Here is a 56,490-nt window from a genome sequence, read left to right as displayed (position 1 = left end):
GCTCATGGCGGACTTGGCGGTCCTGTACCGCGGCGGCGAACTCCCGCCGCTGAGCCTGAGTTTCCCCGTGTACCTCTCGGACGTGACGGCCCGTCGGGCAGAGGAGCGCGAGCACGCGCGGGCCTACTGGCAGCAGCGTGCCGACCGGGTGCGCGTTGGTGGCCCACGGCTGCCGCTGGCCACGGACCCCGCCCGGATCAGCCGGCCGCGCTTCCGGCGTCGCACCCACCTGATCGAGCAAGCGCTCTTCGACCGGCTGAAGGACCGCGCACGCGCCTACCGCGTGACGCCCTCCATGGTGATGGCGACCGCCTTCGCCGACATACTCGGCCGTTGGAGCAGCGATCAGCGCTTCCTCCTCAACGTTCCGTTGTTCGACCGGCAGTCCGGCCACCCGGATGTCGAACACATGGTCGCCGACTTCACCAATCTGATTCTGTTGGAGGTGGAGACCGGTGGCGGCCGCACCTTCGCCGAGCGGGTGCGCGCAGTCCAGGAACGTTTCCAGGAGGATGTCACGCACTCCGCGTACTCGGCTGTCGAGGTGATGCGGGATATCGGCCGCGACCAGCACGGAAGCGGCCCGATCTCCGCTCCCGTGGTCTTCGCCAGCAGCATCGGCGGGCAGTTCGTCGACGAGGGCTTCCGCGAGCAGTTCGGCGAAATGAGCTGGATGGTCTCGCAGACCCCACAGGTGTGGCTGGACCACCAGCTGTACGAGACACCCGGTGGGCTCTTGCTCACCTGGGACAGTGTGGACGCGCTGTTCCCCGAAGGCGTCGTCGACGCGATGTTTGACGCCTACACCGACCTGGTGCGACACCTCGCTGCCGGACACACCGAACCCGCTCGTGCCTGGGACCATCCGACGCCCCGCCCCCTGCCGGCCGACCAGGCTCGCCGCAGGGAAGCGGTCAACGCCACAGCGGCCGATATCCCTGAAGGCCTGCTGCACGACGGGGTGGTCGCCCAGGCCCGGAGGACACCCGGCCGCACCGCCGTGATCGCGGCCAATGGCTCCCTGACGTACGGGGAACTCCTGGGGCGGGCGGCCTCCGTGGCCGGCCTGCTACGGGAACGATGTACCAGCGGCGAGGTTGTCGCCATTTCGATGAGCAAGGGGTGGGAGCAAGTAGCCGGGACGCTCGGCACGCTCATGGCGGGCTGCGCCTACCTCCCGCTCGACACCGCCCAGCCCGCCGCCAGGCGGAACCGCATCCTCGCCGACGCCGGTGTCCGGCAAGTGCTGGTACGCTCCGGCGACACCGACCCGGAGGACTGGCCCGACCCCGTCACCGTGACCGTTGTGGACGGCCTCCAGCCGGTCCCCGAGCACCACCAGACGCACCGGCCCGGGCCGGACGATCTCGCATACGTCATCTACACATCGGGGTCCACCGGTGCGCCCAAGGGCGTAATGATCAGCCATGCCAGTGCGCTCAACACGGTGAGCGACATAAACTCCCGTTATGGGGTGGAGCCGGGAGACCGGGTGCTCGGACTCGCGAGCCTCAGCTTCGACCTGTCGGTCTATGACATCTTCGGCCCGCTTGCCCGTGGTGGCGCCCTCGTGCTACCCGATCCGGACCGACGCGGAGACCCCACCCACTGGGCAGCGTTGATCCAGGAACACCGGATAACGCTGTGGAACTCGGTCCCGGCCCAGCTCCAGATGCTCGACGACTGTCTGGGCCCCCAGTACAGCACCCCTGACCAGGAAACGGAGTGGAACCTGTCCTGTCTGCGGCTGGCGTTGCTCAGCGGCGACTGGATACCCGTCACGCTGCCCGACTCGATCCGGGCCAAGCTGCCGAACCTTCGAGTGATCAGCCTGGGCGGTGCAACCGAGGCAGCCATCTGGTCCATCCACCATCCCATCGAAACCGTGGGAGTGGACTGGAGCAGCATCCCCTATGGGAAACCGCTGGCGAACCAGACCTTTCATGTGCTGGATCCGGATCTGTGCCCGCGTCCGGACTGGGTCCCCGGTGAACTGTTCATCGGCGGAGCCGGGCTGGCCCTCGGCTACCTGGGGGACCCCCAGCGGACGGCAGAACGCTTCTTCACCCACCCCGTGACAGGTGAGCGGCTGTATCGGACCGGCGACCTGGGCCGATATCTACCCGACAGCACCATCGAGTTCCTGGGCCGGGCCGACTCGCAAGTCAAGGTGCGCGGTCACCGGGTTGAACTCGGCGAGATCGAGTCAGCGTTGGAACGCCATCCGTCGGTCGGGGCGGCGTGTGTCCTGGCGGACGGCGACCGTGCGGACCGCCGCCTGGTCGCCTTGGTGACCGGCCGACGCCGCACTCCGGAGGGCGCCCCGATCACGGCTATCGCGGCGGCGGCCCACAGCGCGGGGCGAGACGCCGCTGAAGCCGTCGATCCGGTACGGGCGAACGAGTTCCAGGCATCCCTGGACGAAGCAGTGGTGGTCACGCTCGAACACGCCCTGCGGGAGATGGGAGCGTTCACTACCGCCGGGCAGGCGCACACCACGGACGAAGTCCTGCGACTGACCCGGGCCGTACCGCGGCATCAGTGGATCGTCCGGCGCTGGCTCGGCATCCTACGTGGCGCGGGCAGGTTGATCCATGATCCGGAATCCGACCTCCACCGTGCCGCCGAAGGGCGTCCGCTCGCTGGCCACCAGGACGTGGAGGCCGCCTGGCAACTGGTGCGCGACGTCCATGCACGAGGCCATGACCAGTGGTCCGCCGAGGCCATCGACCTGTTCCGGCGCAGTGGCGCACGCCTTCCCGAACTGGTACGCGGCGACCAGGACGAGGTCCACCTCCTGTTCCCCGAAGGCAGCACGGACACCGCCGTATCGCTGTTCACCGACAGCCTGATCGCGCGTTACACCAACGCGGCCACCGCCGGAGCGCTGCGCGAGATCGCGCTGCGCCGCACCGAGGGCAACGGCCCGCTGCGTGTCCTGGAGGTCGGAGCCGGCGTGGGCGGTACCAGCGCGGACGCCTTCGAAGCCCTCGCTGACCTGGATGTGGAGTACCTGTTCACTGACGTGTCGCCGTACTTCCTCAACGGGGCCCGTCAGCGGTTCGCCGCCGTCCCCTTCGTGGACTATGGACTGTTCGACATGAACGTCGACTACCGTCCCCAGGGGCTGGCTCCGAACTCCTTCGATGTGATCGTCGCCGCCAATGTGCTGCACAACGCGGAAAACGCCGTCAAGATGCTGGGGCGGCTACGGCAGTTGCTCACCCCCGGCGGATGGCTGCTGTTCACCGAGCCCACCAGGGAGTCCCTGGAGCTGATGATCTTCATGGCGTTCCTGATCGACGTGGGGGCGGAGGGAGTGGGCTTTACGGACGTCCGGCGCGGCCAGGACCGCATGCTGCTCAGCCGGGACGAGTGGTGGGACGCACTGCGGCAGGCAGGAGCGACCGACCAATGGCAGCTGCCGGAAGAACCCGGCCACGCCGCGGATCCGCTTCCGCGCTCCCTGGGACAGCGGTTGCTCGCCGCCCGGTTCAAGGCCGACCAGGCACGAGTGGACACCCACGAACTCAGCGCGCATCTCACCGACAATCTGCCGGTGTACATGGTCCCCACCCGCATATACGTGCTGGACTCGCTGCCACTCACCGCCAACGGCAAGGTGGACCGGACCGCCCTGCGGGCATGGCTGTCCACGGCGTCCGATCCTGCCGCCATCCGGCAGGAGGTGACCCAGCCCCGGGACGCACTGGAGAAGCAACTCGCCGACCTCTGGGCCGAGGTACTGAACATCCCCCATCAGATCGGCGCTGATCAGGACTTCTTGACCATCGGCGGAGATTCTCTGCTGGCCACCCAACTCGTGAGCACCGTACGTGAACGGGTGCCGCAAGCGGCCGGGAAAAGATTCGACACACTGCTGCATTGCATGATCGAACACCGAACCGTTTCCGCTCTCGCCGCAGTCATACGGCAGGAACCTGCGGAAAACGACGAGGACCCGAGTCGATGAACCCCGCCACCGGCCAAGGGCCCCTTACCCTGTTGCACCGTCACCGTACCGGAGCCCGGCCTTTCGCGCGGCTGGTATGCCTGCCGCACGCGGGTGCCGCACCGGGCATGTTCTCCCCCTGGGCCGAGGACCTCGGCCCAGGAGTGGAACTGGTCTCCGTGCGGTACGGCACCCCCGATGACGCCCCGGACACCATGTCCGTCCTTGCCCAGCGCATCACGGCGCAGTTGGCGCTTCTGCCCCGGCGGCCCACTACGCTGTTCGGTCACAGCATGGGCGGTATCGTCGCCTACGAGGTCGCACGCCGCTGCTCTGTCCGGGTTGGCCTGACTCGCCTGGTCGTGTCCGGAACGGTGCCCCCGGCCCTGCACCGCCCTGGTGATACCCACCGGCTCGACGACGACGCCTTCATCACCGCTTTGGTGCGGCTCGGCGGCACCGACCCGCGTCTGTTCACGGACGCCGCGTCACGGGACGTCTGGCTGCCCCGCGTCCGGCAGGATTACCGGCTCATCGACACCTACCAGTACCGGCCCACGCCTCCGCTTGCCTGCCCTGTCACCGCCATGACGGGCCGGGCGGACCAGGAGGCCCCGGTGGACCTCGTACGGTCCTGGCGGTATACCACGACCGCCGCCTTTGATCTCACAGTCCACCCCGGCGGCCATTTCCACCTCTTGGATGACCGACGTGAGGTCGTCGCGGAGCTGCGACGACGCCTGGGCCGGCAAGGCGCTACACCTTCCTCCCTCTCCATGCCCTGAGTCGGTCCCGGCACCGGCCCGGCGGACATCCTCACGCTGCAGCCGCCCCTTCGGGGCGTGGCCCGGCCACGTCCCGAAGGACATGCGTCTGCCCGGACGCCCTGATCACATGATGCCTTGGAGTTTCCATGGACTTCGGACTGAACTTCTTCCCCGTCGTCGACCCGGCGCGCAAAAGCGCTCCGCAGTACTACGAAGAGACCATCGGCCTCGCCGTGCTCGCCGACAGCCTGGGCTTCGAGCATGTGCAGACCGTGGAGCACTACGGATCGGCATACGGCGGGTACTGTCCCGATCCGGTAACCCTGCTCAGCGCGATCGCCGCCAGGACACGCCGCATCCGGATCACCACCGGGGCGGTGATCGCCGCTTTCAATCATCCACTGAAGACGGCGGCCAAGCTGGCGATGCTCGACAACCTCTCCGGCGGCCGGCTCGACGCTGGATTCGGCAGGGGTTTCCTACCCGATGAGTTCGACTGGTTCCAGGTTCCGATGTCGGAGAGCAGAGCGCGGTTCTCCGAGACGGTTGAGGCCTGCAAGGCTCTCTGGACGGGCGAAAACGTGACCTGGTCGGGCGAGTTCTACACGTTCGGACCGATCACCTTGTTGCCGCGCCCCCTCCAGCGCCCGCATCCACCGGTGTTCGTCGCCTCCGCGACCAGCGCTGAGTCCTGTGCCGCCGCCGGCAAGTCCGGAAACCACCTCCAGGTCGTCCCCTCCGTCACTTCCAAAGAGCAACTCCAGGAGATGCTGGCTGCGTACCGGGAGGCATGGACGGCCGGCGGTCACTCCGGCAGGGGCCGGATCCAGATCAAGTACACCTGCTACCTCTCAGAGGACAGAGGCGAAGCCCTGGCAGCCGCCGAACTGTTCGAGCACAACTACATCGAGCACATGGCGGGCGCCGTGGCGGCCTGGGCCGGTGCGCGCAGTGACCAGTACCCAGGGTACGAAAAGTTCGTCGACAAGGTGCGTGCATACGACTTCCACAACGCGCTCGCAGCCGGAAAGGTGCTGGCCGGTACCCCCACGGAGGTACGAGACCAACTGGCCGCGATCCGCGAGTGGTACGGCGACGACCTGACGGTCAGTATCCAGATCAGCCCCGGCCACATGCCACTCGAACAGAGTGAACGCGCTCTTCGGCTCTTTGCCGAGCGTGTGATGGCGGAGGTGTGACGATGCTCGAAGGATGCGTTGCCCGGCCGGCAGACGAGGTGGCCCGCTACCGTGCCTCCGGCTACTGGGCTGGTGAACCGCTCGGGGCCGCGCTGCGCCGCTGGGCGGCACAGTACGAGGACCGCGTTGCCCTGGTCGGGGCGGGACACCGGATCACCTACTCCGAACTGGACTCCTGGGTGGACCGGTTGGCGTCGGGCCTGCGGGGCTTGGGTATCGGCGCGGGCGACCGGGTCGTCATCCAGCTTCCCAACATTCCCGAGTTCGTGGCCGTCTGCTTCTCCCTCTTCCGGGTGGGGGCCGTGCCGGTGTTCGCCCTGCCCGCACACCGGTCCCACGAGCTGCGGCATCTGTGCGAGATCTCGCAGGCCATCGCTCACGTGGTGCCAGGCCGCCAACCGGGATTCGACTACCTCGGCCTGTCGGCCTCGCTGCGCGAGCAGGTTCCTTCCGTCCGTCTCACGCTGGTGGCGGGTGACCCCGGTACCGACAGGGCGTCGGACGTGATCGGACTGGACGAACTGCCTGCGGGCGCGGCCGTGAGCGCCCGCACCACGCGCACCACCGCAGGCGGTGAAGGTGAATCGGACCCGGCGGATGTCGCCTTCTTCCTGCTTTCCGGAGGGACCACCGCGCTGCCGAAACTCATACCGCGGACCCACGACGACTACGGCTACCAGATCCGCGCAACCGCCGAGGTGTGCGGCGTGGGCCCGGACACCGTCTATTTGGCGGTGCTGCCGGTCGAATTCAACTTCACCTGGGGCTGCCCCGGCATCCTCGGCGTCCTGCACTCGGGGGGCACCGTGGTCTTTGCCCCGGACCCGAGCCCGGAGGAGTGCTTCGGGTTGATCGCCAAGGAGGGGGTGACCCTGACCTCGGTGGTGCCGACCATCGCCCATCTGTGGATGGACGAGGCCGAACACTCCCGGCCCGACCTGACGAGCCTGCGGTGCCTGCAGATCGGCAGCGCCAAACTCCACCGGGAAGTGGCCGAACGGGTGGGCCCCGTGCTGGGCTGCTCGCTTCAGCAGGTGTTCGGCATGGCCGAGGGTCTGCTCACCATGACCAGGGCCGACGACCCGGCCGAGGTCGTCCTCGGCACCCAGGGACGTCCCGTGTCCCCCGCCGACGAGATCCGCGTCGTGGATCCGGTGACTGGTGCTCAGGTGGCGCCTGGCGAGGTGGGCGAGCTCGTCACACGTGGCCCCTACACGCTGCGCGGCTACTACCGGGCTCCGGAACACAACAGCAAGGCGTTCACGCACGACGGCTTCTTCCGCTCCGGCGATCTGGTCCGGGTCACCCCGCGGGGCGACCTCGTGGTCGAGGGCCGGGTGAAGGACGTCGTGATCCGCGGTGGCGACAAGGTCTCCGCCACCGAGCTCGAAGGGCATCTGATCGGCCACCCACACGTCGGCCAAGCCGCCGTGGTGGCCGTCCCCCACCCGATACTGGGCGAGGCGATCTGTGCCTGTGTGATACCCGACGGCACACCACCGCGGCTGGGGCAACTGAAACGGATGCTCCGCTCCGCGGGCGTGGCCGACTTCAAACTCCCGGACCTGCTGGAGATCTACGACGCTTTCCCGCTCACAGGGCTGAGAAAGGTCGACAAGAAGACACTTGCGGCGGATGCGCGACGCCGGCAGTCCAAACGTTACTCAGGGGGATTACATGAAGGCTGACCGTGTGTACGACGTACCCTTCGCCCGGCGCGGAAGCGTGCTCGACGACGCCGAGTTCCGGGCCCTGACCGATGTGCTGCACTCCGACGCTCCACTGACAATGGGGGCATGGCGCAACAGGTTCGAGGAGGAGTTCCGCGACTACCTCGGTGTCCGTCACGCCTTGTCAGTGACCAGCGGAACCGTCGCCCTGGAAATCGCCATCGGATTGCTCGACCTTCGTCCGGGTGATGAAGTCGTGGTCACCCCGCAGACTTTCCAGGCGACCATCCAGCCACTGCTCGATCTGGATGTCACAGTGCGCTTCTGCGACGTCGATCCGTACTCGCTCAACATGGACGCGGGCCATCTGGCCGCTCTGCTCACCGACCGGACTCGCGCGATCCTCCTGGTCCACTACGGTGGCTGGCCGGCCGACATGGACGCCATCATGCGCCTGGCACGGGCCCGGAACATCGTGGTGCTGGAGGACTGCGCACACGCTCTCGGCGCCGAATACCGGGGGCGCCGCCCCGGCGCCCTGGCCGATATCGCCTGCTTCAGCTTCCACTCGTCGAAGAACATCACCACCCTCGGCGAAGGCGGCATGATCACCTGCGACCGTGACGACTGGGCAGAACGGATAGACCGTCTGCGGTCGAACCAGGTCGACGGAGTCTTCGGCAAGTCCCGGCCCTCGGGAGCAAGAGCCCCCGAGCTGCTCCCGTGGATGCAGTACTCGGAATACGTCTACCAGGGAGCCTGCGAATCCGTGCGGCGGGCCGGCACCAACGCCACCATGTCCGAGGCGGCGGCCGCCGTCGGCTCCGTCCAATTGGCCAAGCTGGACACCTTCGTCGCACGACGCCGCGAGATCGCCGACCGACTCGATGAGGTGGCGGCGGCGTACCCCGGCGTACGGGTCCAGCGGCCCGAAGACGGGATCCGGCACGCCCACCACCTGTACACCTGCTTCGTGCCCGGCGGCGCGGACGGCCGGGCTCGTCTGGTCCAGGCCCTGGACCGGCGGGGTGTGGAGATCCAACTCCGCTACTTTCCGCTTCATCTGGTCCCGGAATGGCGGGCCCGGGGCCACAGCCCGGGAGAGTGTCCGACTGCCGAAAGCCTGTGGTTCGAAGAGCAGGTCAATTTGCCCTGCCATCCGGGGCTGACTGAGCGTCAAGTGAACTGTCTCGTTGATGCCTTCGCTGACAGCCTCAAGGAAGTCATGCTGATCCCGCTATCCCATGGAGCACACGGAGGGAATCCCTGATGCCCCTCATCGAGGTCAAACTGTACGAGAAGCGGCTTACCCCGGAGACGCGGAAGCAACTGATCGAGCGTCTCACCGATGCAGCCGAGTCCGTCTTCGGCCCGGAGGTCCGGCAGCACACCTGGGTGGTACTGCACCCTGTGCCGGCGGAGAGCTGGGGGATCGCGGGCGAGCCCGGAGATTCCTGAACGTTGCGAACGCTGTTCGCTTTAAGTTAGGGTGCCCTAACTTAAGAGGAGTCGACGGGAAGCGAGTACAGCCAATGGAGACGCGGTTCGAGGGCTGGCCAGTGGTGACGCTCACGGCAAGCGGAGAGCCGGCCTCCGAAGTACGGGAGGCCATCATCGCCATGCTTCGTACCGCACTGGAGCGAGGACAGCCATTCGCCGCTGTCGTCGATGTCACGGCCCCGGCGGCTACCGGAAGCGGACCTGACGGGCATCCACGCTCCGATCCGCACGTCTCAGAGCAAGCCAGGGCCGTCAAGGACATGCGGACGGCCCTGGCAAGCCGGTGCCAGGGCCTGGCATTCGTGGTTCCGGCAACTGCCGCCGCAGACCCTGGATCACGGTTCTGGGGTTGCCCCGTAACGAGCGTAAGGCACTTCCCGGCCGCCCTGTCTTGGGCCCGAACACGTCTGACGGGCTAGAAAGAGGGGGTTATCCCACCCCCTGGTGCCGGAAGACGGGCGCCCCTCGGAGCGGAGCAGCCCGCAACGCGACCATCAGGATGACCATCCTCGCCCTTTGAGACGGTGGCCACATGGGAGGTGTGATGACAGACATCGCGGATGACCCCGAACTCAGTCGCACAACGCTCCGTAAGGCACTCTCGGCAGTGCCCACCCCGGTCACCGTGGTAACCGCTTCGGACAGTGAGGGGCCATACGGCCTGGTCGCCGGGTCATTCGTTTCGATATCCCTCGACCCTCCACTTGTGGGCTTCTTCGCGGCGAGGTCGTCTACCAGTTGGCCCCGGATAGCGCAGACAGGCTTCTTCGCGATCAATGTTCTCGCCGCAGGCCAGGATGATCTGTGCGTACGGTTCTCCCGAAGCGGCGGCGACAAGTTCACTGGCATGCGGTGGACTTCGTCCGAACTCGGCAACCCCCTGCTGCCCGGCGCGGTGCTCTGGATCGACTGCAGGCTCTGGGAAGTGAAGGCATTAGGCGATCACTTGCTCGCCGTGGGTCGAGTCATCGCTCTGCACGAGGGAGCGCAGAGCGAACCACTGGTCTTCCACGCGAACGAACTACACACGCTGCCGCCAAAACACAACGAAGGACTGATTCCGCCCAGCCCACAGGCTTGCAGGTCCTTTGAAGTGCCCCGAGTTTCGTAGAGTCCGGTGGTCTGCTCTCAGGCGGACTGCGGAGGTTGCTCCAGTCTTCGCCAATAGTCGCGTTCGTACTCGGCGGGTGATACGTAGTGGAGTGCGGAGTGGAGCCGTTCTTCGTTGTACCAGGTGACCCATTGGAAGACCGCGCGTTCGACCTGGTCGAAGCCGGTCCGACCGTGCCGTCGCGGTGGACCACGACGAAATTCTCCGCACGTGCGTCGAGGAAGGCGTACCTGGCGAAGTTCGGGGGCTGCTGGGCCATGTCGAAGAGGTCGGCGTACAGGGCGCGGCCCAGGTTGTTGGCCGCGAGGAGGTCGAGGCGGCCGTTCTGTACGACGGCGGGCACGCTCATGGAGTCGAGGACCTGCTGCACCGACGCGGTGATAGGGGAGTGCGCTTGGGGCGCTTGCGGCGTGAGCCGGGTGCGACGCTGCGTGCCAGGTCGTACAGGTGGGCGCGCACGTCGTCGTCGAGTTTCAGCGCACGGGCGATCGCGTCGAGCACGCTCTCGGACGCCCCACCGAGTTGGCCGCGCTCCATACGGGTGTAGTACTCGACGCTGAGGCCGGCGAGCATCGCGACTTCCTCGCGCCGCAGTCCTTTGACGCGGCGGTTGCCTCCCACGTAGGGCAGCCCGGCCTGCTCGGGCGTGATCCGCGCCCTGCGGCTCATGAGGAAGCCCCGGCGGCCGCCTGGACATGGCGTTCAACAACGCCGGCATCCAGGTGCCGCCGACCGACGCGGCCGACGAGACGGCCGAGAACTTCGACCGGGTCAACGCCGTCAACCTGCGCGGCGTCTGGGCGGCGATGAAGCACGAACTGCGGCAGATGCGCGAGCAGGGCAGCGGCGCCATCGTCAACTGCTCATCCCTGGGCGGGCTCGTCGGACTGCCCGAGCGTGCCGCCTACCACGCCTCCAAGCACGGCGTCATCGGCCTGACCCGCAGCGCCGCGGTCGAGTACGCGCCCCGCGGCATCCGCATCAACGCCGTGTGCCCCGGCGTCATCGACACCCCGATGGTCACCGACATGGTCGAAAACCAGGCCGAGGCCATGGCTGAGATCATCAAGGAACAGCCCATCGGCCGACTGGGGACAGCGGACGAGGTCGCAGCAGCCGTCCTGTGGCTGTGCAGTCCCGGCGCCGGCTTCGTCATCGGAACGGCTCTCCCCGTCGATGGTGGCTTCACCGCCCATTGATACGGCGTCGGACAGGCACTCCCCCGTTGCCGACGGCGGATACACCGCGCAGTGACCTCTGGGTTGCGATCGCCTTCACGAGCGAGTCCGGGCCCTCTCGCGGGGCGCGGGCGCTCGGACAAGGCTCCGTGACAGGTCGCGGGCGGCACAGGTCCGCAGCGGTCGAGCACCCGCCACGCGGCGATCGGTGCGAGGGGGCGCTACTTCCGCTCGTTCACGGCCTCCAGCCTGAGCGGTTCGTGGACCCCGCAGGCCAGCAGCGAAAGCAACCCCTTCGCGAGCAAGGCCAACAGCGGTGCCACCTGGACCAACGGCATCAGCCACGGTGACCTGGTCCGCAACAACCCCGACCAGACCATGACGATCGCCCCCTGTAACCTGCAGTTCCTCTACCAGGGCACGTCCCCCTCCGCCGACGGCCCCTACGACCAACCGCCCTGGCGACCGGGTGTCCTTACCCTGCAGCGCTAACGGTCTGAAGCGCGTCGTAGATGGCCGTGACGTAGGTGCCGCTGCGGTCGGAACCGATGATGCCGGGGGCCATCCTGTTCATCATGTAGGAGATCGTCATGCGCCGATCGAGGTCCATGATGATCATTGACCCGCCCCAGCCTCCCCAGAAGCAGATCTTTCCGTCAGGGATCCAAGCGATGGTGTCCTTCTTGGGCAACGCGTAGCCGACACCCCAGCGCAGCGGGATGCCAAGGACCACGTCCACGCCGTTGGCCTGTTCGTTGAAGATGAGATCGATCGTGTCCGGGCCGAGCAGGCGGATGCCGTCGACCTCACCACCGCGGGCGATCGCAGACAGCACACGTGCGACGGAGCGAGCATTTCCGTGGCCGTTCACCGCGCCCATGTCCGCGCGGCGCCAGCTCGGTGTGTTGGCATCGTTCGCCTCGATGACGGGTCCGCTCGCGGCCTTGACGCCCGGGTTGTCCGCTCCCAGGGCGTCGGCGTCGAAGCGCATGGGGGGTGGCGGAATCACGTTCGCGATCCGGCCCCAGTCCTCCTCGGCGGCACCGATCTGGAAGTCGGCGCCCAGCGGGCCGGCGAGTTCCTCGGCGACGAACCGCTTCAGGGGCTTTCCGCTCACGCGCCGGATGACCTCGCCGAGCAAGTGACCGAAGTTCGTCATGTGGTAGCCCGAGGCCGTTCCCGGCTCCCACCAGGGGGCCTGAGCGGCCATCCGGGCGGTGGACTTCTCCCAGTCGTAGAGGTCCTCGAGCACGGCCGGCTGATCGAGACCGGCGACCCCGGAGGTGTGCGAAAGAAGGTGGCGGATTTCGACGCCCTGTTTGCCGTTGGCGGCGAACTCGGGCCAGTACTCGGCCACCGGTGCGTGAATGTCGAGTTCGCCACGATCGACGAGCATGAGCGCTGCCAGGCTGGTGACGGCCTTCGTTGTCGACCACACATTGGTGATGGTGTGTTCGTCCCACGCCACGGTGTGACCCGGATCGCGGAAGCCGCCCCACAGGTCGATGACGACGTCGCCGTCTATGTCGAGGACCAGGGACGCGCCCAGTTCCTCGCCGGAGGCCACGTTCTGTTCGAACTTGGCGCGGACGGTGTCGAATCGGGCGTCATGCCTTCCCTCTATGTTGCTCATAGCACACGCTAACACCTGACGCGACGTCAAGGAGTAGGCCCACGTGGGCGCGCGGGCGCTCGCGGTCGTCACCTCCGGTGCGGCGCCGGGAGCGCACGAGTGTGCCGCCGATCAGGACGACGTGGCGGCCTCTCGACGCCCTCCCCCGGCCCGGTGACGTTCGACCTGGCGGCCACCGCCCTGGTGGTCGTCGACATGCAGAACGTACATCGCCACGTACATACCGACCGCCGAACCGCCTGCGGCAGCGGACCTGCCGACAGGCGGGACGGCTTCCATCCGGTGAAGCACACAGACGGCACGTTGACGGTGTGGGTTGGTCGACTCCTCACATCCTCACATGTCCCCGGCACGTCATCACGTCCGAGATCGTGGCGGCCCGGTGGGGTCGGAGCGGTCCGGACATTCTCGTACGGGGCCACTCCGCCACGACGTCTCGTCGCCGGCCGGTCCCGGTCGGCCCGCGGTCTCGTCGTGGGCCAGGTGCTGACGCAGCCACTGCTCCGTCGTGCTCACATGCATCAGCGCCGCTGCCTCGGCCAGTGCGGAGTCCCTGCGCAGCAGTGCGGCGTAGATCGCCTCGTGCTCGGCGATGGTCCGGTCACCGGCGTGGTCGTCGACCATGCCGCGCCAGACCCGGCCGCGCACGGTGCGGCTGGAGATGCCCTCCAGCAGCGTGGCGAGGGTGCTGTTTCCGGCGGCTGCGATCACCGCCCTGTGGAAGGCGGCATCGTGCTCGTTGAGCAGCTCGACATCGTCGCGGGCAGCCCTCATCGCGTCAAGGTGGTGCCTGACGCCGACGAGGTCGTCGTCGGAGATCCGGGTGGCGGCAAGGCCCGTGGCAATGGGCTCGAAGAGCCTGCGGACTTCGGTCAGTTCCAGCAGGGTGTCACCGTGGAGCAGTTCCACCGCCGAGCCCAGCCCCTCGAGCAGCAGCGCGGGCTCCAGACTCGTCACATAGGTCCCGTCACCGCGCCTGACATCCAGGACCCGCGCGACAACAAGCGCTCTGACCGCCTCACGCATCAGGTTCCTGGACAGACCGAGCTCCGTGGCCAGCTGCTGCTCGGGCGGCAGCTTGGCTCCCGGCGGCAGTTCGCCGGACTGGATCAGCTCCCTGATGCGGGCGATTGCCTTGTCGGTCAAGGACATAGGCGGACTCCACACTCTCTGCTCAGCTACGCCACGCTAACAGGACCTCCCATGTTCCAAAAGAGACGGGAAGTCCTTCACGGGCAGCCAGCTGGCCGATGGCCACACTCTTCGGCCGTCACCTGCGAAAGTGCGTTCCTGCCGCCCGATCCATAGCCGGTTGTTCGACTGAGCCCGAATGAACACATCCCATGTTCACGGCCTCGATGCGTCAGGCCCGCCTGTTCCGGGTCGTCCTCGGCCTGGTAGTACGTCTCGCCGAACGGCGGCTCGGCCCAGTCGTGCACGGTGCCGCCGACGAGCAGCTCCTCGTAGCGAGCGCAGACGGCACCGGGCTCATGCCAGACGGCGACAACCGTGAGGACCCGGAGGCGGTGAACCCGAAGCTCGAGCCGGCGAGTCCGGTGGTGACCGCGTCACGCCATGAAACAGACCTAAACGCTCAGTTAGGTTTGCTGATTCAGCCTCCAGCGTTGACGCCTGGCGAGGGGCGCCAGCGGCGCAGGGTGCCGACGCCCCCTCGCCGGGGTCATTCCTCGTCGGCGGCGTCCGGATCGCGCGGCGGTCGCCGAGGGCAATGCGGGGCGGCCTGCGGCTGACATCCAGGTGAACACGCAACCCGGACAAACCCATCTCCTGCCACAGCCGCGTAACAGCGTCCGGGCAAGGGACAACTCCCGCCCCACCCCGCCGGTCGAACCTGGTGCGTCGCACACCTGCGCTGCGGCGGAACCGGTGCCGCCCGGCGCGACTCCTGTAGTCCCGACAGAAGTTGGAGTTGACCCGTGCCCAGGAAGTCCCTGCCGACGCGGCTTGCCGCCACCGCCGCGCTCCTGCTCGCCGCAGGCGCCCTGTCCGCGCCCGCCGCCTCAGCGAAGCCCTCGGACGCCTCACCCGGCGACGCCTACGTGCTGACCGTGCGCACCAACCCGACCAGCACCGACTTCGACAACCGCAACGTCGACGTCACCGGCACCGTCACCAAGGCCGACGGTACCCCGGCGCCCAACATCCCCGTCACCATCCAGGAAGTCGTCCTCTTCACCACCTGGAATCCGTGGGGCGACCCGATCGACCCCAACTACTACGAGCCGCGCCACCTGGGCACCCCGGTCACCGACGCCAACGGGAAGTTCACCATCCCCGACGTCGCCATCGACCATGTGAGCGGCAGCAGCCTGCTCAATGTCCAGCACCGGGTGCAGATCACGGCCCTCTACGACGAGGACGGCGACCCCAACACCCCGCAAGACGGCTACTACGCGGACACCACCGTGGCCGCCAACGCCAAGCCCAGCGCCGTCAGTTACCAGGTCAACAAGAAGAAGGTGAAGGCGGGCGACATCCTCACCGTCCAGGGCAAGGTCAGCCTCCCCAAGGGGGTCGAGCCCGAGGGCACCGAGGTCTTCCTTCAGACCTACTGGGAGAGCGAGTACCACGTGAAGACCACCGTCGAGGACGACGGCTACTTCGTGCTGTCCGTGCGCGTCTCGCGCCAGGACAACACGTTCAAACTGCGCACGGCTCCGACGGACCTCTACGTAGCGGGCACGGAGCAGCCGCTCCCGATCACCAACACCTCGCTCCCCCGCACGTAGCCCTCCGGACGACGAGACTTCGGGCCCAGGGGCCGTAGCCCCGGGAGAGGGGCCCTGGGTCCCAGCGACGGTCACCCTCGCGCGAGCGGGGGTGACCCTTGGGAGAGCCGGAACATGAGGTGCGGACAAGGCCGTGCAAGCCGAGGACGGCCGCTGTCCACCCACCCACCTGCCAGCCGCTTTGCCGGGCAGTCCGCCGCCGTCGGCACCGCGTTCGCCGACGCCGCCGGTCCAGCGTGCGCACCGCCGGCCCTCCTGCCTCGCCCAGGAGGCGGGCACGGTCCTGGCTTGGATGGAGCCCCTGTCGACCGAGACGATGTCCTCCTCGGCGGCCCAGCGGAAGGCGTCGACGGGCTTGTGCACGCCGATGAAGTTCGTGGTGACGGGGACGTCCGGGGTGATCCGCCGCAGCACCTCCTTCTCCGCCAGGTAGCACTCCAGCAGGGCGTTGTCGGAGAACCGGGAGACGTCCAGTTGCTGCGCGGGGTTGGGGAAGGTCGGCGCGAGCCGTGGCGGCGGCACCTCGTCGAAGCTGTCGTGACCCTGGGATCAGAAGGCCGTCGACCAGGCGTCGTTGAGTGCCTCGATGTCGCCATACCGGTCGGACAGCCAGCGGGGGAAGTCGGCCGCCGACTCCTCGCACCAGCACATCGGGGTGTGGCAGCCGTACTCGTTGCCGATGTGCCACATCTCCAGCGCGGGATGGTCGGCGTAGCGGGTGGCCAGCCGCTCGACCAGGTGCGTTGCGTGGCCGCGGTAGACGCCGCTGGAGGGGCAGTAGTGCTGACGTCCGCCCGGCCACAGGCGGCGGCCGTCGGCGGTCTCGGGAAGGATGTGCGGGTGCAGCCGGGACAGCCACGGCGGCGGGGGCGCCGTCATGGTGGCCAGGCATACGGCCACCCCCGCCCCGGCGAGGTTGTCCATGACCCGGTCGAACCAGGTGAAGTCGAACTCCCCGGGCCTGGGCTCCACCTTGCATGGTGGCCAGTCTTGGAGCGCCGGTCGCAGCCAGTCAAGATGTTTGCATTATTAATTGAAAGCGTTATCGTGGCCCCCTATCGGAAGGGGAGAGCGTGCGATGACGGAATGCCGCAGGATGGCGGGGCGGGTCGCGGTGATCACCGGTGCCGCGCACGGTATCGGCGCGGCCACGGCCCGCAGGCTCGCGGTCGAGGGCGCGACGGTCGTGCTCACGGACGTGGACGACGCGGCGGGCAAGGCGGTCGCGGCACAGATCGCGGAGAGCGGGGAGCGGGCGGAGTACGTACGCTGCGACGTGACCTCCGCCTCCGACTGGGAGGATCTCGCCCGCCACGTCGACCAGCGTCACGGGCGGCTGGACGTGTTGCACAGCAATGCCTTCGCCCAGCTGAACAAGCCCGCACACGAACTGAGCGAGACCGAGTGGGACGGTCAGATGGCCGTGCTGCTGAAGCCGGCCTGGCGGGGGATGAAGACCTTCGCGGGCCCGCTGCGCGAGGCATCGGGGTCCGTCGTCCTCACCTCCTCGGTGCACGCGGTCATCGGCCTGCCAGGGCATGCCGCGTACGCCGCGGCGAAGGGCGCCCTGTGCTCACTGGCGCGGCAGCTCGCGGTCGAGTACGGCCCGCACATCCGGGTCAACACGGTGCTGCCCGGCCCCATCCTCACCGCCGCCTGGGACGGGATCGCAGAGGCCGACCGGGAACGGAGCGTGGCGGCCACCGCGGCCAAGCGGTTCGGGCAGCCGGACGAGGTGGCCGCCGCCGTCGCCTTCCTCGCATCAGCCGACGCCTCCTACGTGACCGGCGCGAGCCTCGTGGTCGATGGAGGATGGAGCGTCATGAAGGAGTCCTCGTGAGCGGTGCCCACGAGGCGGCGAGCCGTGCACGAGTCCCGCGAACCGGCCTCGGGCGGAATCGGAGAACGTGGTGACCTATCCCGGCAAGGGACTGCACGGACAAGCCGTGGAGGAAATAGGCCGGCGCATCATCCGCGGCGACCACCCGCCCGGCTCCGTCCTGCACCCGGATCAGCTCGAAGCCGAACTCGGCGTCAGCAAGACCGTGGTGCGCGAGGCGATGCGGGTGCTGGCGTCCAAGGGGCTGATCGAGTCCCGGCAGAAGCGCGGCACGACGATCCGGCCCCGTGCCCACTGGAACCTGCTCGACAGCGACCTGCTGCGCTGGCAGGGCAGCAGCGCTCCCACCGAAGGCTTCCTGGAAGACCTCGCCGAGGTCCGCGCCATCGTCGAGCCCGCCGGCGCCCGGCTCGCCGCGACCCGCCGCACCGAATCCGATCTCGCCGCCATGCGCCGGGCACTCGACGCGATGGCGGCCGCCGGGTCGGACGCGGACGCGATGGTGGAGGCCGACCTGGCCTTCCACCGCGCCCTGCTGGACGCCGCCCACAACGAACTGCTGAGCCGGATGGAAGTCGTCATCGAGGCGGGGCTCGGCATACGTGACCGGATCGTGCACGGTGCCCAGCACTTCTCGGACTCCGTACCGGTGCACCAGGAACTGCTGAGCGCCATCGAAGCGGGCGACCCGGACGCCGCCGTGGCCGCCGTCGAATCGCTGCTCACCCAAGCTTCCGAGGACTTGGCAGCCGTGCAGTCGAGAGACCAACACGACGAAGACACCACCACCGCGGCCGTGCAGGAGGAATCCCCTTGAAAATAACCGGGCTCGAGACGTTCCTGGTGGCTCCCCGGTGGCTGTTCCTGCGTATCGCCACCGACGAAGGGATCATCGGCTGGGGCGAACCCGTGGTCGAAGGCCGCGCCGAAACCGTACGCGCCGCGGTCCACGAGCTGGCCGACTACCTCATCGGGCAGGATCCGCTGCGCATCGAGGACCACTGGCAGGTGCTCACCAAGGGCGGCTTCTACCGCGGCGGTCCGATCCTCTCCAGCGCCGTCGCGGGCATCGACCAGGCGCTGTGGGACATCGCCGGCAAGACCTACGGCGTCCCGGTGCACCGGCTCCTCGGCGGCCCGGTACGCGACCGGGTGCGGATGTACGCCTGGATCGGCGGAGACCGCCCGTCCGATGTGGCGGAGCTGGCCAAGGAGCAGGTGCGGGCGGGCTTCACCGCCGTGAAGATGAACGGTTCGGCCGAACTCGCCCCGATCGACACCCCGGCACGCACCGCCGAGGTCGTCGAACGCGTCACGGCCGTCCGCGAGGTCCTCGGCGACGAACGGGACATCGCCGTCGACTTCCACGGCCGGGTCTCCACCGCCATGTCGCGCCGCCTGCTGCCGCTGCTCGAACCGCTGCACCCGATGTTCGTGGAAGAGCCCGTCCTGCCGGAACACTCGAGCCATCTGCGCAGCCTGGTGGAGTCCACCAGCGTGCCCCTCGCGACCGGGGAACGCCTCTACTCCCGCTGGGACTTCCGCGAGGTCCTGGCCAGCGGCATCGCCGTCGCCCAGCCCGACCTGTCGCACGCGGGCGGCATCTCCGAGGTCCGCCGCATCGCGGCCATGGCCGAAACCTACGACGTGGCCATGGCGCCGCACTGCCCCCTCGGCCCCCTCGCCCTGGCCGCGAGCCTGCAGATCGCCTTCGCGGTACCCAACTTCCTCATCCAGGAACAGAGCATGGGCATCCACTACAACCAGCAGAACGACCTGCTGGACTACGTGATGGATCCCGCACCCTTCCGATTCGACAACGGCTATGCCATCGCCGGCGCTCGGCCCGGGCTGGGCGTAGAGATCGACGAGAAGGCGGTACGCCGTGCCGCCGAGACCGGACACCGCTGGCGCAACCCCGTATGGCGGCGCACCGACGGATCGTTCACCGAATGGTGACGCGCCCCCGGCCCGTCCGATTCAGCGCACCAGGAGAGAGCCCCACCCCATGAACCTCGTGGAAACACTGCGAACACACCGCCTGCTGGCGATCGTGCGGGGCAACGACCCCGACGCGGCGCTGCGCGTCGTACTCACCCTCGCCGAGGAGGGCATCGAGGCCATGGAGATCTCGTTGACCACGAACGACGCACCGACGGTGATCGCGCGGGCGCGCGCCGAACTCGGCCCAGAGGCGCTGGTGGGCGCCGGCACGGTGCGCACAGCTGCCGACGCCGCTCGCGCCGTGGAGGCCGGCGCGTCGTACCTCGTCACCCCGGCGCTCGTCGACATCCTGCGAACCGCCGACGTCCCGGACGACACACCGGTGCTGATGGGCGCCCTGACACCGAGCGAAATCGAACTCGCCCTCGCGCGGGGCGCCTGTGCGATCAAGCTCTTTCCCGCTTCTCTCGGCGGACCGGCCTACCTGCGGGCGCTGCGCGACCCGTTCCCCGACGTGCCCATCGTGCCCGTCGGCGGAGTGGACGCGGCCGCCGCCCGCGACTACCTCGGCCATGGCGCACTCGCTGTCGGCGTGGGCTCGCCACTGATCGGGGATGCCGCCGACGGCGGCGATCTTGGCGACCTCCGTACCCGGGCGGCCGCCTTCCGCGCCATGATCACGCGGGACGCGCCATGACGGCCCCGACCGACCGGGCCCCGACCGACCGGGCCGCGCCCGAAGTGGTCACGTTCGGCGAGACGATGGCCGCGCTACGGGCCCACAGCACGCTACGGCTGGGGGGAAGTCTCGGCCTTTCCGTAGCCGGAGCCGAATCCAACGTCGCGATCGGCCTCGCCCGGCTCGGCCACCGGGGTGCGCCGGGCCGACCGGGTCGGCGCCGACGAACTGGGCGCGCTGGTGCTGCGTACACTCCGCGCCGAGAACGCGCAACTGGCCCCAGCCACGTGCTGCTCGGCGCCGTCGCGCCGGTACGCGACCGGCCGGACACCTGGATCGCTGCCGCGGGCCCCGGAATCGCGCTGCTCACCGCCGACGGCGGACTGGAATGGCGTGCTTCGTGCGATACGAGGCTGCCTGAGCCGAATGAACTCACGCCGGACTCGACGCCTGGCCGCGCGATGCGCGCGACGAGCCCACGCTCGCGCAGCCAGGCCAGGTGTTCGGCGGAAAAGTACGCCTTGTCCGCGCGGAGTTTGACGGGGCGGCGTCGCCGTTGCTCCCGGCGGGACCGGATGGCGGGGATGAAAGCGGCGATGCGCGGTGGCGGGGGACGTGCCGAACGTCGGCGGCAGGTGCCGCCATGCACAGCCGGTGGTCAGGACGTACACCACTGCCGTGAACACGGCCCGTTCGTCACACGGAGCGGTCCCACCACCTTGCGGTCGAGCCGCGAACGACGGCAATAACGGGGCAACCAGCTCCCAGAGTGCATCAGGAACCACACGCTTCGACAGAGCAGCACTCACGACCGGCATCATGCCGCTCGAACATCAGGTCACGTCGTGGGAGGGCCTTCTAAGCCTTGGTTGGTGCGGCCGTCCTGGCGGCCTGCTCGATCTTCGTGAAGTAAGCCGCACGGGCTTCCTCGTCGATCGGCTGCTCGTTTTCGGCGCGCACCCCGGTCCGGCCGTCGACGCCCTCGCGCAGGATGTCGGCATGCCCGGCATGCCGGATGGTCTCGCCGAGGACATGGACCATGATGGCGAACAGGTTCGTGTTCGGATAAGGCTCCGACCACCAGGGCACGTGGCCGGGGGCATCGAGGGGAAGCTCGTTGATCGTCGCGTCCGAGTGTTCCCACGTGCGCCGGTAGAACCCGATGATCTGATCGCGGGTCTCGTTCTCGGCCGCCCAGTGATCGCTGCCGTCGGAGTCCTGCCACCGGCACAGCGGTTCCGGGGAAGGGCGGTCGAAGACCTCACCGAAGTACCTGGCCTCGACCGTGGCCACGTGTTTGACCAGGCCGAGGAGGTTGGTTCCGGTCGCTGTCAGAGGCCGGCGCGCGTCGTATTCGGACAAGCCATCGAGTTTCCAGAGCAGCGCCTCACGGTCCCGCCGCAGTCTCTTGTGCAGGTTTTCTTTCGCGAACTCATCGATCATGCGACACGAGCCTGCCATGGGCTGCTCATGGTCTCAAGATCCCGTACGCGGTCCGCAACGACCGGCGGAGCCGTGGTCAGCTATGGTCACCGCCCCGACCTGCCGCAAGGAGCTCAGGAACCTGCCCACGTGAGACAACCTCTCAGTCCGTTGTTTCCGAAGTCTCAGCTCCGCCGCTGATGCAACCGCAGTTGGCCGAGGCCCGACGCATGCGGACAGTGCAGCTGTTCGAGCAGGACGGGTCCCGCGTTACGGGCGAGGCCGGTGCCGGGCACGAACCCGGGGTTGAAGGCAACGGCGTCGCTCCCCGTCGGCAGCCGGCGCGCGCCCGGCATCCGGAGGTCGGCGACATCCTGCTCGACTGCGACGTCCTCATCCTGCCCCGGGGCGGACCTGCGTATGGTCACCTGCACCGCAGCAGTCCGAAAGCCGCGACGCGGGCAAGCTTGGCCTTCTCCGCGGCACAGGCGGCCGCGCCACCACCGGGCTCCCCTGACCGACGCTTGCTGGACGGACAGCCGCTCGGGGCAAGTGTCCGCGTCCCCGCCGATGGAGGCGAGGGCGGTGCGTCCGCCCGTAGCTGGGCTGCGGCCCGGTCCGCCACTGCCTGGCCCGTCTGCCGACCGCTTTGCGGAGCCGCCGCCGCGCCGGCGGGGAGTCCACGCGCGGCGGCAGCCGGCGGGGAGTCCACGCGCGGCGGCGGCCCTTGGGAGGTCCCGCAGCGACGGGGGTGGGCTGCCGGACCGATCCATGGGGGCAGTCCCTGAGGGGACTGCCCCGGTCAGATCAACGCCTCAGCGGTGATGGGCAGTTCGCGGATGCGGCGGCCGGTGGCGTTGAAGACCGCGTTCGCGATCGCGGGTGCCACCCCGACCATCACGACCTCGCCGAGCCCCTTGACGCCGAGCGCGTTGGCCTCGCGGTCCTCGCCGTCCAGGTAAATCGCTTTGACATCGGGGACGTCGGCGTTGACGGGGACGAGATAGTCGGCCAGGTTGGCGTTCACGATCCGCCCGTCGCGGTGGTCGGTGACCGTGTGCTCCAGCAGGGCCGTGCCGATGCCGCCCACGATGCCGCCGATCGCCTGGCTCTCGGCGAGCTTGGGGCTGACGATGCGGCCCGCGTCGTACACGCCGAGCATGCGCCGCACCCGGACCAGCCCGAGACGGGCGTCGACGGCGACCTCGGCGAAGGTGGCGTTGTAAGCATGGTAGGCGTGCCGCTCGGGACTCGGCGGCCCGTCGTAGGAGCCGAGGGCTTCGAGGTGAGAGCGGTCATGGCGGGCCAGCAGGCTCCGGTAGGTTTCGCTTCGGGACGGGGTGCCCTTCACGTGCAGCCGGCCGCTGCGGACCACCACGTCGTCCGCGTCCACTCCGTACAGCGGCGACTCGCGGTCCTCGACGGCCAGCTTGATCGCCTGCCGTCGCACCTTGTTGCAGCCGTCGAGGACGGCGCTGCCGACAGAGGCCAAGGTCATCGAGCCGCCGTGAGGCGGCGTCGGCGGGTAGAGCGAGTCCCCCAGCCGGAAGGTGACCGTGCGCATGGTCAGTCCGAGGGCATCCGCGGCGACCTGCGTCTGGGAGGTGTAGGTGCCCGGTCCCATGTCGCTGGACGCGGCCTCGACCACGGCGGTCCCGTCGGCGTCCAGGCGGACCCGGGCCTGGGCCGCCACCCGCCCGGGACCGTAGACACCAGCGGCCATACCCATACCGATCAGCCAGTCGCCCTCGCGCCGGGCACGCGGCCGGGAGGAGCGATGGTGCCAGCCGAACTCGCGGGCGCCGACGGTGTAGCACTCACGGAGCCGACGGGTGGAGAACGGCAGGTTCTTCGCCTCGTCCTCGTTCGGTTCGTTGCGCTGGCGCAGTTCTATGGGATCGATGCCGAGTTCGTGCGCGAGCTCGTCCATGGCCGACTCGATCACGAACGACGCCGTGGCGAAGCCCGGACCGCGCTTCCAGACCGGGGTGTTCACATCCAGCGGCACCGTCCGGTACACCTGGCTCACGTTGGCCATGCTGTAGAGCATCTGGCCCGCGGGCAGGATGTCCTCGGTGAAGGTCTCGTACGACGAGGTTTCGGAGTCCATCTCGTGGACGGCGGCGGTCAACCGCCCTCGCCGACTGCTGCCCAGCCGCAGACGGTACTCGTAGGAGGGCCGGAAGCCGGTACCGAAGTACATCTGCCTGCGGCTGAGCACCAGCTTGGCCGGGCGGCCCGTCTCCCGCGCGGCCACCGCGGCGACAACCGTGTGCGGCCAGCAGCGCAGCCCGCTGCCGAAGCCGCCGCCGACGAACGGGTTAATGACGCGCACCGAAGCCTTGGGCAGGTCGAAAACAGCCGCGAGTTCGTCATGGGTACCCACCACCCACTGCGTCTTGTCCCACACGGTCAGCTTGTCGCCGTTCCAGCGGGCGATGGTGGCGTGCGGCTCCATCGGGTTGTGGTGGTTGCGCGCCAGCTGATACGTCAGGTCCAGCCGTACGGCGGCGTCCCGCAGGGCGGCTTCCGCGTCGCCGCGCGCGTAGTTCGTCGGCTTGTCCGGCTCGGCCTCGTGCAGGTCGGTCGAGGGCTGCTCGACGTCGTAGCCGAGCTTCACCAGGCCCGCCCCGTGCTGCGCGGCCTCCAGAGTGGTGGCGACCACGACGGCGACCGGCTGTCCGTGGAAGAGCACCCGGTCGTCCTGGAAGACCCGCAGCCTGCGGCCGGGCGGGTTGTTGGACCCGGCGTTGTCGCGGTACGGCAGCTTCGGCGCGTTGCGGTGGTGGATCACCCGCAGCACGCCCGGATGCTCCTCGGCCGCGCCGGTGTCGATGGACGTGATCCGGCCGCGGCCGATGCTCGCATCGACGATGACGGCGTGCACGACCCCGTCGACGTCGTGCTCAGCGGCGTACTTCGCCCGGCCGGTGACCTTGAGCCGACCGTCCACCCGGGACAGCGGCGCACCCACGGCCGCCTGCGGCTGGGGGCTCACTTGCTACCTCCTACGATGCGCAGCTGGCGTTCGACGGTCCGCTTCAGCAGCTCGGCCTTGAACCGGTTGTGTCGCAGCGGGCGGGCCTCGTCCGCTGCCCGCGCGGCGGCTGCTGCCCACAGGGACTCGGATGGTCGTTCACCGACGAGATGCCGCTCCACGTCGGGTAGCTTCCACGGCACGGTGCCCACTCCCCCGGCCGCGACCTTCGCCTCGCGGATCACTCCCCCGCGCACGTGCAGTGCGACGGCCGCGGAGGTGAGGGCGAACTCGTACGACTGCCGGTCGCGGACCTTCAGGTAGCCGGACTTGAGGGGACGCGGAAGGGCGGGGATCTCCACCTCCGTGATCAACTCGCCCGGTTTGATGGCCTGTTCACGATCAGGAGTCTTGCCCGGCCGCAGCAGGAAGTCGGCGAAGGGGGCCTGACGCGCCCCGTCCGGACCCAGCAGATGGACCCTGGCCTCCAGGGCCGCGAACGCGACGGCGACATCGGAGGGGTGGGTCGCTACGCAGGCGTCGGAGGTGCCGAGGATCGCGTGCGTCCGGTTGAAGCCGTGCCGTGCGGCGCAGCCGGAGCCGGGCTCGCGCTTGTTGCAGTCGGCGGTCACGTCACGGAAGTACGTACACCTGGTGCGCTGCATGATGTTGCCGCCGATGGTCGCCATGTTCCGCAGCTGGGCCGATGCGCTCAGCTCCAGCGCGTCGGAGATGACGGGATACAGCGTGCGCACCTTGGGGTGGGCGGCGGCCTCGGACATGGTCACCAGCGCACCGATCCGCAAGCCCCCGCGCTCGGTCACGTCAACCTCGCGCAGGGGCAGATCGCTGATGTCGACGAGCGTCTCGGGTCGCTCGACGGTTTCGCGCATCAGGTCGACGAGGGTGGTGCCGCCGGCGATGTATCGCCCGCCGCGACGACCGGCGTCGAGCGCCTCACGGGTGTCGGAGACGCGGGTGTAGGTGAAGGGATGCATTGCGGCCGAACCTCACTTCCCGCCCGCGGTCTGCTCTACCGCGCGCACGATCTTCACGTAACAGCCGCAGCGGCAGATGTTGCCGCTCATCCACTCCCGGATCTCCTCCGGCGAACCGGTGTGTCCCTCCCGGATGCAGCCGACGCCGGAGACGATCTGGCCGGGTGTGCAGTAGCCGCACTGAAAGGCGTCCTGGTCAATGAACGCCTGTTGCAACGGGTGGAGTCGGTCGCCGTCGGCCAGCCCCTCGATGGTGGTGACCTCCGCGCCCTCCAGTCGGACGGCGAGCGTCAGACAGGAGTTGACCCGCTGACCGTCGACCAGCACGGTGCAGGCGCCGCAGGCTCCGGCGTTGCACCCCTTCTTGGAGCCGGTCAGGCCGAAGTGCTCCCGCAGCAGGTCCAGCAGCGAGGTGCGGTTGTCCACCGTCACGGTCCGCCGGTTTCCGTTGACCGTCATGGTCACACGGCTGGAGGGCGATGCCGCAGCAGCAGTCGCCTCCTCCGAGCCGACGAGGGACGTGCCCGCGATCACTCCGCCCGCGACAACAACACCGCCGACCGCGGTACCGGTGGCGATGAAAGTACGCCGAGTGGGAGGTGGTGAGGACTCGCTCGGTCCGATGGGGGGTGGGACAGCAGAGTCAGGAAGCTCAGTGGACATATGCAGGCCTTCGCATCACGGACGGGTTGTCGTACACAACAGCGGGACAGGTGGCGAGTTCGTCGTCACCGAGGGAGAGGGCGACACCGCACGCCCTTGATGGCTGCCATCACCCTCCCCGTGGGCGGGCAGCGGACGAGGGGCGGCTGCTTCCTCCGCCGCCTGAGACGACGGGAGGCGCTGAACGACGCCGGTTCCGGGTGACGGCGATGGTGATCGTGGGAATCAGGGTCAGTGCCGCGGTGGCGGCACCGACCATGGCGGGACCGGTGGCTCCGAGGGTCGAGTCGAGGGCGAGGCCGGCCGTCCAGGAACCGGCCGCGGTCCCGAAGTTGAACGCCGAGACGGTGAGGCCGGAGCCCAGGGTTGGGGCCTGACCGGCGAAACGTACGGCCAGGGAGATCAGCACCGGGTTGGCGCCGAGTCCGAAGAGGCCCAGCAGGGCGACCAGCACGATGGTGGGCGCGGCGAAGCCGGAGAGCAGGCAGAGCGCCAACAGCAGGACCGTGGTCGTACCGGCCGCCAGGATGGTGGTCGCGTGCGGGCGGACGTCGCCGAGACGGCCTCCGACGAGGGAGCCCGCCAGGGCCCCGGCTCCGAAGCCGACGAGCACCAGCGGTACGAGACCGGCGGGGAGGTTGGTCCGGTCGGTCAGCAGGGGCGAGATGTAGGAGTACGTCGACAGCACGCCGCCGGTCGTCGTCGCGCAGGCCGCCAGCGCCAGCCAGAGCCGGCCGGAGCGCAGTGCGGACAGCTCGGAGCGCATCGAAACCCCCTGCTGATCGGGGCCGTCGTGCGGGACGTACCGGGCGATCAGCCCCATGGAAGCCGCGGCGAGGCCGGCGAGCGCCCAGAACGGTCCCCGCCAGCCCATGGCATGCCCGGCGAAAGCGCCGAGCGGTACCCCGATGACGGTGGCGAGCATGGCTCCGGAGCCCACGACGCCCAGGGCACGGGCGCTCGCGGCGGGTCCGACGACACGTGCGGCCACCACGTTGGCCACGGCCCAGAAAGCCCCGGTCGCGAGCGCCGTCAGAAACCGAGCCGCCAGCAGCAGCGCGAAGCTGGAGCCGAGCGCGACGATGATGTGTCCGACGGCGAAGCCCCCCAGGGCGAGCACCAGCGTCAGCCGCCGGGGCAGCCTCAGCGTCAGCATCGACATCAGCGGCGCGCCGACGATCATTCCGACGGCGAAGACCGTGATCGACAGTCCTGCTCGGGCCACGCTCACCTGAAGATCGCCCGCCATCTCCGGCAGCAGGCCCGCGACGACGAACTCGGTCGTGCCCATCAGGAACGTGCCCATCGCCAGCACGTAGATGACGGCCGGAAGCCGGGCGGTCGTAGGCGCGCGCTCTTCTGCGTGCGTGTCGCCGGAAGCGTGGAGAACTCCTCCTCGCGCTGTCATGTTCTCTCTCCAGAAGAGGTGATCGAGCTGCCGACCCCACGAAACCGTCCCGGCCGCGCACGAGGAAGGTCGTATTTATGGGGGGTATAAACTCAACCTCCCTCCGCGGCGATGGACGGCTACCGTGGATGGCATGGACCACAGCCCCGACCGTGCCGGCAGCCGCGCCGACATCCGGGACTTCCTCGCCACGCGGCGGGCCAAGCTCACCCCGGAGCAGGTCGGGCTGCCCAGCAGCGGCCGACGCCGGGTTCCGGGACTGCGGCGCGAGGAGGTCGCCGTTCTCGCCGGCGTGAGCACCGAGTGGTATACACGACTGGAAAAGGGGCATATCAGCGGCGTCTCCGAGGAAGTGCTCCACGCGGTGGCACAGGCACTGAATCTGGACGAGGACGAGCGCACCTACCTGTTCGACCTGGCCCGAGCCACCCGGCCCGCCACCCGCGCACTGCGCCGCCGCAAGGATGTCGAGGTGCCGCCCTCCGTCCAATGGATGCTCGACTCCATGACGATGTCGTCCGCCTTCGTACGCAACGGCCGCATGAACGTCATCGCCAGCAATGCACTGTTCCGCGCCCTGCACGCGCCGATGTTCGACAGCGACACCACCGACCGGCACGGCCGGCCCAACATCGCCCGCTACATCTTCCTCGATTCGAGCTCGGGGGATTTCTTCGTCGACTGGGAAGCCGCCGCCGTGCTCACCGTCGCGCTGCTGCGCGCCGAAGCCGGGCGCGAGCCCCACGACAGGGCCCTACGCGAGCTCGTGGGCGATCTGTCCACGCTCAGCCCCGAGTTCCGCACCCAGTGGGCCGCGCACGACGTCCGTATCCACCACAGCGGCACCAAGAGGCTGCAGCACCCCGAGGTCGGCCGCCTGGTTCTGACGTATCAGTCCATGGACCTACCGCTGTGCGGCCGTGCGGTGCACGACCTGACCATCTACACGGCCGAGCCCGGCACGCCCTCCGAGGACCGGCTCAGGCTCCTTGCCAGCTGGGCGGCAAGCCGGCCCCCGGCACAGAACCCACCACACGAAAGTCGCTGAGAGCCGGCCCTACGGGCTGGGCTCGCCTGGGTGCCCGGCCGACAACCCGGCCTGCCGCGCCTGCGCGGTCGAGCGGCTTGTAGTCCGATCATCTACCTCGTGGGCATGACGGTGGACAGCACACCAGACGCCAACCAGTACGGCCCCTCCCCCAGGGCCCGTGCCGGTCGACGGACGCCAGGGCATCAGGCATTCCTGCACCGCGGACGAGTCGTAGTCCGGGACGTCGAGCTTCTCGGTGGGCAGGCCCGGTGCGCGCTCGGCGAGCAGGGCGGTGACCGCTGTGGTGCAGGCGTGAGCAGTGGACTCGCTAATGCCGGAGCGAAGAAGCTCAGTGAGCGGGGCGGGGCAGTACGGCAAGGGCTGTCCGGGCGATATCGGTCAGCGTCTCCTCGCTCGCTCCGGCCTTGCCCAGCGCTTCGATGCCGCGCAGTACGGCGAGCACCAGCGCAGCCAGCTCTCCGGGATCCGCGTCCGCGGCAATATCGCCATTGCGCTGACAGGCCGCTATCTCGCCCTCCAGTAGCGCCTGCAGCGCCTCGATGGCCGCGCGCGCCCGCTTGGCCACCGTCTCGTCGTGTTCGGCCAGCTCGGCGGCGCCCTTGGCCAACAGACATCCGCGGTGGGCGGTGTCTGCGGCAGTCGTCGCCGCCATCGCGTACACGTGGGCGGACAGCCGCGCGTAGGCGTCCGCGTCGTTGCCGCGCAGCTGTCGGCTCACGGCATCGACGACGGAGCCGCAGTACTCGTCGAACACGCGGTGGAACAGTTCCCGCTTCCCGCCGAACGCGCCGTACAGGCTGCCTTTACCGAGACCCCGGGCCTGGTCGGCGTCGTAGGCCCGGACCTCCACCAGTTCGCCTCGGATGTGCCGCTCGGCAGGATCGGCCACCCGGACGAGATCGCCGCCGTGGCGACGTTCCTGGCCTCGGACGCTTCCAGCTTCGTCAACGGCGTCGAATGGTTCGTCGACGGAGGTCAGGCGCAGGTCTGACCGCGCCCCTCATACGGTGGGCATATCGGGGACCCTGGTTCACCGGACGGCCTTGCCCAGTGGGCCCGACTGCTCGCCTACGTCCCGTGTTGACCAGGTGGGAGGGTTGGCGGCAGCACCTTGTGCCCGCCAACCCTCCCGTACGCGGGGGCGTTACGGCCCGAACGGCTCGCTGTGGGTCTGAGAACAAGCCGCCATCCACACTGTTTGGCGGTACCGATTCCACAGCGCACCAACTGGTCCTAAAATATGTTGACTTGGGTCGACGGGGGAGGTTGACGAGCTTGGAGTCGACACTGGCGCTCGTTGTTATCGCCTTGCTCTGCTGGTTGATCTACACACTGTTCGTGTGGATCCGTGGAGTGGTGCACCGGCGGCGGCTGCCTGAGCCGTCGGTCGCCCTGGACCAGTTGGATACCTATCAGGGGCAGGCATTCCGCGAGATGTGCCGACGGGCGGCGAACCCGGGACGGCGCGTGATGATGACCGACTACTTCGCCGAGCGAGGATGGAATCGGGCGGACGTCATGCGCATCCTGGCCGAGCTGCTCAAGCACAAACTGATCGATGTGGAGGGTTGGCGGTTCGGCAGCTACAGCGTGACGCACAAGGGCTGGACCGAGTACGAGGGCAAGTTCATCTGGGCAGGAGGCGAAGGGGTGCACATCTCCACTGGACCGGGCGGCTTCGTCGTGGCGAACGTCAACAGCCATCATTCGGTGGCCCACGGCGGCTACGGCAACCGGGCGAACGCGCCTGACATTCCCCACCAGCAACTGATCGACGCCCTGCGCACGGACGCGGACACCGCGACGTCCGATGAGGCGGTAAGGGCGCGGGAGTACGCCGACGACCTGGCCGCGGCCGTCGACGCGCAGGATGCCGACGGGACGGCTCGCATCCTCGGAAGGATCAACGCCCTCCTGTCCACCGCTACGGCTGCCTTCACCCTGGCCCGCGGACTGCTGCCATCCGGCTCGTAGCGGAACGGATGTGGATCGAGGCCGCGGCATCTGTGCAGGCCGCCTACAGGCGCCGTCGAGTGCGGTGCCCGACCCGCTCGGCCGGCTCAACCACCGTCCGCCGCTGCTGGCGAAGCCATCGGCAGCAAAGCGGGGGGCGGGCGCCGCATGGCTGCTCTCCGGCAGCGCTCAGATGCCTCCCTGGGCGCCGCACGGATCTGCCGCAGCGGCTCTCGGCGGCCTTCTCGCCCGGCACGCTCGGCCTTCCGTACCTGTCCACGGCTCAGAACTACGGCAAGCCGCCGAGCAGCCACTGAGCGCGTCCAACGGTGATCATCACCGGCCGCCGGACGCCCCGTGGCCGTTCCCTTCGTGACGCCCAGAAGGAGGCGAACCGGCTGGTCAGCCGCGAGCGAGCGGCGAACGAGCACGGCCTCGCCGGCCTGCAGAACTGGCGGATCCTCACCAACGTTCGTATGTACGCCCGCCCCGCGACCACTCTCCTGCGGGCTCTCCTCGTGCTGACGAACGCCGTCTTCTGTGCCGCCTGGATCTGGTCGATCCCGCACCTCCAGGCCCACCACGCGCTGCGCACGGTCTCCTGGCAGGGCGAGTACCGCACGTCCGTGAGCGAGACGGGGATCGCGGCCGAGACCGCGCACGCGACGCTCGTACAGCGCTGGTCGAAGGAGCCGACCGCCGTATCGATCCCCCCACACACACGGCGACCTGCTCGTTGAACGTGGAAGACCGATCCAGGTGACATCCATCGCGTCGGCTGATCCAACACCCACGCCCCGTGGTCGGCCGGAAGAGCGCCGACCTGCCCGCTGCCCGTCGGTCTTTGGACGATTCCAGGAGCCGATGCGATCCTGGGGCCGTCCCCGACATTGCTGCCGAAGGGCACGGAGAGCTGAGGTGGCACGGTGACCAACCACGATGAGGCGGCGGCCGTCCGACCGTTGACACTGGCGTGGGTGTGCCGGCACCTGGAGGTCGGCGAGCGGATCGTCAGGACCGAGGCGCTGCACGGCGGCATCACTGCCGAAGTGCGGAGGCTGACCATCGGCACGCGGGACGGAGGCAGCCGTGACCTGGTGCTGCGGAGCTTCGTCGACCCGTTCTACCTGGGGCACGCCGAGGACTGGCTGAACCGGGAGGCCGGCGCCCTGACCCTGCTCGCGGGGAGCGGCGTGCCGGCTCCTGCACTCGTCGCGGTTGATCCGACCGCCGCGCATTGCGAGTATCCATCGCTCCTCATGACACATCTGGCGGGCCGGACGGTCCTCGACGATGAGGGATTGGAGACGCGCGTTCCCCTGCTGGCCCGACAACTCGTGGCGATCCACGCGGTGCGACCCGCCGAGCGGCCCCGGGAGTATGTGGCGTTGACGACCGCCGACACCGTCGTGGTTCCCAAGGGTGCCGACGCGGCGGCGTGGGCCGCGGCGATCGACGTGATCCGCAAGCCCGCGCCGCCCTATGAAGGGCGATTCCTGCACCGGGACTTCCAACCCGGCAACGTGCTGTTCGACATGCCGTCCTCAAGGTCCGCAGGTGTCCGGATCACCGGCGTCGTCGACTGGGCGGCTACCTCCTGGGGCCCGGCGGATCTCGATGTGGCGCACTGCTCCACCAATCTCGCGCTGCTGCACGGCCCGGCGTGGGGTCTGCGGTTCGCCGAGGCGTACCAGGAGGCCGGCGGGGTGCTGGCCACGGCCGCGAGCGAGCGGCTGTACTGGCAGGTGCGGGACGGGCTGGCGTGTTCGGAAGAAGTGCGGTGGGTGGCGCGATCATGGCGGGAGGCAGGGAGAGCAGAGCTGACGACGCGAGCCGTGGAGGAGCGGCTGGATTCCTATGTCACCGCCGTGATGAACGCGCTGGGCTGAGCCAAGGCGGTCCACATGACGTGTGCGTGCCCTGCCGCGTCGCGTACAAGAGGCACCCTGGGCCCGGCGGGCACTGATGTCCCCGATGCTCCGAGCCACAACGGTGCCCAGGTCAGCGGTCCAGTGCGGGCAGGTGGGCCAGGCCGGTGTCGAGCATGATGCGGTCGACGGTCTCATGCAGGGCGCTGTCGGCGCCGATGACGGTCTCGATGCCGCCGGGCAGCAGATCGCGCGGCCGGTACCAGTCACGCAGTTGCGCCTCGTTGACGTCATCGGCGATCGGCTTGGTGGCGTGCCGGGCGACGGTTTCGTCGAACGGCACGTCCAGGTAGTAGCCGTGGGTCGGGCCGCGATGGTCGTCGCGCAGCTGGGCGAGCATGCTGCCGTAGCGGTCGGCGTAGAGGATGCCTTCGACGACGACGTGATAGCCGGCGTCCAGGGCGTAGCGGGCCGTCAGGTCGATCAGGCCGATGTTCGCCGCGCCGGGCCGGTCCCGCTCGCGCAGCACGATGCGGCGGAGGTTGTCCTGGCCGACCAGGGCCAGGCCGCGGCCGAACCTCTCGCGGAGACCGGCCGCGATAGACGACTTCCCCGAGGCGCTGTTGCCGCGCAGGACAACCAGCCGGGTCTCTTCACTGCCCACCATCACGGCGGTCACGCTACCGACGGCCGGTGACAGCGCCCGGGGCTTTCTGGGACACCGCGGACATCGACGTCCGGACGGAGCCGAGCACACCCCCGGCGATCCCGTTGTCGGGGCCATGGTGCGCGACGCCATTCCCCGGTCGGACCCCGCCAGCATCGTGGCCGCAGCCGCCATCGGGCACGGCCGCTCATTCCGAAGCATCAGCGAACTCGCCAGGATCACCACACCGACCCTCATCTTCCCCGGCACCGACCCACGTCACCCCACCGCTCTTGCCGAAGAGGCCGCCGACACCCTCCCCAACGGACAGTTGGCCATGGCCCCGATTGGCAACGATCTTCAGACGGCCGAAGACCTCGCCTGCGCCGTCGCTCCCGCGATTGTTGAATTCCTCCGGTCACCTGTCCGGACTGGCAGCCGCTCCTCCGACTGGTCGAGACCTGGATCGGCACGAGGTGACCGTTGACGAGCGCGAACCCGGCCTCCATGCAAGCTCGTCCCCCGCCGGCCTGGACGAGTGCGTGCGCAGGCCCGGCCGGCCATGCCGGTGCTGCTGCACCCCGACGCGTGGCGGCAGCGCCGGATCACCAGCCCGGCCGGCGTGGACCAGCGTTGCTCGTCGCCGCCGTTTCCAGGTTGGGAGGGGTGACGAGCGCGGAGCGTCGAACAGTGGTGGGTGCGTGCGGGCCGGGCGGTTCGCTCAGGTGAGGAGTTTCGCGAGCTGAGCCATCTCGGTGGGCGGGTCGACCACCGGTGGGATGAGGAGTTCGTCGATGCCGGCCTGTTCCAGGGCGGTGATGCGGGTGAGGAGGTCGGCTCGGGTGCCGACGAGGGCCAGGGCGTTCATCAGCGGGGGCAGGACCAGGTCCCGGTCCTGCGGCGCGATGCGTGCGAGGTAGCCGGGGTAGATCTTGGTGTACCGGTCCGGCGCGGTTGCGGTGGTGCCTCGCCGGTCGAGGAGTCGTCGTACCGCCTCGCGTTCATCGGGGCCGAGTTGCTCGGCGAAGGCAGGTGTGTCGGCGGCGAAGTCCAGCAGCGACAGGACCAGGTGACCTGTCGCGTCCCGGGCCGCGTCGCCGTGGGGGTCCTCGTTCTCGCCAAGCATGTGGAGCGAGGTGACCAGGTACGACTCCGCCCGGGAGACCGTGTGGGAGTCGGGGTCGCGAGGCGTGCCGTGGGCGGCTTGGCGGCGGGCGTCGTGCAGTGCGTGCCAGGCGGTGGGGTCGAGCAGGCCGATGGAGATGAGGCCTGCGCCGCGGCGGCCGGCGACGGCGGCGGCTTTGGGTCCGTGCAGTGCCGCGACGACGAACTCGATCGGATCAGTGGTGTTCACATGCGCACCGGTGTGCAGGAACCGGATGTCGCGGACCCGGTCACCTTCGCGGTACTCGGTCGAGCGTCCGGCGCACAGATCCTGCAGTGCCGCGATGAAGTCCTCCAGCGCGGCCGCCGTGGTCGGCGGCATGCCCAGGGTGCGCCGAGAGGTGTTTCCGGTGCCGACCCCGCAGATGATCCGGCCCGGCGCCAGGGCATTGAGGCTGGCGAACCCGCAGGCCGCGGCCGGGGCCGAGCGCAGCGCCGGTGAGGTCACGCCGATGCCGAGCCTGATGCGGCGGGTGGCCTTCGCGCACAGGCTCAAGGCGACGAAGGGGTCACCGTGGACCATCGGGGTGTCGTAGACCCAGAAGCTGTGCAAGCCCAGCTCCTCGGCCCGCACGGCGAGATCCTCCACACCGGGCTGCGCGGCGACGACGACGCCTGCACGCATCCAGACCTCCAAGATATGAGGATCGAATCGGGCTTGCTGAGCACGACAGGTCCCCCGGCGGTCGAAGCGGAGCCCGGCCAGACCGCGTTGACGACCTTCCGCACCGTCCGCCATATCAAACACCACTTGCGCTCCAAGGAGCGCGAGCACTCCAGGCAGATCACAGCCGCTGCCACACCGCTGGACGAAACGGGGAGCGGTGGAGGTGTGCAGGGCGAGCAGGTCGTCGGCCTCGACGCGGGCGATGCAGCGGTGCGGTTGGCGGCCCTTGCGGTTTTCATCAGCTCGGCGAAGGCCCTCACGTGCTCGGTTGCGTTTGCCCGGTCGAGAGTTCCAGGCAGCGGACGAGGGCCTTCGGCCTCGGCCAGGTTCTTCCGGATACGCCGGCGATCGGCCATGTGGACGGCGTCCGCCCCCCAGCCCCCGCCACCGTCGTCCCCCAGCACGTCCCGCGCGGCAACGCTCCCCCCGCATCGTCAGTCACCTCGTCCTCATGCACAGGCCAGCAACACCGTCAGGCTTCCACGCTCCAAGGGGAGAAGCCCGGGCCGGGCCGCGGCCGGGCGGCTGAGTGGTAAGAATAGGTACGTGTCGAAAGAGGTCCAGGTCAGCGCCCCGCGCAGGCGCAACCGCTGGGGGGAGGGCGAGCGGCTGCGCGGGGAGGTCCTCGCCGCGGCCAGCCGGTTGCTGTCCGAGCTCGACGGCGAGGACGGGCTGACCATCCGCGGTGTCGCCCGCGCCGCCGGTATCGCGCCGGCCAGCATCTACCAGCACTTCACCGATCGTGCCGCGCTCGTAGCGGGCCTCACCGAGCACGAGTTCGTCCGGCTGCGCGTCGCGATGGAGGCGGCCGATGATCGAGTGGACTCCGGCGACGTGGTGGGCCGCGTGCGGGCGATGCTCCACGCCTCCTGCCGGTTCGCGATGGACAACCCGGGGCACTACCGGCTGATGACGGCCAACGGGCCTCCTCGGACCGCGCCCGGCGTCCGGCCGGCCGGGCCACTGGCCGACGTGATCGACTTGCTCGTCGCCGGCTTCGCGCGCTGCGCCGCGGCGGGGGTCGCGCTCCGGGTGTCCCCTGAGCGAGCTGCCGTGATCGCGTTCGTCGGTGCGCACGGTCGCGTCGCCCTCTTCCAGAACTCCGCCAAGCACAACGACGCGGACTCCGTGATGTCGTTCGTCGACGAGTTCGTTTCGCTCGTTTTCGCCTGAAACACGGCGTTCCCCCTCCCATTTCACCCCGGCTGCGCTCCTCCTTGGCGGCGATCTTGACCAGGAAGGTGGACAAGCGCCCTCAAGATTCCTAACATTTGTTCAGTAAGTTAGCGAACACTCGTTTGGTAACTCCCTGTAGGAGGCAGGACTGCGATGTCGGAGGTCCTGTCCGACGCGCCCTGGTACCCGATGGCGCGGGGCCGTTGCCCGTTCGACCCGCCGCCAGCGCCCGGACCAGCTCGCCGCAGTCCGCGGCGGTGACGACGCACTCGTGACGAATGCGGTCGAGGAGTTGCTGGCTGCGCTACCGCAGCATCGTCCACAGCGGACGGCGGCGGATCGCACTGGAGGATCTGGAGGTCGGCGGGCAGCGGATCTGCAAGGGCGACGGGCTGATCGCCGCGGACAACGTGGCGAACCGCGACCCGTCGCAGTTCCCCGAACCGGACCGGCTCGACGTGACCCACGAGCGCGCCACCACATCGCGTTCGGCTACAGCGGGCACCAGTGTCTCGGCCAGGCGCTCGCGCGGGTCGAGCTGCAGGTGGTCTACCGCACGCTCTACCGGCGGATCCCGACGCTGCAGCTCGCGGTTCCGCCGGACGAGATCAAGTTCAAGCACGACATGGTCGTCTACGGGGTGCATGAACTCCCCGTGACGTGGTGAACCCGGAAAGGACCGACATGTTTCACCTTGATCACCTCTGCCTGGGCGTCCGCGACTTGGGCGACGGCGTCCGCCGGGTGCAGGAGGAGACAGGACTCGCCCACTACGACGGTGGCGTCTTCGCCGACGCCATCGCGAACACGATCTTCCCGCTCGGCGGGGACGTCTACCTGGAGGTCGAGGCGGTAACGGCCCCCGCGGCCGTGCGGGATGCGGGGGCCGCCTGGTTCGACCGGGCCATCGCGGACGGCGACCGGTGGATGTTCTGGAGCCTGCGCGCCGACACCCTCGAGGAGCTGACCGCGGTCGCGCAGCGGCTCGGCGGCGAAGTGGCGCGGCTTCCGGGGCGCGTCCAGCCCGACGGCACCCAGCGCATCATCACCACCGCGCCCGGCCCCGGCCGCGCGCTTGACACGTGCTGGCGCCGGGGGCTGCCGAACTGGTTCTACCGGGAGGACCCGGCCACCAACCCGGATCGTGGGGCGACGGAGGGCGGTGATCGCGGGGTGGCCGTGACCCGGCTGGAGATCGGCGCTGACGCCGGGGAACTGCGGGAGCACATCGGTGCCGAGACCTTCGGGCGGCTGCCACTGGTGGTCGTGCCCGGTCGGCCGGGGGTGCGTGCGGTCACGGTGCGCACCGCGTCGGGGCGCGAGGTGACGCTGCGCAGGGACCCGGCCGACCTGTAGGGTCGTCGGGGACTACCTCACCGAGGGCTTGTGGCGCTCCAGCAAGCCCAACGGCGCCCGTCGAGCAGGAAACCAACAGCGCCTGCGAACGGCCCACCCGGGTGCCGCTGGGAGGGTTCTCGACCCGACTGCGAAGCTGCCGCTCTGTTCCAGCCCGGTTACGGCCGGCGCCACCCTGTGCCGTCCTCGTCCTGCTCTTCGGGTCGGTCCTGGTGCGCCGGGGGTTGCCGGCCCGCGCCATCCGCGCCATCAACACCGGCCGTGCCATCCGCGCCATCAACACCGGCCGTGCCATCCGCGCCGTCAACACCGGGATCTCGGCCCCGGACGATGTTGGGGCCAGGACGGTGAGGGCAGGACGGTGGGGGCAGGGTCAGCGGACGGCCGGGGGCAGGCTCGCCAGCAGGCTGCGCCGGGCCGCCGCCACGTGTTCCCTGGCCACCTCCTCAACTGCCCGCTGGTCGGCGCCCTGCAGCAACTCGACGATCTCCCGGTGTTCGCGGACCACGCCGTCGCGGTAGGGGAGGTAGCCGTCACGCACACGACGGAGCTGGAACAGGTGGACCTGCGACCGCACGGCCTGCCACGCGCTGGTGAGCCGCTGGTTCGCGGCGATTGCATAGATCGTGTCGTGGAAGGTGATGTCGAGGTGTACGAGCGCCGTGGCATCGCCACGTCCGTCCACCTCGGCAGCCATCTCGTCGACGAGGTCCAGCAACTGCGACACCTCGCTGTCGCCGATCCTGGGCTGAGCTGTGCGGGCCGCGAGCCCGTCGAGGGCCTCCCGCAAGGCGTAGACCTCCTCAACGTCCTCCGATGCGATCTCGATGACCGTGGTGGGCTGGTGCCAGCCGGTGCGGATCAGCCCCTCCCGGGCCAGCACTGCCAGCCCGTCGCGGACCGAGCCGCGGCTGACGCCCAGTTGCTCGGCAAGCTCGATCTCCCGCAGCGGCGCGCCCGGCGGGAAGCGGCCGTCGAAGATCGCCTCACGGACCAGGTCGGCCGCATCGTCGCCGAGGCCACGTCTCTTCACTCGTTCTACGGTTGGCACCATGTCCGAATGTTGACATTCGGTGCCGCGCACCGCAAGCTGCGACCACCCTTGAAATCCGGTAAGGAGCTGTACGTGCTGGACACCACCCCCCGCGGGGCCCTCGTCACGGGTGCCTCACGTGGCATCGGACGTGCAACCGCTGTCGCCCTGGCGACGGCAGGACACCGCGTCGCAATCCACTACGGGCACCACCGCGAGGACGCCGAGCAGACCCTTGCCCTGCTACCCGGCGAGGGCCACGTGGTCGTGGGCGGAAACCTCGCCGATCCGTCAGCGGCGCGTGGCGTCGTCGACGAGGCGGTGCGGGGGCTGCTGACTCTGGACGTCCTGGTGAACAACGCGGCGGTGGCCCCGCAGACGGCGAACCGGCATCGGATCGGCGAAGTCGGCTGGGACGCGTGGGTCGAGACGTGGAACTCGATGATCCGCACCAATCTCCTGGGAGCGGTCAACGTCACCTGGGCTTTCGCCGACCACCTGATCAGCCGCGGCGCGCCCGGCAGCATCGTCAATGTGGGTTCCCGCGGTGCCTACCGCGGCGAGCCCGACCATCCCGCGTACGGGGCCAGCAAGGCTGCCCTCCATGCGTTCGGCCAGTCGATCGCCGTCGCCCTGGCGCCTCACCAGATCGCCGTCACCTCGGTGGCACCGGGTTTCGTCGCCACCGAACGCCAGATGGAGAAACTTTCGGGTTCCGAGGGAGATGCGGTGCGGGCGCAGAGCCCGTTCGGCAGGGTGGGGTCCGCGGAGGAAATCGCCGCAGCCGTCGTCTACCTGGCCTCGCCGGGCGCGGCCTGGTCCTCCGGCGCCGTCCTGGACCTCAACGGAGCGTCGTACCTGCGATGACCGCGTGCGGCGACGCGCCCAGCGATACGAGCACCTGCCGCCACGCCACCTCGCTGTCCGGCTCGCCGCCCGGGCCGATGGGTGTGGAGCCGGGCCGGACGACGCGCGCCAGGGAGACCGTCTCCCCGGTGGTGCGCGCCGCGGTCACGGCGCGGCGCCGCACCGCGCCGGTGATCAGGTCTGTTGTGCACGGGCCGTGCTTGCGGAGGGACCGATATGGTCAGGCCAAGCTCGGCGGCGAGCTGGAGGCCGGGCGGGCTTGAAGTCCGCGCGGCGGACGGATGGTTCACACACAGCGCGCCGCGCAGGCCGCGCACGAGGCCGCCGGGCCGTGCCGGGCCTCAGCGGCGGCGGAGTCGCGCTGCTGGGCGGGCAGATCGCCCAATTGGACGGCATGCGGGGTGGGACGGCGGTAGTACAGCGCCGCCCCCTCCCCCCAGCTCCACCGTCCGGCCGACCGTCCGCAGCCACCCTTCCCAAGCAGGGCGGTCCTCACTTGCCCGCCGCGCCTCCCGGGTACCGCGTAACAGGCGCCGTAACAGGCGCCTCCCACAGGGCGGTAATCGCGTCGGTCAGGTCGGAGGCGGTGTCCTCCCAGTTGAGACGGGCCGCGGGAGACCCCTCCGCGAGGGCCCGCTCGGTCTCGACACACATCTGCACGATCAGATGACGGGCCATCAGCACCCGGACGGCGATCACCTGGTGCGGCAGATCCGGGAGGAACCGGTCGAGGACCTCCCGAAGCTGCTCCCGTGACGCGGAGACGAGGTCATCCTCGTCCATCATCACCTCGAACAGCGCCGGGTCGACCGACACCTGGGCGTTGAACCGGGCGAACCAGGAGGGGGTCCCCAGGGCGGCCATGTGCTCGGTGACGGGACGCACCGTGCAGGCCGCCCAGTCCCGGACACAGGTGAAGTCGCCGGCCTCGGCCAGTACGCGGGTGCGGATCTCCGCGATGGCCTGCGTGTGCCTTCCGGCGATCGCCCGGACCAGGTCGGTCTTGGTCCCGAAGTGATAGCCGACGGCGCCGGTGTTTCCCTGCCCCGCGGCGATGCTGATCTGACGGTTGGAGACCGTATGCACCCCGTACTCGGCGAACAGCCGTTCCGCGGCGTCCAGTATCGCCGCCCGGGTCGCCTCGACCCGTGCCTCCCGGACCCCTCTGCCCGACATCGTCCGCCACCTCACCGGGACCGCGTACCACACCCGCGACGGCCGGTCCCGAAACCGTCGCGGAACCTCCGCCGGGGCGGCGAGAGGCGAGCCCGACCAGCCTACTGACCAGGGACGCCGTGGGCTGATCGCCAGGCATGTCCCGCCGCGTCCGAGTGCTCTGCTACAGTCGATTTAAATCAATCGACTGAGTTAAATTTCGCCGGGTCGGACCGCCGGACCGTCCAACAGCGCGCCAACGGCGAGGCGGTCCACCACCCCCCACCCCCGCTATCCGGAAGGCCCCTCGCCATGCCCGACGCCCTCGCCCAGCCCGCCAGAAGCGGAGCACCCGCGCCGCGGAAACCGAACGTGGTCGTGGCGGTGCTGGCCTTCGCCGGGATCGTGGTCTCGCTGATGCAGACCCTGGTGATCCCGATCGTCCCCGAGCTGCCGACGCTGCTGCACGCCGACGCCGCGGACGCCGCCTGGGCGATCACCGCCACCCTGCTGGCCGCAGCGGTCGCCACCCCGGTCGTCGGCCGCCTCGGCGACATGTACGGCAAGCGCCGCATGCTGCTGCTCAGCATGGTCCTGCTGGTGGCCGGCTCCGTCCTGTGCGCGCTGTCCGACTCCCTGACGTCGATGATCGTCGGGCGGGTGCTCCAGGGCCTGGCCGCCGGTGTCATCCCGCTCGGCATCAGCATCATGCGTGATGAGCTGCCGGCCGAACGGCTCGGCACCGCCACCGCCATGATGAGCGCGTCCCTCGGCATCGGCGGCGCCCTCGGCCTGCCCGCCGCCGCGTTCATCGCCGACAACTTCCACTGGCACACGCTGTTCTGGGTATCGGCCGCCATCGGCGCCATCGGTACCTGTCTGGTCTTCGCCCTCGTCCCGGAGTCCGAGGTCCGCACGGGCGGCCGGTTCGACGGCGTGGGTGCCGTCGGGATGGCCGTGGGCCTGGTGTGTCTGCTGCTGGCGATCTCCAAGGGCGCCGACTGGGGCTGGGGCAGCCCCACCACGCTCGGGCTGTTCGCCGCGGCCGTCGTCGTGCTGGTGGGCTGGGGCTTCTTCGAGCTGCGGATCGCCGCTCCCCTGGTCGACCTGCGGACCACCGCCCGCCGCCAGGTGCTGGTGACCAACATCGCCTCGATGGCCTTCGGCTTCTCGATGTTCGCGATGTCCCTCGTCCTCCCGCAGCTCCTGCAGCTGCCCGAGGCGACCGGCTACGGGCTGGGCAAGTCGATGCTGACCGTCGGCCTGGTCATGGCCCCGCAGGGCCTGGTGATGATGGCCTGCGCGCCGGTGTCCGCGGCCCTTTCCGCCGCCAAGGGGCCGAAGACCACCCTGATGGTCGGCGCCCTGATAGTGGCGGCCGGATACGGCCTGAACATCGTCATGATGTCCGAGGTGTGGCAGCTCGTCCTGGTGTCCTGCATCATCGGCGCCGGGGTGGGCTTCGCCTACGGTGCGATGCCCTCGCTCATCATGGGCGCCGTGGATCCGTCCGAGACGGCCGCCGCCAACAGCCTCAACACCCTGATGCGCTCCATCGGCACCTCTACCGCCAGCGCCGTCGCCGGGGTCATCCTGGCGCAGCTGACCACCGACTTCGCGGGCCACGCACTGCCCTCGGAGAACGGCTTCAAGGCCGTCATGGCCATCGGCGCCGGAGCCTCCCTCCTCTCCTTCGCGGTGGCCGCGTTCATCCCCCGGCGGCGTCCGCTGCCGACAACCGCGGACCCAGCCGCCCACCAGACCACCGAGCCGTCCGCGCTCGTGGATGTGCCCGCTCCCAAGGTCTAGCGCCCCCGCTCCATCGGCGGCCCGATGCGTCCCCGCACCCCTCCCCCAGCGCAGGTCACCGTGGGTCGACGCCCAGGGGTGACCCGCATCCTCCGACCGGAACACCCAACCCCCACCAGGAGGTCCCACATGAGCGGACACGACCCGGACATCCGTCTGCCGCTGACCGGCGACGGCCCACTGGAACCCCCGGCCGAGTGGCAGCGGTTGCGTGAGCGGTGCCCGATGGCCACCGCCGAGCTCCCCAGCGGCGACAGGGCCACCTATCTGACCCGCTACGACGACGTCAAAAACCTGCTGTCCGACGCCCGTTTCAGCCGCCCGACCGCCACGGACAACGCCGCCCGGATCGCCCCCGACGGCGCGGGCGGCCCGGCGGCCAACGGCGACACCTCGCCGGCCATCCCCGACCGGGGTGAACCCCATCAGCGGTGGCGACGACAGGTGGGCAAGTACCTCACGGCCAAGCGCATGACGGCGCTGCGCCCCGGCATGGTGAGCATCGCGGAGTCCCTCGTCGAGGACATGGTCGAACGCGGACAGCCCGCGGACCTCAAGGCCGCGGTCGGCTTCCCGTTCCCGGTCTATGTGATCTGCGATCTCCTGGGCGTGCCCGCCGAGGACAGGGACCGCTTCTCCTACTGGTCCGACGCGTTTTTGAACGTCACCCGCTATACGACGGACGAGACCCGGGCCGCGCACACCGAGCTCAACCAGTACATGGCCACGCTCATCGCGGCCAAGCACACCGAGCCGGGCGAGGACCTGCTCAGCATGCTGATCGCGGAGAGCGCGGAAGAGGGCGAAGGGCTGTCCGACGACCAGTTGCTGCACACCGGGGTGGCACTGCTCGTCGCCGGGCACGAGACCACCGCGAACATGATCGGCAAGATGGTCTCGATGCTGCTCGCCGACCGCACCCGGTGGGAGCGACTGCTGGCCGACCCCACCCTGGTGCGCACCGCAGTCGACGAAGCGCTGCGCTTCGACGCCAACCTGGGCTTCGGGCTGCGCCGCTACCTCGGCGAGGACGTCGACCTGGACGGCCGGCTTCTGCCCAGCGGGACCACCGTCATCTGCAGCATGCCCGCCGCCAACCGTGATGAGCGGGTCTTCGCCGATCCGGACGAGATGGACCTCGGCCGCTCCCCGAATCCGCATCTGACCTTCGGCGCCGGGCCGCATTCGTGTCTCGGCCAGACCCTGGCCCGCTCCGAACTCCAGGTCATCCTGGACGTCCTGATGCGCATGTTGCCGACGCTCCACCTGGCCGTGCCCGCGCATGAGTTGCAACGTGTCGAAGGTCTGCTCGTCGGTGGCCTGCGCACGGTGCCCGTGGGCTGGTGAACCGCCCCGGGAAACACTCCGCCGACGAGACAGCGGAACAAGACGGCAGGAAGCGAGGAATGACGTGAAGGTCCATGTGGACGAAACCAAGTGCTGTGGCGCCGGTCAGTGCGTGCTGATCGCACCGGAGGTGTTCGACCAGCGGGATGAGGACGGCATCGTCGTCCTGCTCACCCCCGAGCCCACCGAGGACCAGCGGTCCGGCGCCTGGGAAGCGGCGGCGGTGTGCCCCGCAGCCGCGATCACACTCGACGAGGATCCGTCGTAAGACGTGGTTCCGCGCCGCGCGTCGAGCGGCGCGCGTGCCCGCACCGCCCCGCGGAAGGGGCGGTGCGGGTGAGCCGACAACGGCCGCGATCGCCACCGCATCGGCCGGGCCACGCAGAGGAATTCCGCCCCACCCGTGGCCGCGCCCGTACGTCGGCGGCGGCGCCACCGGCTCGTGCCCTCGGCCGGCTTGGCCTGCCGGCACGAGCAGCCACGAGCCGACTCACCGGAGTTCCCGCCGCTCGCAGATCGCACATTCCGACAACGCGAGGGAAATTCCCGGCGTCGCAAAGCTGAACGCGAAATGGGAATTCGAAAGATCGGCGAAGAGGGCATGGGAGTGGCACAACCCCGCGCGGATCTTCCACGTCGAAACGGGTGATCGGAAATCAGATCCACTCCCCACGGAGGTTTTTCGTGTCCACCCTTGGCCCGCGCTCCCGCCGCGTCCGCCCGGTCGGCGTCGCCGCCTTACTGGCCGCCGCGGCCAGCACCGGACTCTTCGCCTGGAACGCCCAGGCCGCCACGTCGTCCGCGTCGTCGTCGCCGGTGTCGTCGGCCGCGTCGCCGGCCACCGTGACCGTCACCGACGGAGTGATGACCTACACGGCGGCCGACGGCCAGACCAACAAGCTCACCATCAAGCGGGTCGGCGAGACCGACACCACGCTGACCTTCGGCGTCGACGACGTTGTCGAGATCACCGCCGGCACCGACTGCACCCATCCCACCGCCACCGACCTGACGTATGTGACCTGCACCGTGCCCGTCCCCGACCCGGACCACGGCGGCGACCAGGGCAACGTCGAACTCGGCGACGGCAACGACAGCGTCAAGATCTCCGGCGGCGATGTGAACGTCCACGGCGGGGCCGGGGACGACACCATCATCGGCGCTTCCGTCGCGGTGGGCGGCGACGGCGACGACACCATCAGCCACGCCACGAACGCGAACGGCAACGCGGGCAACGACACCATCACCGACTCGTTCGCGGTGTGGGCCGGGGACGGCGACGACACCGTCATCGGCGACGACGTGGCCAACGAGATCTACGGCGGCCCCGGCGACGACTACCTCGACGGCGCCGGCAACGACGACTCGATCTACGGCGAAGAGGGCGACGACACCATCAAGGGCGGACCGGGCAACGACTACCTCTTCGGCGGCCCCGGTCAGGACGACATCGACGGCGGCCCCGGCGACAACGTCATCGACCAGGACGGATCCGTTCCCGAGGGTTTCTGAGGGGACCTCAAGAGACCGCAAGGGCTCTCGCGGACCTGAACGACAAGACGGCCCGGGTCGACGACCCGGGCCGTTCCGCCACCGAGCGGGCAACGGGAGCAGAGAGACCTCGGCGTCCAAGAGGGCGGCGATCAGGATCCTTCCTCTCCGCAGCCGACGTTGCGCGGGAAAGCCCGCCCGGGCCGCTGAATCTCAGGGCCTGGGCGGCGCCATCGAGAAGATCGGCGATCAGTGGGTCGCGGCGTCTTCCCCCATGGGGCGTGTCGTGGTCTCCTTCGCGCCCCTGAACGATTTCGGCGTGCTCGACCACCACGTCACGCTGCCGTCCGGGATGACCGTCTACAACCCGGTCCGGGTGATCTCCAACGAGGCGGGGAGCGAAGTGGTTTTCACCCTTCGTCGGCAGCCGCAGATGAGCGACGCGGATTTCGCGCGCGACGCCGGCATGGTCGCCGACGACCTGGCCCGCCTCCGGACGTTGATGGAGTCGAAGCATGGCGGCGATCCACTGCGGCCGCGGCGTCGGTTCCGGCCCGGCAGAGAGCCGGTCAGCGTCGGCTCCGGGCCGGGTTCCTCGCTGTCAGCAGTGGATCGCCGAGCACGAAGAGCAGTTCTGGCGGCGCTGAGCGGTCTCAGCGGAACGCGGCGACGTTGCGGGCGGCCCAGTCGGCGAAGGGGCGCGGGGCGCGGCCGAGGACCCGCTGGACGTCCGGGCTGACGCGCAGCTCGGCCGGGCTCGGGGAACCGAGGATGTCCAGAGTGTCGTCGGCGAGCTCCGCCGGCATGTTCTGGGTCATGGCGGACTTGGCCTCGTCGCGGGTGAGTTCGTGGAACCTCACCGGCGAGCCCAGCGCGGCGGCGATGGCCTCCGTCTGCTGGCGCGGAGTGATCACCTCTGGGCCGGTCAGCTCGTACACGCCGCCGGTGTGCCGGTCTTCCAGCAGGCAGGCCGCCGCGACCGCGGCGATGTCCGCCGGGTCGATGATCGGCACCCCGACGTCGCCGAAGGGCGCGGCGACGACCCGTTGCGCGCGGACGGATTCGGCCCACCACAGGGCGTTGGAGGCGAAGCCGCCCGGCCGCAGGATGGCCCACTCCAGGCCGGACTCCCGCAGCATGTCCTCCAGCGCGCGCATGGCGATCCGCGTGGTGCCGAAGGGCCTGGTCACCACGCCCAGCGTGGAGAGCAGGACGACCCGGCGGACCCCGCTGGCCGCAGCTTCGCCGATGATGTCGGCAGGGCTGGCTCCAGTGGCGTGCAGGTCGCCGGACAGCAGCAGGAACAGCGCCTTCGCCCCGGTCAGCGCGGACTTGAGGCTGGCCGGCCTGGCCAGGTCGGCCACCACGTGGCGCCCGCCGTTCGGCACCGCCGCAGTGTGCCGTGACACCGCTGTCACCTGCTGGCCCGCCTCGACCAGCGCCTGCGTCAACGGCCGGCCGATATTCCCGGTAGCCCCGGTCACCACGATCATGATCAGCTCCTTGTCGGATGTCCTCTGTGGCCTTCACGCTAGGAGGGCGGCTAACTTTTGATAAGGACATACCTTGAGGTAAGTTCATGACATGATGGGAGGCGTGCAGCGCAGACAGGCCGAGGCGGGAGAGCGGTATGACGTGTTTCACACCGACTGCCCCGCGCGCGATGTGGTTGACCATGTGACCAGCAGGTGGGGCGTCTGGGTGCTGATCTCCTTGCGGAGCAATGACCTCCGGTTCTATGAGCTACGCGAGAGCATCCAGGGCATCAGCGAGAAGATGCTCGCCCAGACCCTGCGCGCGCTGGTCCAGGACGGCCTGGTCTGGCGGGAGGTCGAGCCGACGACGCCGCCCCAAGTCACCTACGGGCTGACCGAGTTCGGCCGGGACATCGGCGAGCCGCTGACGGAGCTGTTCGACCGGATCACACAGCGGCTGTCGCCGCGCAGCGCGGGATAGCCCGGAAGTGGTTGGTGCACATCCGCGACGCGATGGACGAACCGCTGAGCCAGATCTTCGCCCAGAGCCCATAGCGCCCTCTGGCCGCCCTGAACGCGCTGCATGACCTCCCGATGGAAGTTCACCACGGCAGTGACCCGTGCCCGGCGCAACGGCACGGTCGCCGGACATCAGCCCCGGGAATCACGCGGCGCCACCCGCTCAGTCGGTTTCGGATGTCTCTTGAGGGCGGGTGAAGTAGATCTTGTGCCAGTACTCGGCCGAGCGGACCAGGTCGTCTATGACATGGAGGAGGAACTGGCTCGAGTTCTCCAGCCGAGCGCCTGCGGGGGTGGTGGCGCCAAGTTTCTGGGCTCCGGTCGCGCAAGCCTCGGCGATCTGGGTTTGGTTGTGCGCGCTGGCCATGATGGATTGGAACACCACGTCGTCTTCGATGACGTAGCGTTCGGCGCGACTGTGGGGGTCGCGTTCGCGTTTGATGAGTGCCTGGTTTTCCAGGTAGCCGATTGCCTTGGAGATGGATGCGGGGCTAACGTGCAGGCGTCGCACGAGTTCGGCTGAGGTGAGGCTGCCGCTGTCGGTGGTGAAGAGCGCGGCGAGCACCTTGGCCATCATCTGCGGGAGTCCCGCCTGAATCATCAGTTCTATGCTCTGCGCGCCCACCTCGTCCACGAGCCGTGGATCGCGCCCGCCGAGGTCGGCCCTTCCCGGTGAGGCTGTCAGCGCAGTGGTCCTGCGCTGACGCGTGGGTCGTGTGCTGACTTGGTGGGCCGCCTCGGCGTGGTAGCCGCGCGGCCCGCCGTTGCGCATCACCTCGCGGGTGACGGTCGAGGTTGGCCGCCCGATGCGGCGGCCGATGGCGGCGTAGGTCAGTCCCTCGCGCAGCCCCGCGGCGATCTGCCGCCGGTCCTGGAGGGTGAGTCTGTCACCAGGCATCGGGCGTCCTCCGCTCTTGTCGTCAGCCAGCTTAATGCAACGCACCTCCGTTGCATTATCCGGCAAGCACCATGCAACGATTTTTATCTCACTGACCTGCGAATATATCATTGCCTCACGTGATTACGATTGACGAATTTGTGTATGCAACGTAATTTTCACTGAATCATGAAGGTCCGGAGCTCATCGACGGAAGCGAAACCCATGACTACCGACCTCGGTCACCCCGCCCTCGCGGCGACTGCCGTACGCAAGGCGTACGGCGACCACGTGGTGCTGGGCGGCATCGACCTCGACATCCCCACAGGGTCGGTCTTCGCGCTACTCGGCCCCAACGGCGCGGGCAAGACCACCCTGGTGCAGATCCTGTCCACGCTCATCCGCGCCGACGCCGGGGAAATGCGGGTCGCCGGCCACGACGTGGTCCGGGATCCGGACGCGGTCCGTGCCGCGATCGGCGTCACCGGCCAGTTCTCCGCGGTTGACGGCTTTCTCACCGGCGAGGAGAACCTGCTGCTGATGGCCGACTTGCACCACCTGCCCCGCCGGGAACGGCGGCAGTGCGCCACCGACCTGCTGGCGCGGTTCGACCTGGTGGACGCGGCCCGCAAGCCCGCGGTGACGTACTCCGGCGGGATGCGCCGCCGCCTGGACCTGGCGATGACGCTGGTCGGCCGACCCCGGGTGATCTTCCTCGACGAGCCGACCACCGGGCTGGACCCGCGCAGCAGGCGGACCATGTGGGAGATCATCCGCGGGCTGGTGGTCAACGAAGGCGTCACGATCTTCCTTACCACCCAGTACCTCGACGAGGCCGACCAACTCGCCGACCGGATCGCGGTGCTGCACCAGGGAAAGCTCGTCGCACAGGGCACGGCAGAGGAGCTCAAGCGGCAGGTCGGCGGCGGCCACATCACGCTGCGGTTCACCGACGCACGCGGCCACGACTACGCGGCCCGGAACCTGGACGTGGTGTCCCGCAACGATGAGGCACTCACCCTGCAAGTCTCCAGCCAGGGGGACGTGCGGTCGTTGCGCGCACTGCTGGACTGGCTCGACCGCGCCTCGCTCACCGTGGACGAACTCCAGGTCCACACCCCCGATCTCGACGACGTCTTCTTCGCGCTGACGGGCAACCCCGTCCTGGAACAGAAGCCCGCCAGATGAGCACCGCCACCCACGCCTTCACCGACTCGGCGACCATGCTGCGCCGCCAGTTGCGGCACATGCTGCGCTACCCGACGCTCACCCTCACCGCCGCCGGGGTCCCGGTGATCTTCCTGCTGCTGTTCGTCTACGTCCTCGGCGGCATCCTCGGCAGCGGCCTCGGCGGGCCTTCGGGCGGCCGGGACACCTACGTGAACTACGTCGTCCCCGGCGTCATCCTGATGACCGCGGCCACCGCGGCCCAGGGCACCGCGATCTCGGTGGCCATCGACATGACCGAGGGCATCGTCGCCCGGTTCCGCACCATGGCCATCGCCCGGGTCTCAGTGCTCACCGGTCACGTGCTGGGCAGCCTGGTCCAGACCCTGCTGAGCATGGCCATCGTCACCGGCGTCGCACTGCTGGTGGGCTTCGATCCCACCGCCGGCTTCGGTGAATGGCTCGGCGTGATCGGCGTGCTCGTGCTGATCATCTTCGCGCTCACCTGGCTGTCGGTCGCGCTGGCCATCATGGCCAAGAGCGTCGCGGCCGCGAGCAACATGCTGACGCCACTGATGATCCTGCCGATGATGGGCAGCGGATTCGTCCCCACCGACTCGATGCCCGCCGAGCTCAAATGGTTCGCCGACTACCAGCCGTTCACCCCGTTCATCGAGACCCTGCGCGGGCTGCTGATGGGCACCCCGATCGGCAACAACGCGATTCTTGCCATCGGCTGGTGCACCCTGATCACCCTGGGCGGCTACCTGTGGGCCAGGAAGCTCTACAACCGCGAACCGAGCCAGTGAGCGGCTTAGTCGCCGGTTTTGGACCATTGGCCGGGCGAGATGAATCCCCGCGGAGCCAGCGCCGTATCGACCCGCCTGTGGGCGACCGCTCACTCCTGCTCAGCGGCGGCCGGCCCCGTGGCCCCGTGGCCCCGTGGCCGACGGCGCTCTCATTCTGGCCGGGCGGCACCGCCGACCGTGTGCATGTGCCGCAGCCCTTGCCGGTACGAGTCGAGCAGCCCGGTCTCGGCATACGAGAGCCCGAGGTCGCGGCAGTGTTCCCGGACCAGAGGCTGTACGAGCCTGAGGTGGGGCCTGGGCATGTTCGGGAAGAGGTGGTGTTCGATCTGGTAGTTCAGCCCGCCGAGGAGCCAGTCCGTGACCGGCCCGCCCCTAACGTTCCGCGAGGTCAGGACCTGGCGGCGCAGATGGCCCCAGCGCTCGCCCGCAGGGTCGGGCATGTCCATGCCCTTATGGTTGGGCGCGAAGGCCATTCCCAGGTGGAGCCCGAAGAGCGCCTGGTGGAGCAGCGCGAACGCGAGGGCCTTCCCCACCGGCAGGCAGGTGAACAGCAGGGCACCGTAACCGGCCGCGTGCAGCGCCAGCAGCGCGCCCTCGACGGCCCGCTCGCGCACCGGCTGCCGCCGCAGGTCCTGGACACTGCTCACCTTCAGGGCGATGCCTTCCAGCAGCAGCATCGGGAAGAACAACCAGGCCTGGTGGCGGGTGACCCAGCGGGCGAATCCACGGCGCACAGCGGCCTGCTCCGCGGTCCACACGAGTGCGCCGGCGCCGACGTCCGGATCCTTCTCGATGTGGTTGGGGTTGGCGTGGTGCCGGTTGTGCTTGTCGTTCCACCACGCGTAGCTCATGCCCAGGAGCAGATTGCCGTGGAGGAGTCCGATGGCGCGGTTCGCCCGGCGGCCGACGGCGATCTGGGCATGCCCGGCGTCGTGGCCGACGTAGGCGGTACGGGCGGACAGGATGGCGAGCGGCGCGGCGAGCAGCAGCGTCCACCAGGTGTCCCCGGCGAGGACGAACCCCGTCACCACGGCGGCCAGGGCGAGGAGGTTCACGGTAATCATCCGCGCGTACCAGCCCTTACGACGCTCCAGCAGCCCCCGTCCCCTGACCTTCCGCAACAGGGGAGCGAACTCACTCCCCTGCCGCGCGGCGGCGCCGACAGGTGCGGTGGACACGGACAGCGCGGCGGTCTGAGACATGGAGGACTCCGGTCCTGAATCGGTCAGCAACGCTTTGACCTGCTTAAACGTACGGACCGGGGACCATACGGCGCCATGGCGTCAACACCCCGGCCATACGGGGGCCAGCACCAGGGCCCCGAAGGGGGCCAGCGACACCCCCAACCTCCAGACGATCACCGCAGGACTCTCGCACCCCACCCCCTTGGCAGAGCTCACATCCGGAAGGCACACCAGCCCGGTCGGCGATGTCCGCCCCGGGGGCGCCGTCACATGCAGGCGACCTTCGATTCCATGGCCGCCACCGATAGAGGGCGGCGGGCGCGCTCCAGGCGCTGGTAGCGGATCCAGGCGGCGACCCGGCCCGGCGGCCTGGCGGCGCGCGATGGCCGCCGCGATGCTCGTCGTGGGCAGGGTGCCGTTCAGCGCGGCCTCGGTGTATCGGTCACCGGACGGCTCCGCATGCGAGTGAGTGAATCGGCTGTGCGCTCAGGCTGCCCTTTCCATCCGCCCCTGCGTGTGCCGCCTCCGGGACCATCTCGTCGACCGGATCGGCATTGTGGCCGTTCGTGGCTGGTCGCCGCGGTTCCTCGCCGCCCGCGTCACGGCGCGCAGGGCTACGCGGGCATGATTCGCAGTGGGGTATCGAGTGTGACTCGCATTGGCCTTTCCCCCGCAGCATCCGATGCATGAGGATTATCCGCCAGGTATCCCTCCATCATTCACTCTGTGTGCCCCCGGATCGGCGGCGGTCCTCGCCCCGGTCTGGATACTCTCCCGATCTTTTGGAGGACACATGGCCCGAAGACGCGCCTTACTCGGCGCGGTCAGCCTGGTAGTGGCCGCCCTGCTCGGACTCGTCGCATCTCCCTCGGCGCACGCCACCGGAGCAGCAGCCGCTGCACAGAGCTCGTCCGCACAGATCCAGGGCGAACACCCGGAACTCAATGGCTACCGCATCAAGACGGTGAACAGCTCCGCCGTCTACCTGGTCCTCGACGGCAAGCGCCGCGGGATCCCCAATGAGGCCACGTACTTCAATCTGTTCCGCAGCTGGGACGGAATTCAGAACGTAATCGACATCGACAGTATCGACGACGGCGGCAACCTGTCGGACGGCGCCATGTTGGCCAAGTCCCCGTCCTCAGCCACCGTTTACCTTGTCAGCAACGGCATCAAGCGCGGGATCACCAGCGCGGCGGTGTTCGACAAGTACTCCTTCGACTGGGACAAGATCGTCACCGTGAGCGCGGTCGTGTTGGACGCTGTCCCCAACGGCCCCGTCATCTCTTCCTGACGCTGCTCGGGGCCGCTCTCACCGAACGGCAGCGGCCCCGATCCGCTCGAGAGGAGCTCGCCAACGCGGTGGCGGTGCGCATCCCGGATGCGCGCCCAGGCCCACCGGGCCGCCGCGTGGGGCAGGGTGGACCTGGGCATGTCCACCCTGTCCCGGCAGCACCCCGGCCGATGCACATCATCACCTCCGGTGGCGCCCAGATCAGCAGCACGCGCGGCTCGCGTCGGGAGGGCTACTTCTGGGTGGAGCAGGGGTCGCAGCAGGAGGGGGCCGTTTCGACGCAGACGGCGACGGTGTCGGTGTTGTTGGTGGTGTCGTCCTCGCGGTGCGGCCACCGCTCAGGTGACGGAGAAGCCTTGGAAGGCAGCGATCCCGCGGGTGCCCGTCCAGCCGTTGGCGGCCGTCATGAACACTCCGATGTCCTGGATGTCGGCGACACCGCCGGGGGTGGCCGTGCCGACCGTGGTCCAGGAGACGCCGTCACTGCTGCACTCGCCGGTATAGACGTTGCCGGAGCGGGTCAGCCGCAGATGCACCGGGGCGGTGAGGGATCCGGCCAGTTCGATGGAGTCGAATGCTCCGTTGCCGTCGGAGTCCCAGGACAGCGCACAGCCGTTGGACGGGGTGACCGCCAGATTGACGTACCCGGCCGTGCCGTCGCCGTCGCCGTTCGCGGAGAGGTCGTTGCGGACCATCAGCCCGGCGCGGGCCCAGCCGCCCGTGCTGTCCTGCGAGGTGACCTGGACCGTGGCCACCGAGGCGGAACCGAAGGCGGCTGCCCGGTGGATCGTGCCGAACTCGTTGGTGCCACCCCATAGATCGGCGCCCGCGCCCTCGATGGCGAGTCCGTCGCCCGACTGGCCGAAGACGGCGTCGTTGAAGGACGCGGTCCGGTAAGGCGGTTGTACACCGGTGCCCGACATCAGGCGGACCGCCGCCTCGGCCGAGCCCCGCGAGCCGCCGGTCCGGTAGGAGGCGCCCACCGGCACCCGGGAGACCAGCGCACCCGCGGCCGCCGTGAGGGTGACCCGGAAGGTCGCCGAGAACGTCTCGCCCGGGGCGACGGACGCCGCGGTGGTCGTGCCGACCGGCTCGGTGGCCATCCCCTCCGGCGCGTCGACCGACAGCCTCACATCCGTCGCCGGGCCGAATCCATTGCGGTTGGTGAGCGACACGGTGACCGTGACCGGGCGGCCCTCGGCCACCGCTCCCCGATCGGCGGACGCGGTCAGCGCCACCTGATGGGGATCCGCGGTCAGGGTGTCCCGCACCTGCCGGGCCAGCTTGTGGATGTCACCCGACGGCCGCACCGGGTAGCTGTCGTGCCGGTGCGCCCAGCGGTCCTCCAGCACGAACCAGTCGATCTGGGCCGGCTGCCGGTCGGCCTCGAGCGCCGCGGACAGCTCGTCGAAGTACGTCTTCCAGCGGAGGTGGTAGAGACCGCCGAGCAGCCCGGACCACTCCCGGTTGGCGTAGTCGTGCAGTCCCTCCTCGCTGCTGGCCCGGCCGCCCCAGGTGGTGATGATCGACCGTGCGTCGTACTCCAACTGGTCCTTCTCCTCCTGGGTGACGCCCCAGGAACGGGCATCGGCCAGCCACCGCCCGAGCAGGTGCTGGGCGCTGGTGGCCAGCACCTTGTCCATCAGCTTCATCCAGCTGAGCCAGGTCCTGGTGAGCCGGTCGAAGCAGCGGCGGTCCCCGGCCTCGTACGCGGCCTTGAGCTGGGGCAGCAGCATCCGGCTGCGGTTGGACAGCACCTGACGGGTCACGTCGGCCAGGTCGTACCGGTAGGCCGAGCTGTCGCGCAGCTCCGGCGCGACCTGGAGCAGTTCGGTGAGCGCCGCGTCGAAGGCCGTGGTGTCGTAGCGGTCGGTCTCCGGGCCCCAGGCGGCGGCCTTGTTGGCGCTCAGGCTCGGCCGGGCGCCGAACAGCCCGTCGGGCGCCTCGCTCCACGCGTCCGCGCGGCTCATGTTGTACGCGGTGTCACGGATCGCCTTCCAGGCGGCGACGGCGTGCGGGTCCTCGCCGCCGTACCGGGAGGTGGCATACGAGGCGAACCAGTCGTCGAGGCCGATGGTGCCGGGAGTCCAGGCCAGCTCGGTGAACAGGGCCATCGCCGCGGGGTTGTTGTCGGCGCCCTCCGGCATCATCGCGATCCCGGCGAGCGCGCTGCCCGACTTGTCCCGCCACTTCGGATACCACTCCACCCAGTCGGGCGCGTTGGCCCCGATCGGGGTGTGACCGCCGAAGTTCCAGATGGAGCCGAAGGCGTACGGGGTGCCGTCCCAGTCGCTCTCCCGGTCGGTGACGGTGGTGTAGCGGTCGGACAGGCCGTCGACGACGAGCATCCGACTCTTGTCGACCACGCGGAGGATCTCCCGGCTCGGATTGGTCTGCCAACCCAGGATCGCCCAGACCGCCCCGGGGTGTGCCTTCTGAAGTGCCGCCTCGACGGCCTTGGCCGCCTCGTCGACCGGCACGTCACCGGCGTTGCCGCCCTCGTGCAGCAGGTCCATCTTGTACATCGAGCTGTCGCCGTAGCGTTTCCGCTGGTGCCGGTAGAAGGTGGCGGCGACCTCGGCGAAGAGGTCCGTGCGCGGATCGAGCCAGTCGGGTCGCTTGAAGGCTCCCCAGGTGCCTTGGGCGACCAGCGACGCGCCGGGGTTCTTGGCCTGGAAGTCGTCCGGTACGGTGCCGAAGTAGCCGGGCAGCACAGGGGTCATGCCGAGTTCCCGCACCCGGCCCGCGATCTTCTTCGCCAGGGCGGCCCGCTGGTCGATGAGCTGCTTGGACACCGGACCGCCGAACCCCGACATGTTCTGCAGCAGCCACCAGGGCTGGTGGGAGGGGGCGGGGATCCAGGCCCGCAGCTCGGCGTCCGAATAGCCGAAGTCCCGGAAGGTGTCGTAGTAGACGGCGTCCGCGCCGATGTACACGAGCACCTCGTTGATGCCGTGCAGCGCGAGCACGTCGATCTCGCGCTCCCATGCCTTCCAGTCCCGGTAGGCGCCGGTGTAGCCCTCGTTGGTGTCGTTGTACGCGAACCGGTGGGCGACATGCGCCGCTCCCGTGATCTCCGCGCCGGGCGCGGGCAGCAGCCGGGGCAGGTTCAGCTGCTCGCCGTTCCAGGAGATGTCGGCCTTCGCGGCCTCGGCGAGGTACCGGTTGAACCCGGTGAGCAGTACGGCGGGGCTGGTGCCCTCCACCGTGATGCTCCCGGCCCGGCCGGTGACCCGGTAGTGGTCGCCGCCGCCGGCCGCCATCGCGCGCAGCGTGACCTGCTGGTGATGGCCGGGCACCAGCCGCCGCAGCGCGGCGGCGGCCGGTGCCGTGTCGAAGGGCCCGGCGCTCCCGCTCTCGGCGGCCGCCCGGGCGGCCTGCGCCTGCGCCTGCGCCTGCGCCAGCAGCAACGCGCCGCCCACGGCGGCCGCTCCGGTCAGCACTCGTCTGCGGCTGACGCCTTCCTTGCTGTTCATGAATGTCCTTTCAGACGAGTGTCATCGCGAAGATGTGCAGGGCGGGGACGCCCGATTGCAGGCCGTCGCCGACCTTGGGCAGCACGACGGCGCGCACCTCCTTGCCCTGCAGCCCGACGTCGAACACGTAGAGGCTGACCGGGGTGTCGTCCCGGCCGGTGGAGATGTGGCGGTACGGCACCACCACTGAGGCGGAGCTGTTGGCCCCGTACCAGTCCGGGACGGCGACGGAGAACGCCTGCCGCGTGCCGTCGGCGTAGACGACGGCTCCCTCGCCCTTGCCCACGCCCCAGGTGCTGGTACCGAGGAAGGCCAGCCGGGAGCCCGAGCCGGACAGCAGCACGGTCTGCCCGGAGGCGACGGCGTTGTCCTTGTTCCCCGGCTGGGTGTCCGGCCAGGTGAAGGCTGTCCCGTC

General features: G+C 69.3%; 48 protein-coding genes and 11 pseudogenes (2 of these 59 running past the window's edge). 34 read left to right on the top strand and 25 right to left on the bottom strand.

Annotation, left to right across the window (positions count from 1 at the left end):
- The 7 genes from IEJ02_RS06720 to IEJ02_RS06690 form a co-directional block, all read left to right on the top strand.
- Positions 1-3,973, top strand: partial view of a non-ribosomal peptide synthetase gene (locus IEJ02_RS06720; RefSeq protein ID WP_191063867.1) — the 3' portion only. Its footprint begins 698 nt before the window's first position; only the last 3,973 of its 4,671 coding nucleotides appear in the window; the start codon falls outside the window, past its left edge; its stop codon occupies positions 3,971-3,973.
- On the top strand, positions 3,970-4,737 hold the full coding sequence (locus tag IEJ02_RS06715) for a thioesterase II family protein (protein WP_223863489.1): 768 nt from the start codon (positions 3,970-3,972) through the stop codon (positions 4,735-4,737). The genes IEJ02_RS06720 and IEJ02_RS06715 overlap by 4 nt, the downstream gene beginning before the upstream one ends.
- A 128-nt stretch (positions 4,738-4,865) precedes the next feature.
- The gene (locus IEJ02_RS06710; RefSeq protein ID WP_191063865.1) at positions 4,866-5,918 is read left to right on the top strand and encodes an LLM class flavin-dependent oxidoreductase; all 1,053 of its coding nucleotides are present in this window, start codon (positions 4,866-4,868) and stop codon (positions 5,916-5,918) included.
- A gap of 2 nt (positions 5,919-5,920) precedes the next feature.
- Positions 5,921-7,606 (top strand): (2,3-dihydroxybenzoyl)adenylate synthase, encoded by a 1,686-nt coding sequence (locus IEJ02_RS06705; RefSeq protein WP_191063864.1) that lies wholly within the window; start codon positions 5,921-5,923, stop codon positions 7,604-7,606.
- Positions 7,554-8,858, top strand: coding sequence for a DegT/DnrJ/EryC1/StrS family aminotransferase (locus IEJ02_RS06700; protein ID WP_223863488.1), 1,305 nt, complete (start codon positions 7,554-7,556; stop codon positions 8,856-8,858). The genes IEJ02_RS06705 and IEJ02_RS06700 overlap by 53 nt, the downstream gene beginning before the upstream one ends.
- On the top strand, positions 8,858-9,046 hold the full coding sequence (locus IEJ02_RS06695; protein ID WP_191063863.1) for a tautomerase family protein: 189 nt from the start codon (positions 8,858-8,860) through the stop codon (positions 9,044-9,046). The genes IEJ02_RS06700 and IEJ02_RS06695 overlap by 1 nt, the downstream gene beginning before the upstream one ends.
- Before the next feature lie 586 nt (positions 9,047-9,632).
- A complete protein-coding gene (locus IEJ02_RS06690) occupies positions 9,633-10,199 on the top strand; it encodes a flavin reductase family protein (protein WP_223863487.1) in 567 nt (188 codons plus the stop codon).
- Between the two features lie 17 nt (positions 10,200-10,216).
- On the opposite strand, the pseudogene IEJ02_RS06685 reads toward IEJ02_RS06690, so the two are convergent.
- Both IEJ02_RS06685 and IEJ02_RS06680 read right to left on the bottom strand, forming a co-directional pair.
- Positions 10,217-10,354, bottom strand: a pseudogene (locus IEJ02_RS06685) (IS3 family transposase); the annotation flags it as partial.
- Between the two features lie 41 nt (positions 10,355-10,395).
- Positions 10,396-10,868: pseudogene (locus IEJ02_RS06680) on the bottom strand (MmyB family transcriptional regulator); the annotation flags it as partial.
- A gap of 14 nt (positions 10,869-10,882) precedes the next feature.
- On the opposite strand from IEJ02_RS06680, the pseudogene IEJ02_RS06675 reads away from it, so the two are divergent.
- Positions 10,883-11,398, top strand: a pseudogene (locus tag IEJ02_RS06675) (SDR family oxidoreductase); the annotation flags it as partial.
- 180 nt (positions 11,399-11,578) lie between these two features.
- Positions 11,579-11,869 (top strand): annotated as a pseudogene (locus IEJ02_RS06670) (non-reducing end alpha-L-arabinofuranosidase family hydrolase); the annotation flags it as partial.
- On the opposite strand, the gene IEJ02_RS06665 reads toward IEJ02_RS06670, so the two are convergent.
- A complete protein-coding gene (locus IEJ02_RS06665) occupies positions 11,853-13,010 on the bottom strand; it encodes a serine hydrolase domain-containing protein (protein ID WP_191064037.1) in 1,158 nt (385 codons plus the stop codon). The pseudogene IEJ02_RS06670 and the gene IEJ02_RS06665 sit on opposite strands and share 17 nt — an antisense overlap.
- Positions 13,011-13,367: 357 nt before the next feature.
- Positions 13,368-14,162 carry a FadR/GntR family transcriptional regulator gene (locus tag IEJ02_RS06660; RefSeq protein ID WP_223863486.1) on the bottom strand — a complete coding sequence of 265 codons (795 nt, stop codon included), beginning with the start codon at positions 14,160-14,162 and terminating at the stop codon, positions 13,368-13,370.
- A 785-nt stretch (positions 14,163-14,947) separates the two neighbouring features.
- Here IEJ02_RS06660 and IEJ02_RS06655 point away from each other — a divergent pair.
- On the top strand, positions 14,948-15,760 hold the full coding sequence (locus IEJ02_RS06655; RefSeq protein WP_191063861.1) for an acyl carrier protein: 813 nt from the start codon (positions 14,948-14,950) through the stop codon (positions 15,758-15,760).
- Between the two features lie 303 nt (positions 15,761-16,063).
- On the opposite strand, the pseudogene IEJ02_RS06650 reads toward IEJ02_RS06655, so the two are convergent.
- Positions 16,064-16,735, bottom strand: a pseudogene (locus IEJ02_RS06650) (beta-galactosidase); the annotation flags it as partial.
- Between the two features lie 103 nt (positions 16,736-16,838).
- Here IEJ02_RS06650 and IEJ02_RS06645 point away from each other — a divergent pair.
- From IEJ02_RS06645 to IEJ02_RS51360, 5 genes and pseudogenes are all read left to right on the top strand, one after another.
- The gene (locus IEJ02_RS06645) at positions 16,839-17,600 is read left to right on the top strand and encodes an SDR family NAD(P)-dependent oxidoreductase (protein ID WP_223863485.1); all 762 of its coding nucleotides are present in this window, start codon (positions 16,839-16,841) and stop codon (positions 17,598-17,600) included.
- Between the two features lie 67 nt (positions 17,601-17,667).
- Positions 17,668-18,417: a FadR/GntR family transcriptional regulator gene (locus tag IEJ02_RS06640; protein WP_191063860.1), complete on the top strand. Its 750-nt coding sequence runs from the start codon at positions 17,668-17,670 to the stop codon at positions 18,415-18,417.
- Entirely contained in the window at positions 18,414-19,559 is a 1,146-nt protein-coding gene (gene dgoD, locus IEJ02_RS06635) for a galactonate dehydratase (protein ID WP_191063859.1), read from the top strand. The genes IEJ02_RS06640 and dgoD overlap by 4 nt, the downstream gene beginning before the upstream one ends.
- A 49-nt stretch (positions 19,560-19,608) precedes the next feature.
- Complete coding sequence (locus tag IEJ02_RS06630) at positions 19,609-20,241, top strand: bifunctional 4-hydroxy-2-oxoglutarate aldolase/2-dehydro-3-deoxy-phosphogluconate aldolase (protein ID WP_191063858.1); 633 nt, start codon at positions 19,609-19,611, stop codon at positions 20,239-20,241.
- A pseudogene (locus IEJ02_RS51360) lies at positions 20,238-20,508 on the top strand (PfkB family carbohydrate kinase); the annotation flags it as partial. The gene IEJ02_RS06630 and the pseudogene IEJ02_RS51360, both read left to right, overlap by 4 nt.
- A gap of 311 nt (positions 20,509-20,819) precedes the next feature.
- On the opposite strand, the pseudogene IEJ02_RS51355 reads toward IEJ02_RS51360, so the two are convergent.
- The 7 genes and pseudogenes from IEJ02_RS51355 to IEJ02_RS06595 all read right to left on the bottom strand — a co-directional run.
- A pseudogene (locus IEJ02_RS51355) lies at positions 20,820-21,041 on the bottom strand (transposase); the annotation flags it as partial.
- A gap of 40 nt (positions 21,042-21,081) precedes the next feature.
- Entirely contained in the window at positions 21,082-21,666 is a 585-nt protein-coding gene (locus tag IEJ02_RS06620) for a DinB family protein (RefSeq protein ID WP_191063856.1), read from the bottom strand.
- Positions 21,667-21,830: 164 nt separating this feature from the next.
- On the bottom strand, positions 21,831-22,073 hold the full coding sequence (locus IEJ02_RS48315) for a hypothetical protein (RefSeq protein WP_223863484.1): 243 nt from the start codon (positions 22,071-22,073) through the stop codon (positions 21,831-21,833).
- A 374-nt stretch (positions 22,074-22,447) separates the two neighbouring features.
- A complete protein-coding gene (locus IEJ02_RS06610) occupies positions 22,448-24,643 on the bottom strand; it encodes a xanthine dehydrogenase family protein molybdopterin-binding subunit (RefSeq protein WP_191063855.1) in 2,196 nt (731 codons plus the stop codon).
- Complete coding sequence (locus IEJ02_RS06605) at positions 24,640-25,620, bottom strand: FAD binding domain-containing protein (protein WP_191063854.1); 981 nt, start codon at positions 25,618-25,620, stop codon at positions 24,640-24,642. The genes IEJ02_RS06610 and IEJ02_RS06605 overlap by 4 nt, the downstream gene beginning before the upstream one ends.
- A 12-nt stretch (positions 25,621-25,632) precedes the next feature.
- Entirely contained in the window at positions 25,633-26,283 is a 651-nt protein-coding gene (locus tag IEJ02_RS06600) for a (2Fe-2S)-binding protein (RefSeq protein ID WP_191063853.1), read from the bottom strand.
- 109 nt (positions 26,284-26,392) lie between these two features.
- Positions 26,393-27,691, bottom strand: a complete 1,299-nt coding sequence (locus IEJ02_RS06595) for an MFS transporter (protein WP_191063852.1) — start codon at positions 27,689-27,691, stop codon at positions 26,393-26,395.
- Between the two features lie 133 nt (positions 27,692-27,824).
- Here IEJ02_RS06595 and IEJ02_RS06590 point away from each other — a divergent pair, with 133 nt between their 5' ends.
- Complete coding sequence (locus IEJ02_RS06590) at positions 27,825-28,739, top strand: helix-turn-helix domain-containing protein (RefSeq protein WP_191063851.1); 915 nt, start codon at positions 27,825-27,827, stop codon at positions 28,737-28,739.
- Positions 28,740-28,952: 213 nt separating this feature from the next.
- Here IEJ02_RS06590 and IEJ02_RS48310 read toward each other — a convergent pair.
- A pseudogene (locus tag IEJ02_RS48310) lies at positions 28,953-29,057 on the bottom strand (IS5/IS1182 family transposase); the annotation flags it as partial.
- 13 nt (positions 29,058-29,070) lie between these two features.
- Positions 29,071-29,592 (bottom strand): TetR/AcrR family transcriptional regulator, encoded by a 522-nt coding sequence (locus tag IEJ02_RS06585; protein ID WP_317985740.1) that lies wholly within the window; start codon positions 29,590-29,592, stop codon positions 29,071-29,073.
- Between IEJ02_RS06585 and IEJ02_RS06580 the strand changes: the two are divergent.
- The 4 genes and pseudogenes from IEJ02_RS06580 to IEJ02_RS06565 all read left to right on the top strand — a co-directional run.
- Positions 29,548-29,733, top strand: a pseudogene (locus IEJ02_RS06580) (SDR family oxidoreductase); the annotation flags it as partial. The gene IEJ02_RS06585 and the pseudogene IEJ02_RS06580 sit on opposite strands and share 45 nt — an antisense overlap.
- Before the next feature lie 284 nt (positions 29,734-30,017).
- Positions 30,018-30,716 carry a hypothetical protein gene (locus IEJ02_RS06575; RefSeq protein WP_191063850.1) on the top strand — a complete coding sequence of 233 codons (699 nt, stop codon included), beginning with the start codon at positions 30,018-30,020 and terminating at the stop codon, positions 30,714-30,716.
- Positions 30,717-31,024: 308 nt separating this feature from the next.
- On the top strand, positions 31,025-31,435 hold the full coding sequence (locus IEJ02_RS48305) for a hypothetical protein (RefSeq protein WP_317985739.1): 411 nt from the start codon (positions 31,025-31,027) through the stop codon (positions 31,433-31,435).
- A 186-nt stretch (positions 31,436-31,621) separates the two neighbouring features.
- Positions 31,622-32,584 carry a phosphotransferase family protein gene (locus tag IEJ02_RS06565; protein WP_191063849.1) on the top strand — a complete coding sequence of 321 codons (963 nt, stop codon included), beginning with the start codon at positions 31,622-31,624 and terminating at the stop codon, positions 32,582-32,584.
- A 112-nt stretch (positions 32,585-32,696) separates the two neighbouring features.
- Here the strand turns inward: IEJ02_RS06565 and IEJ02_RS06560 are convergent, their stop codons facing one another.
- A complete protein-coding gene (locus IEJ02_RS06560) occupies positions 32,697-33,230 on the bottom strand; it encodes an AAA family ATPase (protein WP_191063848.1) in 534 nt (177 codons plus the stop codon).
- A 115-nt stretch (positions 33,231-33,345) separates the two neighbouring features.
- Between IEJ02_RS06560 and IEJ02_RS06555 the strand changes: the two genes are divergently transcribed.
- A complete protein-coding gene (locus IEJ02_RS06555; RefSeq protein ID WP_223863483.1) occupies positions 33,346-33,696 on the top strand; it encodes an alpha/beta fold hydrolase in 351 nt (116 codons plus the stop codon).
- A 234-nt stretch (positions 33,697-33,930) separates the two neighbouring features.
- Here the strand turns inward: IEJ02_RS06555 and IEJ02_RS06550 are convergent, their stop codons facing one another.
- Positions 33,931-34,998, bottom strand: a complete 1,068-nt coding sequence (locus IEJ02_RS06550; protein WP_191063847.1) for an LLM class flavin-dependent oxidoreductase — start codon at positions 34,996-34,998, stop codon at positions 33,931-33,933.
- 588 nt (positions 34,999-35,586) lie between these two features.
- On the opposite strand from IEJ02_RS06550, the gene IEJ02_RS06545 reads away from it, so the two are divergent.
- The 3 genes and pseudogenes from IEJ02_RS06545 to IEJ02_RS06535 all read left to right on the top strand — a co-directional run bounded on the left by IEJ02_RS06545 (position 35,587) and on the right by IEJ02_RS06535 (position 37,572).
- Positions 35,587-36,213: a TetR/AcrR family transcriptional regulator gene (locus tag IEJ02_RS06545; RefSeq protein WP_191063846.1), complete on the top strand. Its 627-nt coding sequence runs from the start codon at positions 35,587-35,589 to the stop codon at positions 36,211-36,213.
- 226 nt (positions 36,214-36,439) lie between these two features.
- Positions 36,440-36,883: pseudogene (locus IEJ02_RS06540) on the top strand (cytochrome P450); the annotation flags it as partial.
- 17 nt (positions 36,884-36,900) lie between these two features.
- Entirely contained in the window at positions 36,901-37,572 is a 672-nt protein-coding gene (locus IEJ02_RS06535; protein WP_223863482.1) for a VOC family protein, read from the top strand.
- 373 nt (positions 37,573-37,945) lie between these two features.
- Here the strand turns inward: IEJ02_RS06535 and IEJ02_RS06530 are convergent, their stop codons facing one another.
- On the bottom strand, positions 37,946-38,605 hold the full coding sequence (locus tag IEJ02_RS06530) for a GntR family transcriptional regulator (RefSeq protein WP_317985738.1): 660 nt from the start codon (positions 38,603-38,605) through the stop codon (positions 37,946-37,948).
- A 27-nt stretch (positions 38,606-38,632) separates the two neighbouring features.
- Here IEJ02_RS06530 and IEJ02_RS06525 point away from each other — a divergent pair, with 27 nt between their 5' ends.
- A complete protein-coding gene (locus IEJ02_RS06525) occupies positions 38,633-39,472 on the top strand; it encodes an SDR family NAD(P)-dependent oxidoreductase (RefSeq protein ID WP_191063844.1) in 840 nt (279 codons plus the stop codon).
- Here IEJ02_RS06525 and IEJ02_RS06520 read toward each other — a convergent pair.
- The 3 genes from IEJ02_RS06520 to IEJ02_RS06510 all read right to left on the bottom strand — a co-directional run bounded on the left by IEJ02_RS06520 (position 39,447) and on the right by IEJ02_RS06510 (position 40,648).
- Positions 39,447-39,635 (bottom strand): hypothetical protein, encoded by a 189-nt coding sequence (locus IEJ02_RS06520; protein WP_191063843.1) that lies wholly within the window; start codon positions 39,633-39,635, stop codon positions 39,447-39,449. The two genes, IEJ02_RS06525 and IEJ02_RS06520, sit on opposite strands and share 26 nt — an antisense overlap.
- Before the next feature lie 123 nt (positions 39,636-39,758).
- Complete coding sequence (locus IEJ02_RS06515; protein ID WP_191063842.1) at positions 39,759-39,968, bottom strand: hypothetical protein; 210 nt, start codon at positions 39,966-39,968, stop codon at positions 39,759-39,761.
- Positions 39,965-40,648, bottom strand: coding sequence for a TetR/AcrR family transcriptional regulator (locus tag IEJ02_RS06510; protein ID WP_191063841.1), 684 nt, complete (start codon positions 40,646-40,648; stop codon positions 39,965-39,967). The genes IEJ02_RS06515 and IEJ02_RS06510 overlap by 4 nt, the downstream gene beginning before the upstream one ends.
- A gap of 291 nt (positions 40,649-40,939) precedes the next feature.
- Between IEJ02_RS06510 and IEJ02_RS06505 the strand changes: the two genes are divergently transcribed.
- From IEJ02_RS06505 to IEJ02_RS48300, 5 genes and pseudogenes are all read left to right on the top strand, one after another.
- The gene (locus IEJ02_RS06505; RefSeq protein WP_191063840.1) at positions 40,940-42,436 is read left to right on the top strand and encodes an MFS transporter; all 1,497 of its coding nucleotides are present in this window, start codon (positions 40,940-40,942) and stop codon (positions 42,434-42,436) included.
- A 129-nt stretch (positions 42,437-42,565) separates the two neighbouring features.
- On the top strand, positions 42,566-43,783 hold the full coding sequence (locus tag IEJ02_RS06500; RefSeq protein ID WP_191063839.1) for a cytochrome P450: 1,218 nt from the start codon (positions 42,566-42,568) through the stop codon (positions 43,781-43,783).
- Positions 43,784-43,847: 64 nt separating this feature from the next.
- Entirely contained in the window at positions 43,848-44,051 is a 204-nt protein-coding gene (locus IEJ02_RS06495) for a ferredoxin (protein WP_191063838.1), read from the top strand.
- Between the two features lie 416 nt (positions 44,052-44,467).
- Positions 44,468-45,295: a calcium-binding protein gene (locus IEJ02_RS06490; RefSeq protein WP_191063837.1), complete on the top strand. Its 828-nt coding sequence runs from the start codon at positions 44,468-44,470 to the stop codon at positions 45,293-45,295.
- 136 nt (positions 45,296-45,431) lie between these two features.
- Positions 45,432-45,785 (top strand): annotated as a pseudogene (locus IEJ02_RS48300) (SRPBCC family protein); the annotation flags it as partial.
- A gap of 142 nt (positions 45,786-45,927) precedes the next feature.
- On the opposite strand, the gene IEJ02_RS06485 reads toward IEJ02_RS48300, so the two are convergent.
- Positions 45,928-46,767, bottom strand: a complete 840-nt coding sequence (locus IEJ02_RS06485; protein WP_191063836.1) for an SDR family oxidoreductase — start codon at positions 46,765-46,767, stop codon at positions 45,928-45,930.
- 91 nt (positions 46,768-46,858) lie between these two features.
- On the opposite strand from IEJ02_RS06485, the gene IEJ02_RS06480 reads away from it, so the two are divergent.
- Entirely contained in the window at positions 46,859-47,230 is a 372-nt protein-coding gene (locus IEJ02_RS06480) for a winged helix-turn-helix transcriptional regulator (protein WP_191063835.1), read from the top strand.
- A 201-nt stretch (positions 47,231-47,431) separates the two neighbouring features.
- Here the strand turns inward: IEJ02_RS06480 and IEJ02_RS06475 are convergent, their stop codons facing one another.
- Entirely contained in the window at positions 47,432-48,166 is a 735-nt protein-coding gene (locus tag IEJ02_RS06475; protein ID WP_191063834.1) for a GbsR/MarR family transcriptional regulator, read from the bottom strand.
- Between the two features lie 204 nt (positions 48,167-48,370).
- On the opposite strand from IEJ02_RS06475, the gene IEJ02_RS06470 reads away from it, so the two are divergent.
- Both IEJ02_RS06470 and IEJ02_RS06465 read left to right on the top strand, forming a co-directional pair.
- Positions 48,371-49,333: an ATP-binding cassette domain-containing protein gene (locus IEJ02_RS06470; protein WP_191063833.1), complete on the top strand. Its 963-nt coding sequence runs from the start codon at positions 48,371-48,373 to the stop codon at positions 49,331-49,333.
- Positions 49,330-50,121, top strand: a complete 792-nt coding sequence (locus IEJ02_RS06465) for an ABC transporter permease (RefSeq protein WP_191063832.1) — start codon at positions 49,330-49,332, stop codon at positions 50,119-50,121. Before IEJ02_RS06470 ends, IEJ02_RS06465 begins: the two co-directional genes overlap by 4 nt.
- Positions 50,122-50,270: 149 nt before the next feature.
- Here the strand turns inward: IEJ02_RS06465 and IEJ02_RS06460 are convergent, their stop codons facing one another.
- Entirely contained in the window at positions 50,271-51,323 is a 1,053-nt protein-coding gene (locus IEJ02_RS06460) for a fatty acid desaturase family protein (protein WP_191063831.1), read from the bottom strand.
- A gap of 775 nt (positions 51,324-52,098) precedes the next feature.
- Here IEJ02_RS06460 and IEJ02_RS06455 point away from each other — a divergent pair.
- On the top strand, positions 52,099-52,599 hold the full coding sequence (locus IEJ02_RS06455; RefSeq protein WP_191063830.1) for a hypothetical protein: 501 nt from the start codon (positions 52,099-52,101) through the stop codon (positions 52,597-52,599).
- Between the two features lie 338 nt (positions 52,600-52,937).
- On the opposite strand, the gene IEJ02_RS06450 is transcribed toward IEJ02_RS06455, so the two are convergent.
- Both IEJ02_RS06450 and IEJ02_RS06445 read right to left on the bottom strand, forming a co-directional pair.
- Positions 52,938-56,075 carry an alpha-N-acetylglucosaminidase TIM-barrel domain-containing protein gene (locus tag IEJ02_RS06450; RefSeq protein WP_191063829.1) on the bottom strand — a complete coding sequence of 1,046 codons (3,138 nt, stop codon included), beginning with the start codon at positions 56,073-56,075 and terminating at the stop codon, positions 52,938-52,940.
- 10 nt (positions 56,076-56,085) lie between these two features.
- A protein-coding gene (locus IEJ02_RS06445; protein ID WP_191063828.1) for a beta-sandwich domain-containing protein crosses the window boundary here: on the bottom strand, positions 56,086-56,490 show its final stretch. Its footprint extends 498 nt past the window's final position; the window shows 405 of its 903 coding nt (coding positions 499-903); its start codon lies beyond the right edge, outside the window; it ends in the stop codon at positions 56,086-56,088.

Source organism: Streptomyces sp. 5-10 (assembly GCF_014712245.1).
In the GTDB taxonomy this organism is placed as follows: domain Bacteria; phylum Actinomycetota; class Actinomycetes; order Streptomycetales; family Streptomycetaceae; genus Streptomyces; species Streptomyces violaceusniger.
This window is presented reverse-complemented; position numbering and strand designations above follow the sequence as displayed.

What these genes read in the sequence shown, in the direction of transcription:
- IEJ02_RS06715 (WP_223863489.1), top strand. Translation starts at nt 3,970, where the DNA reads ATGAACCCCGCCACCGGCCAAGGGCCCCTTACCCTGTTGCACCGTCAC.
- IEJ02_RS06710 (WP_191063865.1), top strand. Translation starts at nt 4,866, where the DNA reads ATGGACTTCGGACTGAACTTCTTCCCCGTCGTCGACCCGGCGCGCAAA.
- IEJ02_RS06705 (WP_191063864.1), top strand. Translation starts at nt 5,921, where the DNA reads ATGCTCGAAGGATGCGTTGCCCGGCCGGCAGACGAGGTGGCCCGCTAC.
- IEJ02_RS06700 (WP_223863488.1), top strand. Translation starts at nt 7,554, where the DNA reads ATGCGCGACGCCGGCAGTCCAAACGTTACTCAGGGGGATTACATGAAG.
- IEJ02_RS06695 (WP_191063863.1), top strand. Translation starts at nt 8,858, where the DNA reads ATGCCCCTCATCGAGGTCAAACTGTACGAGAAGCGGCTTACCCCGGAG.
- IEJ02_RS06690 (WP_223863487.1), top strand. Translation starts at nt 9,633, where the DNA reads ATGACAGACATCGCGGATGACCCCGAACTCAGTCGCACAACGCTCCGT.
- IEJ02_RS06665 (WP_191064037.1), bottom strand. Translation starts at nt 13,010, where the DNA reads ATGAGCAACATAGAGGGAAGGCATGACGCCCGATTCGACACCGTCCGC.
- IEJ02_RS06660 (WP_223863486.1), bottom strand. Translation starts at nt 14,162, where the DNA reads ATGTCCTTGACCGACAAGGCAATCGCCCGCATCAGGGAGCTGATCCAG.
- IEJ02_RS06645 (WP_223863485.1), top strand. Translation starts at nt 16,839, where the DNA reads ATGACGGAATGCCGCAGGATGGCGGGGCGGGTCGCGGTGATCACCGGT.
- IEJ02_RS06630 (WP_191063858.1), top strand. Translation starts at nt 19,609, where the DNA reads ATGAACCTCGTGGAAACACTGCGAACACACCGCCTGCTGGCGATCGTG.
- IEJ02_RS06620 (WP_191063856.1), bottom strand. Translation starts at nt 21,666, where the DNA reads ATGATCGATGAGTTCGCGAAAGAAAACCTGCACAAGAGACTGCGGCGG.
- IEJ02_RS06605 (WP_191063854.1), bottom strand. Translation starts at nt 25,620, where the DNA reads ATGCATCCCTTCACCTACACCCGCGTCTCCGACACCCGTGAGGCGCTC.
- IEJ02_RS06600 (WP_191063853.1), bottom strand. Translation starts at nt 26,283, where the DNA reads ATGTCCACTGAGCTTCCTGACTCTGCTGTCCCACCCCCCATCGGACCG.
- IEJ02_RS06595 (WP_191063852.1), bottom strand. Translation starts at nt 27,691, where the DNA reads ATGACAGCGCGAGGAGGAGTTCTCCACGCTTCCGGCGACACGCACGCA.
- IEJ02_RS06590 (WP_191063851.1), top strand. Translation starts at nt 27,825, where the DNA reads ATGGACCACAGCCCCGACCGTGCCGGCAGCCGCGCCGACATCCGGGAC.
- IEJ02_RS06560 (WP_191063848.1), bottom strand. Translation starts at nt 33,230, where the DNA reads ATGGTGGGCAGTGAAGAGACCCGGCTGGTTGTCCTGCGCGGCAACAGC.
- IEJ02_RS06555 (WP_223863483.1), top strand. Translation starts at nt 33,346, where the DNA reads ATGGTGCGCGACGCCATTCCCCGGTCGGACCCCGCCAGCATCGTGGCC.
- IEJ02_RS06550 (WP_191063847.1), bottom strand. Translation starts at nt 34,998, where the DNA reads ATGCGTGCAGGCGTCGTCGTCGCCGCGCAGCCCGGTGTGGAGGATCTC.
- IEJ02_RS06535 (WP_223863482.1), top strand. Translation starts at nt 36,901, where the DNA reads ATGTTTCACCTTGATCACCTCTGCCTGGGCGTCCGCGACTTGGGCGAC.
- IEJ02_RS06525 (WP_191063844.1), top strand. Translation starts at nt 38,633, where the DNA reads ATGTTGACATTCGGTGCCGCGCACCGCAAGCTGCGACCACCCTTGAAA.
- IEJ02_RS06510 (WP_191063841.1), bottom strand. Translation starts at nt 40,648, where the DNA reads ATGTCGGGCAGAGGGGTCCGGGAGGCACGGGTCGAGGCGACCCGGGCG.
- IEJ02_RS06505 (WP_191063840.1), top strand. Translation starts at nt 40,940, where the DNA reads ATGCCCGACGCCCTCGCCCAGCCCGCCAGAAGCGGAGCACCCGCGCCG.
- IEJ02_RS06500 (WP_191063839.1), top strand. Translation starts at nt 42,566, where the DNA reads ATGAGCGGACACGACCCGGACATCCGTCTGCCGCTGACCGGCGACGGC.
- IEJ02_RS06485 (WP_191063836.1), bottom strand. Translation starts at nt 46,767, where the DNA reads ATGATCGTGGTGACCGGGGCTACCGGGAATATCGGCCGGCCGTTGACG.
- IEJ02_RS06480 (WP_191063835.1), top strand. Translation starts at nt 46,859, where the DNA reads ATGATGGGAGGCGTGCAGCGCAGACAGGCCGAGGCGGGAGAGCGGTAT.
- IEJ02_RS06475 (WP_191063834.1), bottom strand. Translation starts at nt 48,166, where the DNA reads ATGCCTGGTGACAGACTCACCCTCCAGGACCGGCGGCAGATCGCCGCG.
- IEJ02_RS06470 (WP_191063833.1), top strand. Translation starts at nt 48,371, where the DNA reads ATGACTACCGACCTCGGTCACCCCGCCCTCGCGGCGACTGCCGTACGC.
- IEJ02_RS06465 (WP_191063832.1), top strand. Translation starts at nt 49,330, where the DNA reads ATGAGCACCGCCACCCACGCCTTCACCGACTCGGCGACCATGCTGCGC.
- IEJ02_RS06460 (WP_191063831.1), bottom strand. Translation starts at nt 51,323, where the DNA reads ATGTCTCAGACCGCCGCGCTGTCCGTGTCCACCGCACCTGTCGGCGCC.
- IEJ02_RS06455 (WP_191063830.1), top strand. Translation starts at nt 52,099, where the DNA reads ATGGCCCGAAGACGCGCCTTACTCGGCGCGGTCAGCCTGGTAGTGGCC.
- IEJ02_RS06450 (WP_191063829.1), bottom strand. Translation starts at nt 56,075, where the DNA reads ATGAACAGCAAGGAAGGCGTCAGCCGCAGACGAGTGCTGACCGGAGCG.